Annotated in this window: 51 protein-coding genes, 1 pseudogene and 1 riboswitch (1 of these 53 running past the window's edge); of the genes and pseudogenes, 33 read left to right on the top strand and 19 right to left on the bottom strand. The window is 41.7% G+C overall.

Annotated elements, in window-relative coordinates; translation table 11 throughout:
* Positions 1-989: S-layer homology domain-containing protein (locus tag AYJ08_RS13135; protein WP_197490660.1), on the top strand; the 989-nt coding region annotated here is incomplete at its 5' end.
* Positions 990-1,394: 405 nt separating this feature from the next.
* On the opposite strand, the gene AYJ08_RS13140 is transcribed toward AYJ08_RS13135, so the two are convergent.
* Positions 1,395-2,255, bottom strand: coding sequence for a LysR family transcriptional regulator (locus tag AYJ08_RS13140; RefSeq protein ID WP_064018096.1), 861 nt, complete (start codon positions 2,253-2,255; stop codon positions 1,395-1,397).
* A 99-nt stretch (positions 2,256-2,354) separates the two neighbouring features.
* On the opposite strand from AYJ08_RS13140, the gene AYJ08_RS13145 reads away from it, so the two are divergent.
* From AYJ08_RS13145 to rpmG, 4 genes are all read left to right on the top strand, one after another.
* On the top strand, positions 2,355-3,485 hold the full coding sequence (locus tag AYJ08_RS13145; RefSeq protein WP_064018097.1) for an MFS transporter: 1,131 nt from the start codon (positions 2,355-2,357) through the stop codon (positions 3,483-3,485).
* A 145-nt stretch (positions 3,486-3,630) separates the two neighbouring features.
* The gene (gene ybaK, locus AYJ08_RS13150) at positions 3,631-4,104 is read left to right on the top strand and encodes a Cys-tRNA(Pro) deacylase (protein ID WP_064018098.1); all 474 of its coding nucleotides are present in this window, start codon (positions 3,631-3,633) and stop codon (positions 4,102-4,104) included.
* A gap of 300 nt (positions 4,105-4,404) precedes the next feature.
* Entirely contained in the window at positions 4,405-5,628 is a 1,224-nt protein-coding gene (locus AYJ08_RS13155; protein ID WP_064018099.1) for a GTP-binding protein, read from the top strand.
* A gap of 23 nt (positions 5,629-5,651) precedes the next feature.
* On the top strand, positions 5,652-5,801 hold the full coding sequence (gene rpmG / locus AYJ08_RS13160; RefSeq protein WP_064018100.1) for a 50S ribosomal protein L33: 150 nt from the start codon (positions 5,652-5,654) through the stop codon (positions 5,799-5,801).
* A gap of 165 nt (positions 5,802-5,966) precedes the next feature.
* On the opposite strand, the gene AYJ08_RS13165 is transcribed toward rpmG, so the two are convergent.
* Positions 5,967-7,169: a serine hydrolase domain-containing protein gene (locus AYJ08_RS13165; RefSeq protein ID WP_064018101.1), complete on the bottom strand. Its 1,203-nt coding sequence runs from the start codon at positions 7,167-7,169 to the stop codon at positions 5,967-5,969.
* A gap of 297 nt (positions 7,170-7,466) precedes the next feature.
* Positions 7,467-7,663, top strand: a riboswitch (cobalamin riboswitch).
* A 166-nt stretch (positions 7,664-7,829) separates the two neighbouring features.
* Here AYJ08_RS13165 and AYJ08_RS13170 point away from each other — a divergent pair.
* The 8 genes from AYJ08_RS13170 to AYJ08_RS13205 all read left to right on the top strand — a co-directional run bounded on the left by AYJ08_RS13170 (position 7,830) and on the right by AYJ08_RS13205 (position 17,400).
* Positions 7,830-8,054, top strand: a complete 225-nt coding sequence (locus AYJ08_RS13170) for a hypothetical protein (RefSeq protein ID WP_064018102.1) — start codon at positions 7,830-7,832, stop codon at positions 8,052-8,054.
* Positions 8,051-9,163: a citrate synthase gene (gene mmgD, locus AYJ08_RS13175; RefSeq protein ID WP_064018103.1), complete on the top strand. Its 1,113-nt coding sequence runs from the start codon at positions 8,051-8,053 to the stop codon at positions 9,161-9,163. Before AYJ08_RS13170 ends, mmgD begins: the two co-directional genes overlap by 4 nt.
* Before the next feature lie 115 nt (positions 9,164-9,278).
* Complete coding sequence (prpD, locus tag AYJ08_RS13180) at positions 9,279-10,703, top strand: 2-methylcitrate dehydratase (protein ID WP_369799682.1); 1,425 nt, start codon at positions 9,279-9,281, stop codon at positions 10,701-10,703.
* Between the two features lie 15 nt (positions 10,704-10,718).
* Positions 10,719-11,627, top strand: coding sequence for a methylisocitrate lyase (prpB, locus tag AYJ08_RS13185; protein WP_064018105.1), 909 nt, complete (start codon positions 10,719-10,721; stop codon positions 11,625-11,627).
* A gap of 166 nt (positions 11,628-11,793) precedes the next feature.
* Positions 11,794-13,188, top strand: coding sequence for a sigma 54-interacting transcriptional regulator (locus tag AYJ08_RS13190; protein WP_064018106.1), 1,395 nt, complete (start codon positions 11,794-11,796; stop codon positions 13,186-13,188).
* A gap of 142 nt (positions 13,189-13,330) precedes the next feature.
* A complete protein-coding gene (locus tag AYJ08_RS13195; RefSeq protein WP_064018107.1) occupies positions 13,331-15,037 on the top strand; it encodes an acyl-CoA dehydrogenase family protein in 1,707 nt (568 codons plus the stop codon).
* A 5-nt stretch (positions 15,038-15,042) separates the two neighbouring features.
* Complete coding sequence (locus tag AYJ08_RS13200) at positions 15,043-15,930, top strand: NAD(P)-dependent oxidoreductase (protein ID WP_064018108.1); 888 nt, start codon at positions 15,043-15,045, stop codon at positions 15,928-15,930.
* 15 nt (positions 15,931-15,945) lie between these two features.
* A complete protein-coding gene (locus AYJ08_RS13205; RefSeq protein WP_064018109.1) occupies positions 15,946-17,400 on the top strand; it encodes a CoA-acylating methylmalonate-semialdehyde dehydrogenase in 1,455 nt (484 codons plus the stop codon).
* A 43-nt stretch (positions 17,401-17,443) separates the two neighbouring features.
* Here AYJ08_RS13205 and AYJ08_RS13210 read toward each other — a convergent pair whose 3' ends face one another.
* The 4 genes and pseudogenes from AYJ08_RS13210 to AYJ08_RS13225 all read right to left on the bottom strand — a co-directional run bounded on the left by AYJ08_RS13210 (position 17,444) and on the right by AYJ08_RS13225 (position 20,386).
* Positions 17,444-18,484 (bottom strand): enoyl-CoA hydratase/isomerase family protein, encoded by a 1,041-nt coding sequence (locus AYJ08_RS13210; RefSeq protein WP_064018110.1) that lies wholly within the window; start codon positions 18,482-18,484, stop codon positions 17,444-17,446.
* An 11-nt stretch (positions 18,485-18,495) separates the two neighbouring features.
* Positions 18,496-19,281: an enoyl-CoA hydratase-related protein gene (locus tag AYJ08_RS13215; RefSeq protein WP_064018111.1), complete on the bottom strand. Its 786-nt coding sequence runs from the start codon at positions 19,279-19,281 to the stop codon at positions 18,496-18,498.
* 198 nt (positions 19,282-19,479) lie between these two features.
* Positions 19,480-19,746: pseudogene (locus AYJ08_RS13220) on the bottom strand (response regulator transcription factor); the annotation flags it as partial.
* Between the two features lie 58 nt (positions 19,747-19,804).
* On the bottom strand, positions 19,805-20,386 hold the full coding sequence (locus AYJ08_RS13225; protein WP_064018113.1) for a TetR/AcrR family transcriptional regulator: 582 nt from the start codon (positions 20,384-20,386) through the stop codon (positions 19,805-19,807).
* 200 nt (positions 20,387-20,586) lie between these two features.
* Here AYJ08_RS13225 and AYJ08_RS13230 point away from each other — a divergent pair, with 200 nt between their 5' ends.
* The 6 genes from AYJ08_RS13230 (at position 20,587) to AYJ08_RS13250 (ending at position 25,920) form a co-directional block, all read left to right on the top strand.
* On the top strand, positions 20,587-20,826 hold the full coding sequence (locus tag AYJ08_RS13230) for a hypothetical protein (protein WP_064018114.1): 240 nt from the start codon (positions 20,587-20,589) through the stop codon (positions 20,824-20,826).
* Complete coding sequence (locus AYJ08_RS24490) at positions 20,823-20,966, top strand: hypothetical protein (RefSeq protein WP_231929107.1); 144 nt, start codon at positions 20,823-20,825, stop codon at positions 20,964-20,966. The genes AYJ08_RS13230 and AYJ08_RS24490 overlap by 4 nt, the downstream gene beginning before the upstream one ends.
* 121 nt (positions 20,967-21,087) lie before the next feature.
* Positions 21,088-22,065: a hypothetical protein gene (locus AYJ08_RS13235; protein ID WP_064018115.1), complete on the top strand. Its 978-nt coding sequence runs from the start codon at positions 21,088-21,090 to the stop codon at positions 22,063-22,065.
* A 244-nt stretch (positions 22,066-22,309) separates the two neighbouring features.
* Positions 22,310-23,212: an ArsR/SmtB family transcription factor gene (locus AYJ08_RS13240; protein WP_064018116.1), complete on the top strand. Its 903-nt coding sequence runs from the start codon at positions 22,310-22,312 to the stop codon at positions 23,210-23,212.
* On the top strand, positions 23,212-24,420 hold the full coding sequence (locus AYJ08_RS13245; RefSeq protein WP_064018117.1) for an MDR family MFS transporter: 1,209 nt from the start codon (positions 23,212-23,214) through the stop codon (positions 24,418-24,420). The genes AYJ08_RS13240 and AYJ08_RS13245 overlap by 1 nt, the downstream gene beginning before the upstream one ends.
* Before the next feature lie 351 nt (positions 24,421-24,771).
* A complete protein-coding gene (locus AYJ08_RS13250) occupies positions 24,772-25,920 on the top strand; it encodes a cation:proton antiporter (protein WP_064018118.1) in 1,149 nt (382 codons plus the stop codon).
* Between the two features lie 207 nt (positions 25,921-26,127).
* On the opposite strand, the gene AYJ08_RS13255 is transcribed toward AYJ08_RS13250, so the two are convergent.
* From AYJ08_RS13255 to AYJ08_RS13270, 4 genes are all read right to left on the bottom strand, one after another.
* Positions 26,128-27,060: an acetamidase/formamidase family protein gene (locus AYJ08_RS13255; protein ID WP_064018119.1), complete on the bottom strand. Its 933-nt coding sequence runs from the start codon at positions 27,058-27,060 to the stop codon at positions 26,128-26,130.
* A gap of 85 nt (positions 27,061-27,145) precedes the next feature.
* Positions 27,146-27,646 (bottom strand): anaerobic ribonucleoside-triphosphate reductase activating protein, encoded by a 501-nt coding sequence (gene nrdG, locus AYJ08_RS13260; protein ID WP_064018161.1) that lies wholly within the window; start codon positions 27,644-27,646, stop codon positions 27,146-27,148.
* Positions 27,647-27,654: 8 nt separating this feature from the next.
* Positions 27,655-29,913: an anaerobic ribonucleoside triphosphate reductase gene (locus AYJ08_RS13265; RefSeq protein WP_082890952.1), complete on the bottom strand. Its 2,259-nt coding sequence runs from the start codon at positions 29,911-29,913 to the stop codon at positions 27,655-27,657.
* 235 nt (positions 29,914-30,148) lie between these two features.
* Positions 30,149-32,233 (bottom strand): TerD family protein, encoded by a 2,085-nt coding sequence (locus AYJ08_RS13270; protein ID WP_064018162.1) that lies wholly within the window; start codon positions 32,231-32,233, stop codon positions 30,149-30,151.
* 213 nt (positions 32,234-32,446) lie between these two features.
* Between AYJ08_RS13270 and AYJ08_RS13275 the strand changes: the two genes are divergently transcribed.
* Together AYJ08_RS13275 and AYJ08_RS13280 are read left to right on the top strand one after the other, a co-directional pair.
* Positions 32,447-34,471: a molybdopterin-containing oxidoreductase family protein gene (locus AYJ08_RS13275; RefSeq protein WP_064018120.1), complete on the top strand. Its 2,025-nt coding sequence runs from the start codon at positions 32,447-32,449 to the stop codon at positions 34,469-34,471.
* 11 nt (positions 34,472-34,482) lie between these two features.
* A complete protein-coding gene (locus tag AYJ08_RS13280) occupies positions 34,483-35,001 on the top strand; it encodes a DinB family protein (RefSeq protein ID WP_064018121.1) in 519 nt (172 codons plus the stop codon).
* Between the two features lie 63 nt (positions 35,002-35,064).
* Here AYJ08_RS13280 and AYJ08_RS13285 read toward each other — a convergent pair whose 3' ends face one another.
* On the bottom strand, positions 35,065-36,060 hold the full coding sequence (locus AYJ08_RS13285) for a hypothetical protein (RefSeq protein ID WP_064018122.1): 996 nt from the start codon (positions 36,058-36,060) through the stop codon (positions 35,065-35,067).
* A gap of 199 nt (positions 36,061-36,259) precedes the next feature.
* Between AYJ08_RS13285 and AYJ08_RS13290 the strand changes: the two genes are divergently transcribed.
* The 4 genes from AYJ08_RS13290 to AYJ08_RS13305 all read left to right on the top strand — a co-directional run bounded on the left by AYJ08_RS13290 (position 36,260) and on the right by AYJ08_RS13305 (position 41,092).
* Complete coding sequence (locus tag AYJ08_RS13290; RefSeq protein WP_064018123.1) at positions 36,260-37,918, top strand: ABC transporter substrate-binding protein; 1,659 nt, start codon at positions 36,260-36,262, stop codon at positions 37,916-37,918.
* Positions 37,919-38,024: 106 nt separating this feature from the next.
* A complete protein-coding gene (locus AYJ08_RS13295) occupies positions 38,025-39,017 on the top strand; it encodes an iron-hydroxamate ABC transporter substrate-binding protein (RefSeq protein ID WP_064018124.1) in 993 nt (330 codons plus the stop codon).
* Between the two features lie 22 nt (positions 39,018-39,039).
* Complete coding sequence (locus AYJ08_RS13300) at positions 39,040-40,050, top strand: FecCD family ABC transporter permease (RefSeq protein WP_064018125.1); 1,011 nt, start codon at positions 39,040-39,042, stop codon at positions 40,048-40,050.
* Positions 40,040-41,092, top strand: a complete 1,053-nt coding sequence (locus AYJ08_RS13305; RefSeq protein ID WP_064018126.1) for a FecCD family ABC transporter permease — start codon at positions 40,040-40,042, stop codon at positions 41,090-41,092. The genes AYJ08_RS13300 and AYJ08_RS13305 overlap by 11 nt, the downstream gene beginning before the upstream one ends.
* A 116-nt stretch (positions 41,093-41,208) precedes the next feature.
* Here the strand turns inward: AYJ08_RS13305 and AYJ08_RS13310 are convergent, their stop codons facing one another.
* A complete protein-coding gene (locus AYJ08_RS13310; protein ID WP_064018127.1) occupies positions 41,209-41,607 on the bottom strand; it encodes a DoxX family protein in 399 nt (132 codons plus the stop codon).
* A gap of 218 nt (positions 41,608-41,825) precedes the next feature.
* Between AYJ08_RS13310 and AYJ08_RS13315 the strand changes: the two genes are divergently transcribed.
* The 3 genes from AYJ08_RS13315 to AYJ08_RS13325 all read left to right on the top strand — a co-directional run bounded on the left by AYJ08_RS13315 (position 41,826) and on the right by AYJ08_RS13325 (position 44,252).
* On the top strand, positions 41,826-42,083 hold the full coding sequence (locus AYJ08_RS13315; RefSeq protein WP_064018128.1) for a hypothetical protein: 258 nt from the start codon (positions 41,826-41,828) through the stop codon (positions 42,081-42,083).
* A 104-nt stretch (positions 42,084-42,187) separates the two neighbouring features.
* Positions 42,188-42,892 carry a response regulator transcription factor gene (locus AYJ08_RS13320; protein WP_064018129.1) on the top strand — a complete coding sequence of 235 codons (705 nt, stop codon included), beginning with the start codon at positions 42,188-42,190 and terminating at the stop codon, positions 42,890-42,892.
* Complete coding sequence (locus AYJ08_RS13325) at positions 42,882-44,252, top strand: sensor histidine kinase (protein WP_064018130.1); 1,371 nt, start codon at positions 42,882-42,884, stop codon at positions 44,250-44,252. The genes AYJ08_RS13320 and AYJ08_RS13325 overlap by 11 nt, the downstream gene beginning before the upstream one ends.
* A gap of 157 nt (positions 44,253-44,409) precedes the next feature.
* Here the strand turns inward: AYJ08_RS13325 and AYJ08_RS13330 are convergent, their stop codons facing one another.
* The 6 genes from AYJ08_RS13330 to AYJ08_RS13355 all read right to left on the bottom strand — a co-directional run bounded on the left by AYJ08_RS13330 (position 44,410) and on the right by AYJ08_RS13355 (position 50,063).
* The gene (locus AYJ08_RS13330) at positions 44,410-44,922 is read right to left on the bottom strand and encodes a hypothetical protein (RefSeq protein WP_064018131.1); all 513 of its coding nucleotides are present in this window, start codon (positions 44,920-44,922) and stop codon (positions 44,410-44,412) included.
* Positions 44,923-45,116: 194 nt separating this feature from the next.
* Positions 45,117-46,034 carry an NAD-dependent epimerase/dehydratase family protein gene (locus AYJ08_RS13335; RefSeq protein ID WP_064018132.1) on the bottom strand — a complete coding sequence of 306 codons (918 nt, stop codon included), beginning with the start codon at positions 46,032-46,034 and terminating at the stop codon, positions 45,117-45,119.
* Between the two features lie 3 nt (positions 46,035-46,037).
* Positions 46,038-47,267: a class I SAM-dependent methyltransferase gene (locus AYJ08_RS13340; protein ID WP_064018133.1), complete on the bottom strand. Its 1,230-nt coding sequence runs from the start codon at positions 47,265-47,267 to the stop codon at positions 46,038-46,040.
* Positions 47,268-47,288: 21 nt separating this feature from the next.
* Positions 47,289-48,350 carry a CDP-glucose 4,6-dehydratase gene (gene rfbG / locus AYJ08_RS13345; protein WP_064018134.1) on the bottom strand — a complete coding sequence of 354 codons (1,062 nt, stop codon included), beginning with the start codon at positions 48,348-48,350 and terminating at the stop codon, positions 47,289-47,291.
* 1 nt (position 48,351) lies between these two features.
* Positions 48,352-49,119, bottom strand: coding sequence for a glucose-1-phosphate cytidylyltransferase (gene rfbF / locus AYJ08_RS13350; RefSeq protein WP_064018135.1), 768 nt, complete (start codon positions 49,117-49,119; stop codon positions 48,352-48,354).
* Positions 49,120-49,286: 167 nt separating this feature from the next.
* Positions 49,287-50,063 (bottom strand): glycosyltransferase family 2 protein, encoded by a 777-nt coding sequence (locus tag AYJ08_RS13355; RefSeq protein ID WP_082890954.1) that lies wholly within the window; start codon positions 50,061-50,063, stop codon positions 49,287-49,289.
* A gap of 300 nt (positions 50,064-50,363) precedes the next feature.
* On the opposite strand from AYJ08_RS13355, the gene AYJ08_RS13360 reads away from it, so the two are divergent.
* The 5 genes from AYJ08_RS13360 to AYJ08_RS13380 all read left to right on the top strand — a co-directional run bounded on the left by AYJ08_RS13360 (position 50,364) and on the right by AYJ08_RS13380 (position 56,500).
* Positions 50,364-50,969 (top strand): DedA family protein, encoded by a 606-nt coding sequence (locus tag AYJ08_RS13360; RefSeq protein ID WP_064018137.1) that lies wholly within the window; start codon positions 50,364-50,366, stop codon positions 50,967-50,969.
* A 203-nt stretch (positions 50,970-51,172) separates the two neighbouring features.
* Positions 51,173-51,604 carry a MarR family winged helix-turn-helix transcriptional regulator gene (locus AYJ08_RS13365; RefSeq protein WP_064018138.1) on the top strand — a complete coding sequence of 144 codons (432 nt, stop codon included), beginning with the start codon at positions 51,173-51,175 and terminating at the stop codon, positions 51,602-51,604.
* A 92-nt stretch (positions 51,605-51,696) separates the two neighbouring features.
* Positions 51,697-53,421: an ABC transporter ATP-binding protein gene (locus AYJ08_RS13370; protein WP_064018139.1), complete on the top strand. Its 1,725-nt coding sequence runs from the start codon at positions 51,697-51,699 to the stop codon at positions 53,419-53,421.
* Complete coding sequence (locus tag AYJ08_RS13375; RefSeq protein ID WP_064018140.1) at positions 53,422-55,260, top strand: ABC transporter ATP-binding protein; 1,839 nt, start codon at positions 53,422-53,424, stop codon at positions 55,258-55,260.
* Positions 55,261-55,429: 169 nt separating this feature from the next.
* Positions 55,430-56,500, top strand: a complete 1,071-nt coding sequence (locus tag AYJ08_RS13380) for a DUF418 domain-containing protein (RefSeq protein ID WP_064018141.1) — start codon at positions 55,430-55,432, stop codon at positions 56,498-56,500.
* A gap of 63 nt (positions 56,501-56,563) precedes the next feature.
* On the opposite strand, the gene AYJ08_RS13385 is transcribed toward AYJ08_RS13380, so the two are convergent.
* A protein-coding gene (locus AYJ08_RS13385; protein WP_064018142.1) for an ABC transporter permease crosses the window boundary here: on the bottom strand, positions 56,564-57,671 show its 3' portion. 788 nt of this gene lie beyond the right edge of the window; 1,108 of the gene's 1,896 nt are visible here — the last part of the coding sequence; its start codon lies off the right edge, out of view — the gene reads right to left on this strand; the stop codon is at positions 56,564-56,566.

The following is a 57,671-nucleotide window of genomic DNA, read 5'->3' on the forward strand; positions in this document are numbered from 1 at the left end:
CGGAGAAAGACAGAGATAAAGAGCCGGAGAAAGACAAAGATAAGGAACCGGAGAAAGACAGAGATAAGGAACCGGAGAAAGACAAAGATAAGGAACCGGAGAAAGACAGAGATAAAGAACCGGAGAAAGACAGAGATAAGGAACCGGAGAAAGACAGAGATAAGGAACCGGAGAAAGATAGAGATAAAGAACCGGAGAAGGATAAAGAGAAGGAACCAGATAAAGAGACGGATAAGGTTAAAGATAGGGACAAGGACAGAGATAGAGACAGAGATAAAGACAAAGATAAAGACAGGGACAAAGAGAGAGACAAAGATACGGATCAAAACAAAAACACGGCAACGACAACAACAGCAACAACGGCAACAGCAACAAACAACCAAGGAACCCAAAATCCTGCTAAAGTCGAAAAAGAAGGCAATTCGACAACAAAAACGTTTGATGATTTGAAAAACCATAAGTGGGCGCAAAACTCGATCGAGCTGTTGAATTCTAAGGGAATCATTTTAGGAACCTCTGATCACACATTTACTCCAAAAGCGGCCATGAAGGGCGGAGATTTTGCTCTCATCGTGATGAGAATGTTTGATCTGAAATCAGATGTGACAGGAAATACCCCTGATGTCCCACAAAACAGCTATTATTCTGGGGCAGTAACAAGCCTGAGGGATCAAGGAATCATTCAGGGCTTCGAGGGTGAACAGTTTAATCCAGACACGCCTATTACAAGACAAGATCTAATGGTAATCTTGTATCAGGCCATGATTAAGTCCGGTATGGAGCTGAAAAAGGGTGAAACGGCTGAGCTGAATCGTTTTGCCGATTCTAATAAGGTGAAGAATAACGCGAAGGAAGCTATCAGCGCATTAGTAGCAGAAGGAATTGTAAAAGGAGACGGTAAAAATCTCAATCCAACGGCTCCTGCTTCAAGAGCGGAAATTGCAGTGCTGCTCGAACAAGTAGTGCATAAAATGCCTGAGAAGAAATAATCAAATGGTACAGTATTAAAATAGCGCCACTCTAAGGACGTCCAGCGGATGCCTTACGAGTGGCATTTTTATTTAGGAAACGACTTAGTTGATCTGTGGTAAAACCCATAGGAATTCAGTACCTCGTTGTAATTCATACATGCAGCGGGTTTGAACAGTAATACCTTTCGCAGGTGGTGGGGCTGTTTGTCAATCACAATCAGGCGAAGGGTGTAAGAATTGGCTTTTTGCAAAGGCTTTCCGAATGGCGTTGATGGCATTAATACCAGCATAACCTCCACCAACAACAATACAAGCTACTTCCTGCATGCAAATCCTCTCCACGTTTCGGTTTGCACATATAACGATCAAGCAACCAATTTTGTGACAAACGATATGAAGAGAGGGGAAATCAGGATAGCCATATTACGCATGCTGCAACTGATTACATAGACAAAAGGCATTACCAATAGGTGTTACTTCTTTAAAAGCCAAGTAGATTTGACGATATTTCTTTTGCTTTACCTTCCTTATTTCAATATTCTTATGTGATTTGAAAAATAGCTCAGGACCCATCGTAATCCCGATACCCTGAGAGACCATGTTGACGATCGTTTCACAATGAAGAACCTCTAAAATGACATGGGGACATACCTGATGAGCGGTTAAATTTTCTAAAACCAATGTCTGATAAGGGCCTTTTGGCATGATAAAGTCCATCCCAGTTATTTTTTTAATATCAACGACCTTTTGCTGACAAAGGGTGTGGTTTTTAGGCAAACCCAAGACTAATTCATCTTTTTTTACGGGTATCACGTTCAAACGGTGATTGATAGGAGCATCAACAATAAAGCCAATATCTACGGTACCGTTTACAATCCACTCGATGATTTCCCCATAGGTGCCCTCAAATAAAATGACTTTTACACCAGGATAGGTCTTTTTTAAATTAGCCAGCATGGCAGGTAAGATCTGTGATGCCGCGCTTGTAAAGGCCCCTATTTTTAGAGTGCCTTCGAGTTGATTGTTTTGAATCGATAATTCCTGCTTAATAATAGCCTCGCTCTTGAGAATCTGCTGTATATGCGGCAGGATTCGATCGGCAAATGCAGTCCGGCTGATTTCCGCTTGCTTATTTCGGTGTAGCAAAGGATAGCCAAACTCTTTTTCTAAACTAGCAATAGCATGGCTGACTGCTGATTGAGTCATGTTAAGCTGTTCAGCAGCTCGTGTAAAATTCCCTAGCTCAACAACCTTTTGTAATACCTCATATCTAGCTATCGTCATAAGTTATCCTCATACCTTCTATGCATATTATTAATTTCACTAATATGACTATACCCGATAGGATAAGAATTGAACATCAAAGAAAAAGGGTGATTTCCATTGAGAAGGATATATTTATTGCTGTTGGGTATGTTCGCACTAGGTGTGGATGCTTATGTTATGGCTGGAATTTTACCTAGTATCGCTGAAGACTTTCGTGTATCTATTGGGGTCGCAGGACAAACTGTTAGCGTATTTACCTTATGCTATGCGATTGCAGCTCCTGTATTTGCAACCATCATGAGTAAAACAAATGCAAAATATACATTAGTAACAGCTTTATCAATATTCACACTTGCTAACTTTATTACTGCGGTTACGCATCAGTTTAGCCTTTTATTGATTTCAAGAGGATTAGCGGGGATAGGGGCAGGGCTTTACTCGCCATTAGCCTCATCAGCATCAGTTTCCTTAGTTGAGGAAAAGCAAAGGGGGAGGGCGTTAAGTACAATCTTGCTAGGAATGAGTACGGGAACTGTAATAGGCGTCCCTTTGGGGATTTATATTTCCGCTATCTTTGATTGGCGGATCACTATGTGGTTTATTGTATGGATTGGTGTATTAGGAATTGTAGCTGTATGGTGGAAGTTCCCAGAGGTACAATCAAATAGTTTGCCGACACTCAGAGAACGAGTGCGTATGTTTAAAAATAAAGATATAAAGCTTGTTATGATGATAACTGTGCTCCTTAGCTTTTGCAGTTTAGGCTTATATACGTACCTAGATCTTATTATTAGGGCATATGGATTTGAGCAATCGATTGTTTTTATTTGGATGTGGGGGATCGGTGGCATTGCTGGGAGCTTTATCATTGGTTATCTTATGGATTTTTATAAGAGACCCAGAGTTATATTAATGTACTTATTAATCGTGATGCTAGTATCTTTTATCGTAATGGGCAGCATTTATTCCCTGTCAGCCATACTTGCTATCGTCTTGATGCTGTGGGGGGCTAGTGGCTGGGCGGCCTTAGCAACCCAGCAAAAAACACTAGTAGAAATCAGTCCTGAGCATGCTGCTATTTCCATTGCCCTGTTAAGCTCTATCAATTATCTTGCTGGATCAATTGGGACAATGACAAATGGAATATTGCTAGAACAAGGAATGACCCCGGTGATGTTACCTTATCTTACGGGTGGTATCTTAGTGATTGCGATGGGATTACAATGGGTTTTGATAGCAAGAAAATGATAGCTCGAAATCGTATAGGGGACAAACAGCAGGGCTATTGTCTACTTTTTACAAAGGGACCTAGTTAACTAAAGAGGCAAATAGAATAAAAGAAATTCTTACATGCGTTATAATAAGGGTAACCCTTATAAGGAAGTGTAATGATATGAGCAATAAAACAAATGCTTGTCGTTTGCTGGATAAACATAAGGTTCCCTATACGGTGCATGAGTACGAATGGGATGAGGAGCATTTAAACGCAAAACATGTAGCTCAGCAGGTTGATTTGCAAGTAGAGCAGGTTTTTAAAACTCTTGTACTTCGTGGTGATAAGACCGGGGTTATCATGGCTTGTATTCCTGCCCATAAGGAGCTTCACTTAAAATTACTGGCAGCCGTTAGTAAGAATAAGAAGGCAGAAATGGTGCCAATGAAAGAGATACTAGAGTTAACGGGATACATACGGGGCGGGTGTTCACCTCTAGGCACCAAAAAAAATTACCCACTATTTATTGACGAGTCAGCTCTCAGTCTCCAGCTAATTAGTATTAGTGCTGGTAAAAGGGGCTTGCAGATCTTTCTTAATCCCGCTGATTTGATTAAGGTAAGTAAAGCTACTTCTGCGAGCCTGACTATGTAGAGAGATTCTATCTTATCTGTTGAATAACGATATCGAAATGCAGCTCTATTCTTTGGAAGCCTGTAACAGCAAAAACCTTGTTGTTACAGGCTTTTTTTCGTTAGTCTGAAAGTCTTTTGCTTTACGCGATTGGCTAGTTTCTATAACAAATCTATCGTTTGTAAATCGTAATGATTATTATTTGAGTTGACTTGTTTCTGTGAGTGCAGTAGTATATTGGTTAAATCGTAATCGTTACGATTTAATTCTAGCATGCTTTCTATTATCTCCTATACCTGTACGAAAGAAGGGTACTTACATATGGGTGAAAAGCGAGTTCCGGTTACTGTGTTAAGCGGCTATCTTGGAGCGGGCAAGACTTCTATTTTGAATCATGTTTTACACAATCGAGAGGGCCTTCGTGTAGCAGTCATTGTAAACGATCTAAGCGAGGTGAATATCGATTCCAATCTGATAAGGAATGGCGGTGGGATTTCCAGAATAGACGAGAAGGTTGTGGAGCTGTCGAACGGTTGTATTTGCTGTACGCTACGTGAGGATTTATTAGTGGAAGTCGAACGGTTAGTCAATGAGGATCGCTATGATTACATCCTGATTGAATCCACCGGAATAGGAGAGCCGTTACCAGTAGCGCAAACCTTCACGTATGTAGACGAAGAAATGGGGATAGATCTTTCGCGTATGTGCCGGCTGGATACAATGGTGACTGTAGTGGACGCGAACCGTTTTTGGCATGATTTTTCCTCGGGAGAAAGCTTATTGGAGCGCGGCCATGCAGTGGATGAAACAGACACGCGTGAAATCGTCGAATTGCTAATTGACCAAATTGAGTTTTGTGATGTTTTAATCGTAAATAAATGTGACATGGTTGGAGAACAGGATGTAGAGCATTTGGAGCAAATTCTTCGTAAGCTTCAGCCAACGGCAAAATTCATTCGAAGCTCCTATGGCAAGGTTGATCCTAAAGAAATTCTTCATACAGGGCTGTTCGATTTTGAAAAAGCAAGCCAATCTGCTGGATGGTTACAAGAATTACAAAAGCAAAGCCATACTCCAGAGACAGAAGAATACGGAATCTCCGCTTTTGTCTATCGCCGAAGAATTCCGTTTCACCCTGAACGACTATATAAATGGCTTCAGGATTGGCCTGAAAATGTGGTGAGAGCAAAGGGCTTCCTATGGGTTGCTACCCGTAATGACATAGCTTTGACGATTAGTCAGGCAGGTCCATCGATTCAATTGGAGTCAGCGGGCTATTGGGTGTCGGCTTTACCCGAAGAAGAGAAGCAGCAGATACTGGCGGAAGACCCTGAATGGGCTGAAGAATGGGACCCTCAATTCGGAGATCGTATCAATGAGCTTGTATGTATTGGATTTGATCTAGACCAAGGCAATATCATCCGGTCTTTAGATGCTTGCCTTGTAACAAACGAAGAGCTGCATGCAGACTGGAATACATTGAGAGATCCATTGCCAACAAGTGATGTTATTGTCGAGACGCTTAGTAGCCAGGATAATAAATAGAAATGATCAGGAGGATTTAACCAATGAGAGTAACAGTTACCCTGCAATGCACAGAATCTGGAGATCGTACCTACATTACAACAAAAAATAAAAGAAATAATCCCGAACGCCTAGAGCTAAAGAAATATTCCCCTCGTCTAAAAAAACATACTCTTCATCGTGAAACGAAATAGCTGGTAGATAAGACAAAGACACTCTTTTCGCATATAAGAGAAAAGAGTGTCTTAATCATAGTGGGGGATATCTCTTCAACCACATTTGCTAGTAGCTAGAGATTGGATAGCAATGCAACCAGCTAGCAGAGAATCGTGCCGTCAGTATGAGGAAGCAAATGAAGTTTATTTACTGAAATGATTCGCGATAGATTGAAACACAGCAAAATTTTCATCATGATAATCATCTCGGCCGTAATCGGGGTCAGCGCTGGTTTTGACGATTACTACTTTGGCCTTTGGATTCACATAAATGAATTGTCCATAGACTCCAATAGCGCTGTAGGAACCATCTGCGGGATCAGCCTCCCACCATTGGTATTGGTAGCCTAACACTCCCTTAGGATCGTGATTAGGCTGAGGCTTTTCGATCTGTGTGGATTCTTGCACCCACTTTTTGGAGATGATTTGTTTTCCGTTCCAATTTCCTTCATGAAGATATAAGCTTCCAAACTTAGCATAATCCCTAATGGTTGCGTTTAGACCCATAAAGGATAGCTCTGTGCCAAGGCGATCGGTACTCCAGTAAGCATCAGATTCCATTCCAAGAGGCCCCCAGATTTTCTCCTGTAAATATTGGGACGGGGGATTGCCTGTAACCTTACTGATCAGCATGCCAAGAACCTGTGTATCAATGCTGATATAATGCTGAAAAGTTCCGGATGGGCGCTGAGATTGTAGCCCCAATGCATAATCATTTACCGATTTATCGAATAGAAATGTCTTATACATCATCATGTTTATATCTGAAAAGGTGGCGTCATAGTCTTCATCAAAGCTAACTCCAGAAGCCATTCGCAAAATATCCTTAATCGGTACACCATCGTAGCCGCTGCCCTTCAATTCTGGCACATAGTGGGTGATCGGATCATTTACATTTTTAATGAATCCTTCATCAATAGCGATACCAACGAGAGCAGAGATAAATGACTTAGCCACTGACCAAGAAGTAAACCTTGTTTGTTCATTTACACCATTTTGATAGAATTCCTTCACGATCTTATCATCCTTGAGCACTAGTAATCCATTCGTCTTTGTTCGTTGCAAAAAGTCTTCAATAGCTAATGTTTGATCTTTGTATGTATAAGTTTGGGGCAACTCTTTTTGTAATGTTTCAAATTGGAAAACAGGCTGCGATGTTTCTATAGCGCGACTTGGAAAAATATTGTCCATGCTCTGAAAATTATAGCTAAGCTTATCCTTATTCAGCACGTTAATAATGTTCCAATTCCGAATGACTGCCCACATTAGGAGAAGTAATATAGCAGCAACCACGATACTTAGGCTATACCACCATATTTTCTTTTTCGATAGTTGTTTACTCTTCAAGAAATACCCTCCTTTATTTACCTAATTATGGTATATTTGATTATAAGACAGTGGGGTATTCTTATTCAATATATTAGGTTTTTATCCTGTTTTTAGAATATGAGGACTTATGATGTTACATTCATTCGTTTATGGCTAAACAGAACATGAAGTTGCTATGAGGTTATTTTTTGTTTAGAGAGTGTATATACATGTACAATAAGTTCTACATGACAATATCAAAGCAATAAAGTCACTACAGATATAAAATTAATAATTGTAATTTTTTAGACTATTTGTTATGTTTAAGCTGAAAATCAAATATGTGTAGAAACAGGTGCAGATAACCGTTGTTATTTGCTTAAAAGGGAAGTTCGGTTAGAATCCGACGCTGTCCCGCAACTGTAATTGGGAGCTATTCGAAAAAATGCCACTGTTTTCATTCAAATGAAAATGGGAAGGTTCGAATCGCGATGATCATGAGCCAGGAGACCTGCCTGTTTTAGCACACATCAGTTCCTACGAGGATAGGAGGTGTTACGTGCGAGCGATTAAACATGTGGTATTTTTAAATTTTTACATGTTTATTTGAGTTTTTCGCTTTCGCCCATTAACAACAACTTTCTTTTAGGAAGTTGTTTTTTTGCGTGATGCGATGCTTTGGAGTCTAGGAGGGATTTTTTGTTTGGGACAGTAGGGTATTTCAGGAATTATTTCAACACAGCAATCATGAACAATCTAAGTCTAGAAAGTCCTGATTCGCTAGAAGTCATTTATGGTCTATTAGGGAATGAAATCAAGCGACAAGACGTTGCAGAGGAAGTCAAAACAGATTACTATCGCAACCTTGAAAAAGCCTACAAGCTAACCAAAGAACAGTTATTTGGAATGGAGGAAGAGGAATGAATGAGCTTGAAAAATTTTCTCCTGGGCTAGACGGTGTGGTGGCTGCAGAAACAAGCATTTCTTACCTTGATACCATACAAGAGGAAATCGTGATTCGGGGTTACGATCTGATTGAGCTTTCTAAATCCGTTAGCTATGTCGATATTATTCATCTTTTACTGGAGGGACGGCTTCCCGATCAGGCAGAGAAAAACTCTTTGGAAACAAGCATGCTAGAGCGATATGAATTGCCTAGTGCGGTATTTGAGGTTTTAAAGCTGTTGCCTGAGCAGACACACGCTATGGATGGCCTGCGAACAGGAATTTCCGTTCTGGGAGGGTATGATCATGCGATTGAGGATCGCTCCATGCTTGTGAATAAGGAGCGGGCTTACCGGCTACTAGGTCAAGTTCCTAGCATTGCGGCTAATAGTTATCGGATTCTGACCAAAACGGAGATGATCCATCCAGACAAAAATTTACCGTATAGTGCTAACTTCTTCTATATGGTCACCGGGAGAAAGCCATCGCCGATTGAGGAAAAAATATTTGATCTGTCTCTGCTTTTGTACAGCGAGCATGAGATGCCGAATTCCACGTTTACAGCAAGGGTCATCGCTTCTACGCAATCGGATTTGTACGGGGCTTTGACGGGGGCGGTTGCTTCCTTGAAGGGTAGTCTTCATGGGGGGGCAAATGAGGCTGTTATGCACTTATTGCTAGAGGCAGGGACAATTTCCAAGTTCGAGGAGTTGTTACGCACCAAGCTATCCAACAAAGAAAAGATAATGGGATTTGGTCACCGGGTCTATATGAAAAAAATGGACCCTAGAGCGACAATGATGAAAGGAGCGTTACGGCAGCTATGTCATATAAAAGGGGACGATCTTTTATACCACATGTGTGAAGCCGGTGAGAGGATTATGGAGAGGGAAAAGGGACTATACCCGAATTTGGACTACTATGCAGCGCCTGTGTATTGGATGCTTGGGATTCCTATTCCATTGTATACACCTATCTTTTTCGCTGCGAGAACAGCAGGAATTTGCGCACATGTTCTTGAACAGCACGCACAAAATCGTCTATTCCGGCCACGTGTAAAATATGTAGGCGAGCGGCATGTTCTTTGAGGTAGGATTGGGAATTTATGTGTAAGCCAGCAACGCCTACATGATGTTCTGACCAACATCATGTACCATGATAAATAATTTTAAATAGAAAGGGAAGGATACTTTGTTAAAAAATATGGAGATAAACAAAACGGATGAGCTGATCGAGCAAATTACAGATTATGTTTTACATAAGAGGATTACGAGCTTGGAAGCATTTGAGACTGCCAGATATGTCCTGCTGGATACACTTGGTTGTGGAATTTTAGCATTGAGCTATCCAGATTGCACGAAGCTACTTGGACCTATTGTTTTGGGGACAGTTGTTCCCAATGGATGTAGGGTACCAGGTACATCCTTTGTTCTTGACCCAGTGAGAGGCGCCTTTAATATTGGTTGTATGATTCGTTGGCTAGATTACAATGACACGTGGCTAGCGGCAGAATGGGGACATCCATCAGATAATCTGGGCGGAATTTTAGCTGTTGCTGATTATATAAGCCGTGCACGGATCTCGGAGGGGAAACAGCCATTAACGATGCATCAGGTGCTGGAGGCGATGGTGAAAGCACATGAAATTCAGGGAGTGCTGGCATTAGAAAACAGCTTGAATCGAGTCGGGCTTGATCATGTATTGTTTGTTAAAATTGCAACAACAGCAGTTGTAGCACAGATGCTAGGAGGAACTCGGGAAGAAATAAACAACGCATTATCAAATGCTTGGCTTGATAATAGTAGTTTACGGACATATAGGCATGCTCCGAATACAGGATCACGTAAATCTTGGGCTGCTGGCGATGCAACTAGCCGGGGCGTTCAGCTAGCTATGATGGCCTTAAAAGGAGAAATGGGATATCCAACAGCTCTTACTGCACCAGGCTGGGGATTCCAGGATGTCTTGTTCAATAAACAAGAGATAAAGCTAGCTCGACCCTTGGATTCCTATGTAATGGAGAATGTGCTGTTCAAAGTCTCCTATCCAGCCGAATTTCATGCACAAACAGCCGCGGAATGCGCAATCAAGCTTCATCCGGAGGTAATGGCTCGTTTTGATGAGATTGACAGCATTACAATCACAACGCATGAATCAGCTATTCGGATCATTGATAAGGTAGGTCCATTGAATAATCCAGCAGACCGGGATCATTGCTTGCAATATATTACGGCTATCGGCTTGCTATTTGGTGACATTAAAGCAGACCATTATGAAGACCTAGCAGCATCTGATCCAAGAATCGATATCTTACGCAATAAAATGGTGGTTGTTGAAAATAAACAGTACAGCATTGATTATTTAGAACCGAGTAAGCGATCAATCGCAAATGCTGTTCAAGTGCATTATAAAGACGGGTCTTCTTCTGAGCAAATAGAATGCGAATATCCATTAGGGCATCGCTTCCGCAGGGTAGAAGCCATCCCTAAAATCATTGAAAAATTTGTTGAAAATGTAAGCACACATTATTCACAAAAGCAGGTTAGTAAAATAAAAGAAGCATGCATGGATTCAGAAAGGTTAAACAGCATGGCCGTTACTGAATTTATCGAATTATTTTTAATATAGAGAGGGGCAAACGAAATGGCTTGGATTGTCGATCAGCCGTCATCACAAGCTGAATTAGCAATGAAATTCAGGGAATTGATGAATGCTCCCGATCTTTTGCAAATTCCCGGCGCACACGATGCGCTGGCAGCTCTTATGGCGAGGCGGGCGGGATTTTCAGCGCTCTATTTATCCGGTGCAGCTTACACGGCCAGTTGTGGTTTGCCAGACCTAGGAATCGTCACGTCTACTGAGATAGCTCAACGGGCAAAGGAATTGATACGCGCAACTGATTTACCAGTATTAGTAGATATAGATACAGGATTTGGCGGGATTCTTAATGTTTCCCGGACTGCTAGAGAAATGCTAGAGGCTAATGTTGCCGCAGTGCAACTAGAGGATCAGCAGCTTCCCAAAAAATGTGGACATTTAAATGGCAAGAAGCTGGTGACGACAGAAGAAATGGTCCAGAAGATTATCGCGATTAAAAAGGTAGCACCAACGTTAGTACTTGTCGCACGTACTGATGCTAGGTCAGTAGAAGGTTTGGACGCGGCGATAGAAAGGGCACGTTCCTATGGGGAGGCTGGGGCAGATGCCATATTTCCCGAAGCACTAGAATCAGCGGAGGAATTTCGTATGTTTGCCCAGCGTATATCTGCACCTTTACTAGCAAATATGACTGAATTTGGGAAAACTCCTTATTATACAGCAGAGGAATTCGCTAAGCTGGGGTACCGTATGGTTATTTATCCGGTAACGTCGCTTAGAGTGGCGGCTAAGGCATACGAGCGTGTTTTTCAAGTGATGAAAGAACAAGGTACCCAAAAAGGTGAACTAGCTAATATGCAGACTAGAAGCGAATTATACGAAGTAATTTCTTATGAAGAGTTCGAAGCGTTGGATAAGGAAATAGCGAAAACGATTTTGACCAAAGAACAATAGAACAAGGTGTAAAACGGTAAAAAGCGATGAGGGGTTTCTTTGCGGGTCATGTACGTGCAGATACTAACCAGTCGCTTTTTCCTTCACCATGAATGAATAAGGAACGAAATACCCCTGTTCCTTCGAATTGGACAGGATGAAATTAGGGGGAAGGAGTAAGGTAGCTATGAATAATGCGGACCGCTATTCCGTCCTGAATTGGATGAAAAAAGATGAGCGGATGGTACGTAAAGACAGCTCTATTAGAGAAGTTATGCGGGGAATGGTCCAATTAGAGAGTACGGAGCTTCCAGTTCTTGAAAAGGGAAGTTTACTTGGGGTTATCAAATTGCAGGATTGTGTTCAGGGATTGGAGGAAGGAATAGGCTTAGATGGTATCATAGCCCCTTTGCTATCCAAGCGTTTTTATACAGAAACGTCTAGTTTTTCTATGCGGGATATCGAAAGGCTTCCTTTATACATCACAAATGCAAAGAATCAGAAATATGAAGGGGCAATTCGTAACAAGGAACTGCTGATGTACCAGAAGTCTTTGCATGCCATGTCGATGAGAGCCAAGCCAGCTAATGGAGAGGATAAGCCCTCTGCATCGGCTGTCATGGGGGAGATACTTGGGGAAAGCCCGGCTATTATGAAGGCAAAACAAATGGCTAGGAAGGCTGCGATGTCGAGAGCTCCTGTTTTGCTGACGGGAGAAAGTGGGGTTGGAAAGGAACAGTTTGCTCGTGCCATTCACTATCTGGGAATGACCAGAGAAGGTTCCTTTATCCCTGTAAATTGTGCAGCTATTCCAGATAATCTATTAGAATCGGAACTATTTGGCTATGTGGGTGGAGCGTTCACAGGGGCAAACAAGGATGGAAAGCCTGGAAAGTTTGAGCTTGCCCATAGGGGTACATTATTTTTAGATGAAATTGGTGATTTACCGCTATCTACTCAAGTGAAGATTTTAAGGGTTTTACAGGAAAAAGAGATTGAACGCATTGGCAGTGTATCTTCCGTATTTGTAGATTTTCGATTAATCACAGCGACGAATAAAAATTTAGGGGAACTGGTGAAAAGGGGTGAATTTAGAGAGGACCTCTATCATCGGCTTCACGTTATTCCTATTCATATCCCCCCTCTTAGACAAAGAAAAGCTGATATCCCGCGTATTATGGAGGAATACTCCAGCAGACTTTGTACCACTTACGGAACCGCTAAAAAAACAATGGATGAAGAAGCGTTACAACTCTTTTTTAAATACGATTGGCCGGGAAATGTCCGTGAACTAATCAATGTTATGGAAAGAATGTATGTATTGATCGATCACTCTCATATAGGCACAAAAGACTTGCCAGAGGAATTTATATACCATTATCACGCTCAAACGGAATTGAACTCGACGATTGTTTCCTTCCAAAATCGACACAAGAGAGCTATGCCGCATCAAGAAGAGGAAGAAAAAAAACGAATTGAAAATGTCCTAAAGGAGGTCAAAGGGAACAAATCAAAAGCGGCCGAGCGTTTGGGTATCTCACGAGCTACCCTATACAATAAACTAGCTAGGTTTCATGTCTAATAGGAAAGTGTTTACTCTGTCAATTTGTTCAAACAAAATATACAAACTCTTCCTTGTCTCCCCCTTATATTACGGAGGCTATTTATTGGCACAGCCCTTGCAATATAGGTGAGATGTAAGAATGCCGAAGAGGAGGATAGGGATGGGGATAAGAGAAGACAACAAATGTTTGGTCGTAGGATCATGCTTGTTTGATAATCAATCTTTCTTTTCACCCGAGGATTTTGAAGCTGAGGAAGAGCTGATTTCGAAAACAACAGAGCAGTTTGTTCAGAGTGCCATTATTCCCAAATTAGAGAGAATAGAACAACATGACTACAGTGTGACGAGGAAGCTGTTTACACAGGCAGGGGAGCTTGGCCTGTTGGGAGTGGATGTTCCAGAGGCATACGGAGGAGTTTCCTTAGGGAAAAAAGTGTCGGGCTTGGTTGCAGAAAAGATGGGTTATGCTGGTTCCTTTAGCATATCCTTTAATATTCATGCAGGTGTTGGCACACTCCCATATGTATATTATGGGACCGAAGAACAAAAACAACGTATATTGCCCAAGCTAGTGTCAGGGGAATGGATTGCTGGCTATGCCTTAACGGAACCTAACGCTGGTTCTGATGCTCTTCAAGCAAGAACAACTGCATATCTAAACGATGCTGGTACAGCTTGGATTCTAAATGGCGAAAAGCAGTGGATTACCAATGCAAGGATTGCAGATGTTTTTGTGGTATTTGCAAAAACACAGCAGGGGATGACAGCATTTATTGTTGAAAAAGGCGCAAGCGGGGTTTCCATAGGGCCTGAAGAGAAGAAAATGGGGATCAAGGGCTCTTCTACAGCTACGCTACTGTTAGAAGAGGTTTCTATTCCTGTTACCAATGTTCTGGGGGAGGTGGGCAAAGGGCATCGTGTCGCATTAAATATTCTCAACTTAGCTAGGCTTAAGCTGGCGTTTGGTAATATTGGCACAGCAAAGCAGGCACTTCAGTTATCCATTGCGTATGGCACCACACGCCAGCAATTTGGAAAGAAATTGGTCGAGTTCACGATGATCCAAGAAAAGATAGCAAGTATGGCAGTGGCCATTTACGCATCGGAGAGCGCTGCTTATCGAACAGCAGGCGTAATCGATGATTTTTTACACAGCAAGGAAGAGGCGAGTAACGAACTATCTAAATATGCAATGGAGTGTGCCATTAATAAAGTTGTAAGCTCCGAAGCGTTAGCCTGGATTGTGGATGAAGCGGTTCAAATTCATGGTGGATATGGCTATATGCAGGATTATCAAGTGGAGCGATTATATCGTGACGCTAGGATTAGTCGCATTTTTGAAGGGACAAATGAAATCAATCGCCTAACGATTGCAAGAGCGCTGTTAAAAAGGACTGTTGAAAAAGAAGAGATCGGAATGCATGACAAGCTTAGTAGAAATCAGCAGTTTCTCTACTACTCCAAGCAGTTGTTTCATGCCGCGTTAGAAATGCTTGCAAAGCGGATGAATCAGCAAGTGGAGCAGGAACAGGAATACCTGCGATTACTAGCTGATAGTATCCGGGATATCTATATGATGGAGTCCGTACTTATTCGGAATCAGAAGGCGAGGGCAAAGCATGGAGCAAATAAAGAAGAAGTAAAACAATTGATGACGGATGTGCTTTGTGAGGAAGGCTATCGTCAAGTAGAAGCGGCTACGATATCCATTATTTCAAGCCTAGAGTCTAAGGAAACAAGCAGGAGGGCGCTCTTGGACAGTATTCGATCCAAAACACTCTCCATGTACTCAAATCTCGTGTTTGCGAAGCGGAAAATTGCGAATAAAATGATACTTTCAGGTAAGTACGTAGTTGAAGGGGGCTGAAGGTAATGAAGCAGATAGGGTTTATCGGACTGGGGAATATGGGGCTTCCGATGGCTAAGAACCTAGTGGAATCCAATTTCCAGGTATATGGGATCGACGTAAATAAAGAGGCAGAAGCTTCCTTTAAACGAGCAGGCGGATTCGTTGATGTTGATCTTCCAAGCATGACGGCCATGTGCGAGGTTATATTCACCAGCCTTCCCTCCCCTCAAGTAGTAGAGGATATATATCTAGGAAAAGAGGGGCTTATCGAGCATAGCCATTCTAGCCTTATTTTCATTGACACAAGTACGGTTTCACCTGATGTAAATGTGAGGATATTGCAAGCGGCCAACGCCAAAGGAGTGCATTTTCTAGCTGCTCCTGTCAGCGGAGGGGTCATTGGTGCGATTAATCGGACGCTTACTTTTATGGTGGGAGGGTCAAAGGAAATCTATGAACGGGTTCTGCCCATTATGAAAGTGTTAGGAACCCATATTTTTCATGTGAGCGACCAGATAGATAGCGGAACCAATACGAAGATCATTAATAATCTACTGATTGGTTTTTATACAGCAGGAGTAAGTGAGGCTCTTACCTTAGCGCAAAAGAACAAGATGAATCTAGACACTCTATTTCAGATAGTAAATGTCAGTTATGGGCAAAGCAGAATCTACGAAAGAAATTACAGAAGCTTTATCGCCCCTGATGACTATAACCCTGGCTTTGCATTGAAGCTACTCCTAAAGGATTTAGGCTTAGCCCTCGATTTAGCCGAAAATAGCGAATTAGATTTGCCTATTAGTAAGGCCTTGTTCAAGCTTTATGAAGAAGCTGAAAAAGAGGGATGGGGAGAACAGGATATGTCTGTTCTCTATAAAAAAATGAATGAACAAGCCAAAAGCATTCTCTAAAAAGGAGTGAATGATATGGTAACGCTGCAGGTAAAAACCATTCAGAATCATATTAATGGAGAATGGATGGATTCAACAGGCTCAGAATATGAAAAAGTCCCCAATCCAGCCACAGGAAAAACAATCGCGATCGTTCCCTTATCCACGAGACTGGATGTAGATCGCGCCGTACAAGCAGCAGCTCAGGCTTACACGAGATGGGCGGAGGTGCCGATTCCCAATCGGGCAAGATTACTGTATACATTTCTCCAATTATTGCAACAGCATAAGCAGGAGCTTGCTGAAATTATCACATTAGAGAATGGAAAAACATGGAAGGATGCCAGCGGAGAAGTACAGCGGGGAATTGAAGTAGTGGAGCTTGCTACATCAGCACCAAGCCTACTGATGGGTGAGACCCTGCCTACTATTGCTGAAGGAATTGACGGGTCTATTTGGCGTTATCCGCTTGGGGTAGTGGCAGGTATTACGCCTTTTAACTTTCCAATGATGGTACCGCTATGGATGTTCCCACTTGCGATCGCATGCGGTAATACCTTTGTGTTAAAAGTCTCTGAGCGTACTCCTATTTTAGCAGGAAGATTAGTTGAACTGTTTTATGAGGCAGGGTTTCCAAAGGGAGTCTTGAACTTGGTGCATGGCGGTAAGGAGGTAGTAAATGGCATAGTGGAGCATTCTGACATTAAAGCAATCTCCTTCGTAGGCTCGGAGCCTGTTGCCAAATATGTATATCAGGTGGGTACTGCTAATGGAAAGCGTGTTCAGGCTTTAGCTGGTGCAAAAAATCATGCTATTGTTATGCCGGATTGCCATCTGGAAAAGACGGTTGCGGGGGTAGTGGGAGCGGCCTTTGGAAGTAGTGGAGAGCGTTGTATGGCATGCTCAGTAGTTGCTGTGGCAGATGAAATTGCTGATCAGTTCATTGAAGCATTGGTTGAGGAAACACGTAAATTAAAAACGGGTGATGGGCGTTATGAGCAGAATTTTGTGGGCCCCTTAATTCGTGAAGCTCATAAGGAGCGCGTATTGGGGTATATCGAGTCCGGGATAGAGGAGGGAGCTACTCTATTAGTTGATGGCCGGAATGTGGAGGAAGAGGGGGGATATTACGTAGGGGCTACTATATTTGATCAGGTACAGCCAGATATGAAAATTTGGCAGGATGAAATTTTTGCCCCCGTTCTGAGTATTGTCCGAGTAAAAAATCTTGAAGAAGGTATAAAGCTGGCTAATCAATCCAAGTTTGCTAATGGAGCTGTCATTTATACATCAAGTGGAAAGCATGTTCAAATGTTCCGAGATCAAATTGATGCGGGGATGATTGGGGTAAATGTAAATGTTCCAGCTCCTATGGCTTTCTTCTCCTTTGCAGGCAACAAGGCCTCCTTCTATGGAGATTTAGGGACGAATGGCAAGGATGGCGTTCAATTTTTCACGCGCAAAAAAGTAGTAACGCAGCGCTGGTTTTAATCACCAAAAAAGCCGATTCCTTTGAGATCGGCTTTTTTTTAGCTTATTCATGAAAAAACTTCTGCACCATCTCTTCATGAACATCAGATAATTGTTTATATTGATAGCTCGGACTATTGTCCTTATCGATCACAACAGAACGAACCCCTTCATAAAAATCGTTGTGTTTCATGAAGTTTTTGGCAAGAATAAGATCGTTTGTAAAGCATTCCTCTAGCGTTGCGCGCTCTCCCTTGATCTGTTGCTGCAAGGTTACTTTTAGGGAAAGAGGAGATTTCGACAACAGAGTTTCCCGTGTTTTGATTGTGAATTCATTGGGAGTCTGTTCAAGAGAGCTGATGATTTCCTCGACCGTAGAAAATGCAAAGTGACGGTCAATTTCTTCCTGCCATAAGGCAAGCTCACTCTTTAAGACGGAGGTCTGTGAATAGGCTTGAATCTGTTTTTCTAAAGTCCGAGCTACGTCCTGCTGCTGCCAATTTGTTTCTTCTACCTGATGTAAAAAGTTATGGAAGACTTCGCTTGGAATGCAGGCATCAGCACCATTTATATAAAGCACATCTTCAGGACGAATAACCGTTGCGGTCAAGGCCAAATAACGCCCTATTTTTCCCGGGGCCCGATTTAAAAAATAAGCTGCCCCCACATCAGGGAAAAAACCGATATTCATTTCAGGCATCGCCCATCTTGTCTGATTAGTCACAATTCTGTGGCTGCAACCATAGGTAAGACCTGCACCGCCCCCCATCACGATACCATCCAGGCAAGCAAGAATGGGCTTGGAATAACGGTACATATATTGGTCGAGCTGATATTCCACTTCAAAAAAACGCTGTGCTTTTTGCAAGGACAGAACGTTGTTTTTGGCTTCATACAGTGCCTTAATATCTCCCCCTGCACAAAATCCCTTTGACCCAGCTCCCTTTAGAATAATCAGGCTAATGGTCTGATCGGTCTCCCATTCCTTTAGCTTTTCTAACATGGGCAACAGCATCTCCAAAGAGAGGGAGTTAAGAGCCTTTGGCCGGTTTAATAAAATGGTGCCTATTCCATTCTTCACAGTAAATAGAACATCCTCAGTCATGCACATCCTCCTTATGATTGGGTAAAATTAGGCTTGCGCTTCTGGACAAAAGCATGGATGCCTTCCCTAGCATCGTTCGTTTTACATAATTCGGCAAAGCGATGGCGTTCTCTTTTTAGTCCGTGTTGTACATCCTCCTGATAACCTTGCATGATGCATTCTATGGTACGAGTTATACTTGTCATGCTTTTTCCCTCAATAAAAGATTCAGCCGTTTTTATTGCCGCTGAAATCAATTCTTCTCCAGTAACAACCTGTTGGATGATACCTAGCTCATAAGCTTCTCTACTGGTTATCTGCTTGCTTGTCAAAATGATCTCCAAGGCTGTCGCAGGATTTGTTAGGCGACTAAGGCGTTGGGTTCCGCCAAAAGCCGGGAGTAGACCAAGCTTTAATTCAGGGAGACCAAGAATAGCCTGCTCGGTGGCGATTCGATAATGACACCCCAAGGCCACTTCAAGGCCTCCTCCTAATGCGGGGCCATTAATGGCGGCAATCACTGGCTTGTTCATTGCTTCAATTTCATCACAGAGAGCTTGCCCGGCTGTAGCCATTGCTAATGCCTCTGCTTCGTTGCCAAGAACAGTGACGAATTCCTTAATATCAGCACCTGCAATAAAAAAACGGCCGAATCCCGTCAAGATAATCGCTCTTGTGGCTTCGTCATTGGCAAGAGTATGGAAAACGGAGCGCAATTCTTTAATAGATGCAGAGGATAATGTATTAGCTGGCGGGTTATTTATTTCTACAATGGTAATAAAATTTCGTTTTGAGATAGCAGTGAATGTATTCTTCATAAAGCGTACCTCCTTGGCATGATATAAAGGTTCATCATGCAAAAATTGCACCAACCAAGAGATACGCTTCTTAAAAGGATAAAGCAGGAAAGAACTTGTCAAAGTGTCTATACAAAACAGACAGTTTGACATGACGTTTTTCATGATAGGGGAAATGATGCTCGCTTTACTTATAGGAAATCATGCCACCCACTATCGTTAGGTATGTACACTGAAACGGGAAAAGAAGTGCCAAATAAGCTGTCTCCTGCTGGTTACCCCTGTTTTCGCGAAGATAGATTTAAGATGATCCTGCATCGTATAGGCGGAAATATGGAGCGAATGGGCGATCTCTTTGGTAGAGAACCCTTTAACAAGCTGATCGAGTATTTGCTTTTCACGCTCTGATAACCCATAGGCTTCGGATATGAGAGGCAGGATGTCAGAGGGTTTAGCTGGTTGGAACCAGACTGCCAATTGGACAGAATCGAGTAGCAAACGCCTGATCCTTCAGGCGGCTTTAGCCTTCAAGACGAGTAACCAATCAGTCCTTCATTTCCAAAACACGTAACACAGCTTGTCTCCAAATTTCTGCGTAATCTAAATCAAAGCCCATAAGCATGTAATTCCCGATATTATCAAACACCATAGTAAGAATATGGGCTTTTGTGGTCAGGTTTTTATTTGATAGAATCCCAAGTTCTGCGCCTCTCGTTATTAAATCTGAGAATCCAGCAAGAAATCCCTCTAAGACATGATGTAATCTTTGCTGATATTTCTCGTTTCGAGTGGAGAGTAAAAGAAATTCATTGAAAATTAGCGATATATATGTATCTTCTTTTTGAGCCTCTATCATCTGATAGCCATCGGATAATAATTGAGCTTGGAAATTTTCTTTTGTGTATGCCTCAATTGAAAAGGATTTTTTAAAATCAATTGCTTTACAAATTTCTTCAAAGAGAAAGTCGATGAGGGCTTCTTTCGATTCAAAGTAGTAATAAATGGCAGGCTTAGAAATTCCGACTTCTTTTGCAATCATAGCTAAGCTGGTTTTTTCAAACCCATTTTCGGCAAAAAGCCTATAGGCAGTTTCAACAATTGTTGTATAGGTGTCGATTTTGTTCATGATAATTGCTCCTTTATGAACCAATTGTATTTCTAGTAAGGGGCAGTCCTCGGCTGATTTTATATGCAAATGGTATCACAATCAGATATGAATTTGTCTTCCTACATAATCGTACACTTCACTTTCATTTGGTGTACACAGGATGTATACATGAAAAGTCTATACTAGCTGCAAAGGTTAAGAATTAGGAGGAATTGCAGATGAAAAAACAAGCAGGACTTGCTTTTTTAACGATAGCAGTGGGTCTATCAATTGTTTCTTTACCAAGTATTTTCGCATCAGCACAAACGATTCAACCAACCATAAGCGATACTCAGCCGGTAAGCTCTACTTCTTGTAGTACATATGCATCGGCAGGGATTGAAGACGAAAAGGAATTTACAGATTACCTTTATAGCCTGCAAAAAGCCATTTCTATAATGCTTACGATAAAATTATGACACTGCCAGTAACCAAGTCAATACACGGGCAAAAGGAAAAGGACCTGTTTATCAATGATCAGGGCATTATGATCGGTGATGGGGAAGCCTGGATCAGTAAAATCAATAACAAGCTTGGAATATATGCAATTAATCGGTAAGCATTACCCTTCTCCCTCGGGCTATACTAGAATGATAGTAATTCAAAGGCAACTGAGGTGTTTTACAAAATGAAACGCAGTATTTTATTAGTGGAAAACATCAACTTGGGGGAAGACAAAAATGAAATCCTATAAAACAATCGTCACTGCTTTGACTATCTCTGGGATGCTAATGACATCAATGCCTGCTTGGACTGTTGAAGCAGGATTATCGGTGATGGCACAAGAGCAAAGATACAGGAAGACGATCGCTAATTTGGATGGGAAGACAGTTGGGTTGGCTAAGAATGCCTTGAAAAAACTAGCTGGAAAAGATGTTGAATTATACGGTGTAGAGGATGGAGTTGATGGACAGATCTTTATCTATCCCAAGTCCGGCAAAGCAAAAGGTCAGGTTGTTTTTAATCAAAAAACAGGCAAAATCTATAGTGCCATCCTCTATCTAACTGTTAAAGAACTAGATGCAATTAGCCCTTCCTATAAGAATAAGGCTCTTGCTGAATTGAAAAAAGCGGAGCCTAAACGCGCGACTGCGTTTCATAAGGTTAGCCGAGTCATGGGCAACCTGCCTTCTAATGGAGTAATGACGTCGATCGAGGGAAATGATATCAACGTTACTTATGAAAATGACACATTGGCAAGCATTACGATCCAATATGACTTTAAACAAGTGAACCCTAAAATGGTGAAGGCTGCCCAACAGGCAATGAATAATTATTCAGGTACAAGGAAAATTACTCCTCATCATTGGATTCGTGTATATCGGAGTATAAATGGTAAAAATGATACCCTGTCCTTTCAGGGAACGACTTCTATGATAGAGATAGGTACCAGCACAGGTAAAGTGGTTCATGTTTCCTCCCTGGACCTAATGCCTACTATTACGCCGGAGAACGAGAAGAAGTGTAAAAAAATATCAAATAAGCAAATAAGTATGAATGCGAGTATAGAAGTAAAGCAGGTATTCGGAATTAATATAAAAGGATACTCCATGAAACGTGATCGGGATACGGTCACCTTTCACAAGAAGGGCGCTCCAACAGTGACAGGTAAAATCAATATGAAAGGCCAATTCTGGAGCTTGTCGGTTACTGCGTAATCTCCATGGTCATAAAAAACAGTAAATATGATTCATATGACAGCCCTCTATTAGATTATCTCTATCTAGTAGAGGGTTGCTTTCTATTTTTCATGGTAACGAAGCAATTATGTCTCCTTTGTCTGGTTTAGGAGCTCTACTCAATTACATCTTTTTTTAAAAATATTGACAATATACAATCAGTTCTATAAAATTATAACTAAAATTGTTCTAAAAAATTAGAACTAAAAAGGATGAGGACAGCATGTACAAATTGGAAGTGGACGATTCACCTGTATATGAGTTTGTTACAAGTCTGTATTATTACGTAAATAAGGATCGGTTAAAGATATATGACTTAGGTTCTGATTGGAAGAAGGAGGTAGACCAAAAGCTACAGTCTACCTTTAAGGAAGCATTAAAAGATAAGCGAATGGAGATTCTTCATCGTTTTAGCCTGCTGATACATAAATGTCCGGGGGAACGGACGCCAGAGAATTTTATTAAGTGGTTTGAACAGCTATCTACAGTTGAAATGTATGATTGTATGCGGCCGTGGGTAGATGTCATTCCTATGGATATGGTTGATTTACATCAGCATTTTGTTTATCTCTTTACTGAATGGAATGAGCAATATTTCAAGCATATCGACCCTTCTATATTAGAAGCGCTTGAAAATGATGCAAATGAAAAAAGGGAGCTTATAAAGAAGATGGACCCTGTTGATATTGTGGAACACAGCACGAATGGCATACGAATTGAATCGGAACATATTCAAAAGCTATTGCTGGTTCCTCAATATCATTACGCACCTTTGAGCGTAGTCGATTATTATAAAGGATTTGTAACCTGCCTCTATCCAATAGAACTACAAGGGAACTCGCCCTATATCTCAAGACGAACAATTACAATGTTTAATAGCTTGTCTGATGAGAACCGGATTCTTATTTTAAAAAGTCTGTATGCGAAGCCTCGAACATTTAAGGAGCTAACTGAAATAACGCAATTAGCAAAAAGTAATCTTCATTATCATCTAAGCTTGCTTCGGTGCGCAGGTCTGATTTGTGCCCACCATTCAAGTGAGAGAGTAATTAACTATAGTCTTCGTATACAGCAGATTACGACTATGCAGGATAGATTGCTTACCTATATAAAGGAGAATGAGTAATGCTACAAGCATGGAAGGAGTTCCATCCTGTTGTAAAGCTCATTTTAATTGGCTCCGTATTAATGAACGTTGGAAATGGGATGATTATTCCCTATTTTGCCATTTACTTAGGCGAACATACTAATCTTTCCATTACTCAGATCGGTTTTTTGATCGGTTCTAGTTCATTGGCAGCGATGTTTGGTGGATTTTTAGGAGGAAGTTTGTCAGATTTAATCGGAAGGAAAAAGGTCATGATGGCATCCCTTATTCTCTCAGCTATCATGTTAATTGGATTAACATTCCATGAATTTCCTGCCATACTGATGCTAGTGACAATAGGTAGAGGTTTTACGCTGTCGTTTTTTGAGCCTTGTTCGAAGGCATTAATAGCTGACCTTACCGAGAGTGGGAAAAGGCTTCGCGCCTTTTCAATGAAATACTTTTGTGGGAATCTGGGATTGGCTATTGGGCCCATAGTAGGTACAGTCCTAGGCTTACAAGCAACTAGCACGCTTCCCTTCTATATTTCTTGTGCTGTTTTTCTATTCTATGGTTTGTTATTACATCTATTGTTTGCAAAATATAAGGTTACTTCTATTTCAGCACAGCAAGAGAAGGTGACCTTTCGAGCATCGATGAAAGCGTTGGGCAGAGATAAAATTTTGTTTTTATTCCTTCTGGGAGGATTGTTAGCGACCACCGTTCATGGACAATTTTCCGTGACTCTTTCTCAATATTTTTACGCAGATCGAAAGAGTGCCATTGCATTCTTAGGAGTCTTATGGTCTGCCCATGCGCTTGTTATCATTATGTTGAGTATCCCTATTTTGCGTCTTATGGAAAAAAGAACCTCCTTGCAATCGATTGTGATTGGAACTTCATTATTTTGTGCGGGCATCATTGGTTTTGCTTTCTCGCTAAGCCTTACATCATTTCTCATTTCAATGATCATTTTTACTATAGGTGAAATATTCTTGATACCTGCTGAATATGCGATCATTGATGAGATTACGCCTGATCATATTCGCGGAACTTATTTTGGAGCAGTTAGCTTTACCACACTAGGCTCATTTATCGGACCGGGAGTGTCAGGTATGATTCTGTCACATTTTAATGGATTTACGATGTTCCTATTTTTAGCTCTTTTATCTCTTGGTAGCATTATCTTTTATGTTGGGGGAACCCGCTTAAAAGAACAGAGGACGTCAGTCTCCATTCATGAATAGAATAAAAATCGAACCAAGAACCGGGCAGAACTCAGGCTGAAGCTCCTGTGTTTTGTCAGGTTTTTTCTTTTTGGAGAGTGTAATGATGTGCTCTGATTCGAAGATTGATATCTAAAATAAAACATATTTTCCATTTTAGAAATGCAGTTAATTTTGAAACCTTTTTTGAGATAGTCCGTATACCTCAATCGGGAAACAAAAATGTGTTAAATAAAACAGCATATCTGTTTTTTGGAGGAGCCTGCCACCGCAGCTTTGCTATGTCTTTTTTTTAGCTACGGTCGATGGGCTCCTTTTGTATTTTTTTCCCTTCGTGTGCTCAAGATATAAACATAAAAGAGGTGGAGAACTATGCTTGTTTTTCAATTAGCAATCATCTTGCTAGCTTCAAAAATCGCTGGAGACATCAGTGCTAAATTAGGTCAGCCCTCCGTATTAGGAAAGCTCCTTATTGGTATCGTATTAGGGCCGACTGTACTTGGCGTAGTGACGAATACAGACATTCTTCAGGAATTGAGTCAAATAGGTGTTATCTTATTGATGTTTATTGCCGGACTTGAAACCGATACAGAGGAATTCAAACGTACTGGTAAGGCCTCAGCATTTGTAGGTGTTGCCGGAATTATTTTTCCTTTCGCATGTGGCTATCTAGTTGGCATTTACTTACAGCTATCTACAATTGAATCTATTTTCCTCGGTCTGTTACTTTCTGCAACGAGCGTGAGTATTTCCGTTCAGACATTGAAAGAAATGGGGAAATTAAAGTCTCGAGAAGGAACAACGATTCTAGGAGCTGCTGTCATTGATGACGTACTTGTTATTATTGCTCTGGCTTTTGTTATGAGCCTTGCTGGTGGAGACATCAATTTGGGAGAAGTAGTCTTGAAAAAGATAGCATTCTTTGTCATAGCTATCCTTTTAGCATGGAAGGTGGTTCCATGGGTGTTAAACAAATTTGCCCCGCTTCGTGTATCAGAAGCAGTGATTTCAGCAGGTCTCATCATTTGTTTCGTGTATGCTTACGTAGCTGAGTATGCAGGTGTTGCTGGTATTATCGGTGCTTATATTGCAGGTGTTGCTATTAGTTTAACGAAACATAAGCATGAAGTGTTTGAAAAGGTAGAAACGATCAGTTACTCGATTTTCGTTCCTGTATTTTTTACCTCGATTGGGGTAACGGCTCAATTCATGGGAATCACGCAGAACATCTGGCTAATCCTAGGTTTGAGTGTGGTAGCGATCCTAACAAAGCTCATCGGCTCTGCGATCGGAGCCAGATTAGCAGGCTTTAAGTGGAGAAGCTCCCTTGGTGTTGGTGCAGCTATGGTATCACGTGGGGAAGTAGCACTTATCATCGCAGCAATGGGTCTTGAATCTCAAATGCTAAGCAGTGATATGTTTGCAGTTATTGTAGTTGTAGTATTGATTACGACAATTGTGACACCTATGATGATGAAGGCGTTTTTGAGTAATTCTAGTGGGAGCAAACAAAATGCGTAAGTAGCAGGTAAAGAATTGTTGTTGTGTGGACAGAGAAGGGTTTCTTATTAGCTATAGTAGAGAGGATAGGAAGCTTTCTTGACTGCTGGAGAAGATTTTTGTTCATCGTATAAAAAGGGAAAAGGGTGCTAACTATTCCAGTTGGCACCCTTTGTTTATCGAGAGCAGAAGAGATGATTTCGTCCCATGCACCCTTCGATTCTTTCTTTATATGATAAGTTTATCCTCGTCTAGCACTGCATGAACACCCACAACATCGTTAACCAACTGGGTTATGCGTAAATCAACAAGCAGGCTGGCTAGATTTAAGGCTTCTTTTCGTTCATAGCCATATAGCTCCTGCATCCAATCAATCATGCCCTCTAATGCGATCATAGAGGCTTCGTGCAAATCCTTATGGACTCCAAATGTGATTTTACTAGTTGGTGTTTGTGCTCGTGGGAAGGATAGCGCTCGATCTTCTACTGTAAAAGTGAGGTCAACCAACTCCATTGGACATTCTATGGCAAGTCCAGATACTTCCCCGTCGCCTTGGACGGCATGTCCATCTCCTACGGAAAAGAGCCCGCCGTCTACAGGGATGGGTAAATAGAGCGTACTCCCGGGGATTAGTTCTTTACAATCTATGTTGCCGCCACAGTAGCGAGGAGGAATAGTAGAATGAATACCTGATTCCTCTGGCGGCATACCCATTACTCCCATAAATGGATGAAGGCGAATTTTATGCCCTTTATCGCTAGTTCCGATCATGTTCGTCGCATCTAACTCCCAGATTAAACGATATCCTTCCTTTTCCTGCATTCCCAGACGGTTATTTACGGCGCTGGCAAATCCACCACCTTCACTCCAGCCCCATGTGCCTACGCGTAATTCATTAATATGTATTGCTAAGCTTTGTCCAGCCTTGGCATCGGCAATGTACAAGGGACCAATCAGGGCATGTCCGCTATCCTGAGGGTGCTTTCGAGTGCAAAATTCTACTCTTCTGCCGTTTGCTTGTTCCGGGCCTGCGTTCCAATCCGCATCAAGCGTCTCAAAACGAACAGTGTCACCAGATTGTATTGTCAGGATAGGGGAAGCCTCTCTGCTAAAGGAGCCATGCAGAGTCGAGCGCTTTGGCTGGATGGTATATATAGCCATACACAGTTACCTCCTTGGTAGATTATTACAATGGCTTTCTATCAGGATAATACTGAGGAGGTAAAAGGTACAGATTTAAATATTGCTATTCCGTCCATTCGATAACGGAGCCTATTGCAAGACTTTTCCTCACATCAATGATGCGCTGATTACGACTTCCGCGAAAGCGCAGGGAGGTGTCTTTTTGTTCAGCTTTAAATTTACCGTCAATAATGACATCACATAGTTCCAATAGCTGCCGTTGTTCATTTAGCAGGAGTAATGCTTCAAAAGTAAATCCAGTATATGCCCAGACTGTTTTATCTGGACAAGCTTGGCGAAAGCTAGTGATAAAGGCGGCGCAGGCAGTGGCGGAGAAAAATGGGTCTCCTCCACATAAGGTCAGACCATGTAACAATGGATTATCAGAAATTTCCTGAATCACCTCTTGCTGGTACGATCGTGTAAAAGGTTGTCCATAGCTGAAGTCCCACGATTCTGGATTAAAGCAACCCTGGCATGCGTGACGGCAGCCGCTTATAAACACGACCGCACGTAACCCAATGCCTTCGTTAATACTTTCCCTTCGATATTCGCAGATATGCATGGATTGACTCACTGGTGCTTCACCCGATCCAGAACCTCGGCTTGTTTCGCAGAATTAAAACGTTGTGTATAATCGCCTGTAATATAACCTGTTACACGGCGTAAACGTTGGAAATGAACGGAGTCTTCCGTACTTCCACAGTTTGGGCATTGCGTGCCGATAATCCCTTCATAGCCGCAGCTTGGGCAACGATCCAATGGATGATTAATAGAGAAATAACCTACGTTGCTTCTTAATGCATACTGAACAATCTGTTGGAAAGCTACTGTGTTTTGTCGGGCATTTCCATCTAGCTCAATATAAGTAATCGCCCCGGCGTTGCATAACTCGTGAAAAGGTGCTTCAAGCTTAATTTTTTGGAAAGCTGATAGCGAATAGTAAACAGGAATGTGAAAGGAATTCGTATAATATTCACGGTCAGTAATTCCCGCAAGCTTCCCATAGGTTTTTTGATCAGCTTTTGTAAATTTGCCCGATAGACCTTCAGCCGGAGTAGCAAATAAGGTAATGTTTAGATTATATTTTTCGCTCATGTCATCGCAGTATTGGCGCATGAAGGAAATAACAGAGAGCGCACGCTGGTATACCTCTGTATCTTCTCCGTGGTGCTTGCCATAAAGAGCATACATGCATTCCGCCAGTCCGATAAAGCCGACAGCCAGACTGCCATGCTTAATTAAATCAGCTACCTCCTGATCGGGACGCAATTCTTTACCGCCCTCCCAGACACCCTCGCGCATCATGAAATCCGATGCTTTGGCCGGCTGTTTAGCTTGGATACCAAAACGATGAATCAAGCCGCTGATAGCTACATCCATATAGCTTTGTAGGGCATTATAGAAGCCGGTAATGTCTGCCTGATCGCGTTGGTTTTGACAAATCCCATATTCGATTCCCAATTTTACAAGATTGATCGTATTAAACGAGAGATTTCCCTTTCCGCTACTATAATTCCGTCCAAAACGATCTGATATTGATCTTGTCCGGCAGCCCATTGTAGCGATAATTGTGTTCGGATCATCCTCACGGTAGTAGATGAGATTAAACGTAGCGTCTACATTGACGAAATTCGGATAAAGGCGCTTACTGGAGCATTCTATTGCTTTTTGGAACAAATCATAGTTTGGATCGCCCTCAGATTGATTAATCCCTGTTTTACATTGAAAAATATGCTGTGGGAAAATAGGGGTTTCTCCATTTCCTAACCCATTACTTGTTGCCTGTAATAGCGCATGTGAGACCAGACGTCCTTCCGTAGAAGTACACATACCATAATTAAGCGAGGTAAAAGGAATTTGTCCCCCAGCTCGACTGCTCATCGTATTTAGATTATGGATGAGAGATTCCGCGGCCTGATAGGTCTCTGCGACAGTCTCTTCAAAGGCATAAGTAAAGCTTTTGGGAAAATCCTGCTTTAGTTTTTCGTTATCCATATAAAGTAGATCATCAGATAAAGCAAGCCGGGAACCCTCGTTAAAATAATGAAGTCCTTTTTTCAGATGCTTGACGAAGGATTTCCGGACGTAAGGGGCTAGATCCCAGTCAATCTTGTTAGCAGAAACACCGCCGAATTGGCTATTTTGCTGCGATTGAAAGATAATCGCGACTAGAGCCATTGCCGTCATAATGCTTTGTGGGGTGCGAACTGACCCGTTTCCGGTATTAAAGCCTTCAGCTAGTAGGCGATCAAAAGGAATGAAAATGCAGTTAGTTGTACCGATTGCATACTGATCCAAATCATGCACGTAGACATAATTATGATCGATTGCTTCACGGAGCTTGCTGGGTAAAACATATTGTTTCACATGCCATTTCGCATATTCAGAGCCCATTTTACTCATTTTCCCGCTGAACGATTCTCCGTTAACATTTGCATTTTCTCGAAGTAAGTCCATATCCTGCAGGCCGATGACAGCCTCACTAATGCTGTATAACTCGCTTTGCTTCAGACGAAGGCGATCACGTTGTTGACGGTAGGCAGCAAAGGAATCGGCAACATCGTTGTGATCTTTTTCACATAACTGTGCAATAATTAACTCGTGTATCGTCTGTGTAGATATTGGATTTATGTAGGGAAGCTGTCGCTCTGCGGTTAGCGGTTGCATGCGTGGCTGCTGTGTAAGATGTTCCTGAATACAATGGGCAATCTCCTCACTAAGGGCCACGTTTACTGTACCTGTCGTGGGCAAGCATGCCTGAGTAATTGTTGTGATTATCTTTTCTGGCTGAAAGATTTCTTGACGACCATCGCGTTTCATTATAAGCATGAAAAAAGCCTCCTGTAATGTGAAAAACCTGATGTGAAAGTTAAAAATAAGCTTGGTAATGGTAAAAGGTAGTGCAAATGAATTCAAAATGTAAGAAGCATTCCCTCATAAAGTAAGAGAAAATGCTTCTGTAATGTGGTTAAATACACTATATATAGTCTACGAATTACAAAATACATCAATATATCGTATGTGTCAAATGACGGTCCTGTGACTAGACATCAGAATGCATGTGCTATAAATAATCAGACATGATTTTTTCGGTGTCATAGGGTGTTATCCCGCTATTTACAGAAAAGACGGATTGAGCACGATCAGGATTATCAACAAGCGTTCCTCTGGCTAAGGCGTGCAATACAAACAGGTCGTATAAATTTGGTTTAATCAGATTTGCCATGGCTTTTCCCATGAGCTGCATGCTGTTTCGATTATTTTCAACGTTATTGGCATAGGCAGGTTCAAAAGTAAGAGCTAAATCGGTCCAGATGACCTGACGAGCCTCTATATCAATCATAACGGGAATACAAATCGTTGTATCAGCAGTGATGTCGATTTTATTTTGTACGGTAGCCGGTTCGAAGATTTCACCAGAATTAGGGTGCTGTCGCATCATCCAGCCAGCGAAGCATTCAGGGAGATCACAATAAGGGTGACTGGTAAAGGAATGCAAAGACATGGAAATATAACGAGCCCCTGCTTTTGCCGCAGCAGATAAATCGATATCAATGAACTCGCAGGCACCTTGTGGAGCAGCAGTAATATCACCACTATGGTAGGCCTTAAAGGAAGATGAGACTAGATTCGTATAGGAAATGTGTTCTAAATCATTCCAGTTGTGGTCATACATCACAGCAGATAAATCAACATCCACTCGATCTGTCGGAACTTGATTCACCATACCTTCTCGCCACCAGGTAAAAAAGCGGATGGTATTTCCTGCCGGTAAATCAAGCTTAGAACCTCGCGTAATCGTACGGAGAGCCTTCTGAGCTGAGCGTTGGGAGAAGGGGACATTGTAATTGCGCAATGATTCATCGACATATACATAGCCCAGCGGCGGCAATTGGGAAAAACGCTGCATGAGTTCCTTTTGACAGATGGATATGATTGAATCACCGATTTCCTTAGGAAGAGGAGCTAGTGTGTCAGCACTCACTTGAACCTTGGCTGCATTTCCTTTCGGGAAAAATGTACGGACGGCTTGCGGAATGTGACGGTTCGCAAAATGTGTCATCACCTGCAGCAAGACAGGAGAAGAAACCTGATCTACTACCTTTTCAAAAGCATGGGCGATTGGCTGCCAATCCACACTGAGGCGCATGATGTGATCAAGACGACGTGCAAGCTCGCCCGGTCTAGTGGAAAGTAGCTCGATTGCTTCTGATAGCTGTCGATGTAATAGAGCTTGCTCTACTTTACTGTTAAATGTCTCGATTTTTTGATTGTTTCGAATCAGATAAAAAGCATCGGCGCACCGTGGGAAACGTAGCTTGTATTCCGCAGGGTGCAAAATTTCCCCTAATCGAATCCAACGGTTTTTATAGCGCAGCATATCTTCTTCTAGGGCATGACAATTCTCTAATAGCCCCAAGATAAAGCGTCTTTGGGCACGTGTAAATTTACGAAAGGGCGTAGCGCTGGATAGACTGATATCACCGCCAGATAAGGCTGTAGCTACCCGTAAAACATCTGTTGCTGTCTTGATATGTTTGGAAAAAAAGGCAGGTGACAGTTTACTGGATAAGAATAGTAAGCCTGTGAGTAGCGCAATATTTTCTTTTAATGGAATATCTAACTGCACAAGTTTATCCAAAACCTGATATTCTTGTATAAAGAAGCTGAGATCATCCTTGTCGGTTTCGGAAAGGGAGGTTTTGGACTGGACAAGATTCCAGAAGATTCGCTCTAATTCCTCTTCATTTCCAAGTTCAATTACAGTTAACTGATGGTGATCAAGCAGTGGAAGTCGTTTCTTTACTTCATCAATCGGAAGAGAAAGGGTGAGATAGTGAATAATGGCGTTCACATATAAGCTTGCTTGGCTTGCTTCCATTAGCTGCTGGGGGAAATTTTGATACATCGGACGATATCGTACATGAGTTCCGACCAGTTGCTTTATGTCCTTTTCTAGCTGCTGAAAGAATGTAGTAAATTCTTCGACAGATAGGGTTTGCAACCGTTCAATCAATCGGTGGGAAAAGGTGAAGCCAAGACGCTCCAGGTTTTTTAAGGCAGTAGCTAGGTAAGGGAGAGGTAAATGACTGATTCCTGTCTGTACAAGTAGCTTACATTTGCGTCTTAAATAGATAGAATTTTTCATTGGCATAGTAAAAAAATCAGGAGAGCAGTGCCCCTAATATCCATTTGTCGTAGAAGGAAGGAGCACTATAGCCTGATCTTATATCCTTTTTATTATTTTTAAAGGTTGATTTTTGAAAGGGAAAGATTGTGCAATCATTATAGTATAGATACAAAAGTCTGTAAATAAGATGAAAAATAGTCGAAAAGAGAAAGAGTAAGGAGGAGAGAAGCCATGACAAAAGAGCATACCAATATCTGCCCCCACGATTGCTGGGATACCTGTAGCATGACAGTGACTGTCGATGAATCAGGAAAAGCAGTGAAAATTCGCGGTAACAAAGAACACCCTGTAACCAAAGGCTTTCTGTGCATCAAGGTAAATAATTATTTAGAGCGGGTGTATCATCCAGATCGGATTTTATATCCAATGAAAAGAACAGGTAAAAAAGGGGAAGGGGTATTTGAACGAATTTCGTGGGAGGAAGCCATCCAGCTCATTACAGATAAATGGAAGGAAACCATTCGTCAATATGGAGCCGAGGCTGTCTTACCTTATAGCTATGCTGGTACTATGGGGCTGATTAACTACGGCAGTATGGATCGACGTTTTTTTGGTAAAATGGGTGCTTCTCGTCTGGCTCGCACCTTATGCGCATCTGCTGCCTCAGCAGCTTTGCACTCTGTATATGGAACCCGACTTGGTGTCGATCCAGAGGATATGGTACATTCTCGCTTGATTATCGCATGGGGCACCAATACGCTTCATACAAACGTCCATCAGTTCCCGATTATGGAGGAAGCACGAAGGAATGGCGCTGTTTTGGTGGTCATTGATCCTTATAGGCATGAGACGGCAGAAAAGGCAGATATCCATTTGCAAATTAAACCAGGAACCGATAGCGCACTTGCACTGGGTATGATGCATGTACTAATTCATAACGATCAGCTCGATCACGCATACATTGCCAGCCATCTACAAGGCTTTGATGAGCTAAAAGAGCGCGTAAAACCATATACACCAGCCCATGTAGCCAGTATTACGGGGCTTTCCGAGCAGGAGATCATTGAATTTACTCAATTATATGCAAGCACCAAGGCTTCCCTTATCCGTTGCGGATTTGGTCCACAGCGTCATACGACTGGGGGAGAAATCATTCGTACATTGGCGGTACTTCCAGCATTAACAGGAGCCTGGCAGGAGCTAGGCGGAGGCTTTTTACTTGCCAATATGGATGTCGGAATCAATTACGAGAATCTATATCGAACAGATGTGTATGAAGGAAATCCGCGAGAAATAAATTGTGCGCAATTAGGCTCTGCTCTCTTACAGCAAGACAATCCCGTAAAGGCTCTTTATGTCTATAACAGCAATCCAGCTTTAGTGACTCCTGATGCTAATAAGGTTACAGAGGGGCTACTCCGGGATGATTTATTTACGGTAGTCCATGAGCAACATATGACAAAAACCTGCCGATATGCAGATATTATCTTGCCTGCGACTACAACTTTGGAGCATTTAGATATTCATACATCCTACTGGCATTTATATGTACAGTTAAACGAGCCTTCTATTGCACCATTAGGAGAAGCCAAATCTAATACGGAGACCTTCCGTTTGCTAGCCAAGGCGATGGGGTATACAGAAGACTGCTTTACAGATAGCGATGAGGATTTAATTAGGCAGGCATTGGACTCTACCCACCCGTTTCTTAACGGAATCACGTATGAGACGCTTAAAGAAAAGAAATATCAGAAAATATCATTTGAAGGAGATCATTTCTTTCCGTTTCAGCACGGTTTTTTAACACCGAGTAAAAAGATCGAGGCACTAGCGCCACAGATGAAAGAGCTAGGCTTGGAGCCTTTGGTTAACTACACACCGCTTGAGCAAAAGGCGGAGGGTCCTAAGCAATATCCTTTGCACTTTTTGACGGTGAAATCAAAGCATTTCTTAAATTCCAGCTTTGGAAATGTAGAGACACTGAAAAAACGGGAAAAGGAACCAGTCCTCTATATGAATCCTCAGGACGCGCTTTCCCGAGGGATTGCGGAAGGCGATCAGGTGAAAGTATACAACGATCGAGGGGAGATTGTTCTCCCAGCTAAAATTAGCGAAAAAGTAGGAGCCGGTGTGCTGGTTACCCCGATTAATTTATGGCAAAAGAATGTGAATGTAACTACCTCAGAAGCACTAACCGATCTGGGCGGTGGAGCAACCTATTACACCAATTTTGTAGAGGCAGTGAAAATAGGATAGGGGGCGTAGGGATGGATCAAACTGTAACTTTGTATGCATACCACAATTGGGCTAACCAAAGGCTTCTGCATCATCTAAAGGAGTTGCCAGAGCAGGTCTGGAAACAAGAGGTGCAGAGTATATTTCCCACTATTGAAGCTGTTATTCGTCATGTATATCAAGTGGATCACGTCTGGCTCTACACGATGGAGGGACGGACGTTTGAAGAAGTGGTAGAGGCCGTCTCTGGAATGAATGAAGAAACGAAAGACTGGACTCTTGATGAATGGATTAGTCGACATACAGCACTGTCTAGGCAGATTCTTTCATTCCTAGAACAGCAACGGGACTTACACGCCATTTCATCCTATCGACATCCTCATTTTGGTGAATTAAAGGTTAGCTTTGCTGAGATAGTCCAGCATATTGTGAATCACGGAACCTATCATCGCGGAAACCTGACTGTCATGCTGCGTCAACTCGGCTGTTCTGGGGTTTCAACCGATTATATTTTCTATCTGTATGAACGAAACCAAACACACACAGCATAACCAATCATTTTTATATCAAGAAACAAGGCTGAAGGACATGATAAGGCTCCTTCAGCCTGTTTGTTATGCGCCGAATGCTTGCTCAACCTTTTGAGGTAATGATCCCCAAAACTTGGAGATGTCTGGCTTAGCGTCACCGATGCTACTTTCTCCTGCTTTTCCGTGCTCGTAAATCACGTCTTTGTTTTGATTTATAATCTGCAGGTACTCTGCAATGATGCTTGTTGTCTTCGTATCGCTGTGAGTTTTTATGAATTGTTCGTACGCTTTCTTCACCTCTGGTAACAGCTTCATGGTTTTTTCATCAATGGCATCGTAGCGATAGTTACTGAGATATTCTTGCAAGTAGGTTTGATATAGATTCCTAACATCTGTTTTTTTGATTCCGTTCTTATATGAGGTTAGATACTTTTCTACTTTTACGATGCGTTCTCCCAGCTCTTGACGTGAAATAATTAAACTGCCATCTCTGGAAACAGGTTTATTATATTCGTCCCATTGTAGTTCTAGGTATGACGTCATGTCGTCAGTAAGGTAGCGGGAGTATTGCTTTAAGGCATCATAATCTACTACCCAAAACAAATCCCCTTCGTTATCTGTTAAGGCTAGCTTGCCAGCAAATTTATCCTGCACGTATTTTTTTAAAGGCTCTTCTTGAATCTTCGTCACATCAACAGGGAAGCCAATTTCATATAGCTTTTGGGCATTGTTATTCTCTGCTAAAAACTTGGAAAAGCTTTCGTTCAATCCAATCAAGTGAGTGGCATAATAATCATCTAAAATAACGAGTAGCTGATCGGCAGTTTCACTTTTTACGCTTTTGATCGTTTTATCCAAGTAGGTGATTAATTCAACAGGCTCTTTTGCTTGTGAGGCAATATCCTGCATTTGTTTGATAGCGTCTTGTTCGACAGTTGGTTGATTCTTCTGGGGCGTATTTGTCTGAGGTGTGGTTTCTCCTTGTACCGGCTGGGAGCTTGTTGAACCAGTATTTCCACAGCCTGTTAATAATCCTATGGCTAACACTGAGCTAAGCACAAGATAACCTGAATTTTTCATAGGAACCACTCCATATCTAAAAGTTATTATTTGGCCAATTAGTAATTTATGTAAAAAATATGTATATGATACAAGACGATATAGTATGTTAATTGGTTTCAAATATATAACTAGCTTTGCTATACTACAAATAACTTAGATTCGTTGAGAATAGTTATCAATGAACCGATATGACAAAACATGGAAAGTGGCGACATATATGTCAGATCAACAACAGCAACATTCGTTTTCTGCTGAATCGACTATAGAAATAGATCAATACCAATTTAAGCTAAAAGAGATAGAACTGCTTAAGGGGAGCCAGTATAAACCAGTCCCATTGATTCATCAGATGACCTCCTCGTATGTTTTGCTTATCGCTCTTCAAGGTCAGGGTCATGTCCTAATTGATGAACAAGCTCACCCATTACTAAAGGATGGTGTCTATGTATGTACACCAGGTCAAACACTTGGGCTTGAATTAACTCCAGAGGTAGAAACCTATTGCTATGTGATTTATTTTCATGTCTATCAGGAATCAGGAAAGCGGAGGGGACATTTGAAGCCTGTGCGTGATAAAGGACCTTTCGGGAAAGGAGGACAAGTATCGCATACGATCTCCCAACCGACGATGCTGTGCCAAACGATCGAAAAGCAATGGAAAAGCAAGAAGCCCATGGACCGTTTTTTGGGGCAAATCACTTTTCTACAGTTTATTCATACACTTATGAACAATAAGGACATCGGCTCTGAGGATTCTAAAACGGCTATTGCTAAAGCCAAAACCTACATCGACACTCATTTTAATAAAAACCTTTGTGTAGACGATTTAGCGAAAATAGCGGGAGTAAGTTCAAAGTATTTTGGTGAGCTGTTTAAAAAGACGTATGGAATCGGGGCAATTGAATATGTAACAAAGGTGAGGATGAATCAAGCAAAGCACTTTATGAGTAGACCGCAGGTTCGCTTAAAGGACGTTGCTCATCAAATTGGCTATAACGATGAATTTTACTTTAGCCGGAAGTTTAAGCAGGAGGTTGGTGTATCTCCCACCGCATACATGAAGCAACGTCAGAAAAAGGTAGCGATATATAGTCACCGGCTTCTTGGCTATGTACTGGCATTGCAGGTGATTCCTTATGCCGCTCCCCTGCATCCAAAATGGTCGTCCATCTACTATGAAAAATACCGCACTGAAATACCTGTTCACTTAAGTGCGTACCGTGTCGATTACAAATGGGAAAGCAATATTGATGTCTTAGAGCAAATCCATCCTGATCTTATTATCAGCATCGATCAACTAGAAGGAAAAGAGAAGGCAAAGCTTGAACAGGCAGGATCAGTGAGCTATGTCTCATGGAGTGATACAGATTGGAGAGCACAATTTCTGCAAACAGCCGAGCTTTTACAAGTACCTCAAGATGCAGATAGATGGCTTACATCTTATGATCAGAAGGTGAAGATGATTAGAGAGGAAATCAGCGGAGTAGTAAAAAACGATACCTTTCTGATTGTCCGTCTACTAAAACAAAATGTCTATGTATACAGCAATCCTAGTATGACTCAGGTATTTTATGGTGATTTGCAAATGATTCCCGCCCATCCGCTGCATGATGAGGGAATTGACGAAAAGATAACGGTACAAAAGCTGGCAGAGTATGATCCTGATCATATATTGGTGCTTGCCTGCCCCGAGTCAGAGACGCTGCATTACTGGAAGCAACTCCAAATGAGACCAGAATGGCAACAGATTAGAGCGGTGCGTCTAAACAATGTCCATGAAATCTTTTCAAATCCTTGGCGTGATTACTCTCCGCTGGCCCATGAGCGTTTAATCGAGTATGTCTATCGTCTCTTTTCTGGAAATCGTCCATATTGATTCCGGAAATCGTTCATGGTCGAGCAGAGTCTACTCCTCTATAATCGTAAATGAGAATTATTATCAAACATTTCAGATTGTCTTATCGAGAGGGGACATTATAAACATGAATAAACGTAAGTTTCTAGGAGTAGGTCTAGTAGCCATACTGGCTCTTATGGTAACGGCTTGCGGCGGGAAAACAGAGACAACAGCACCTGCCAATCCGACAGCTACCAGCAGTGATAGTCAAAAAGCATCAGAATCAGCAACAGGTGAAACAAGAACGATTAAGTATCTTGATCAAGAATATAAAGTTCCAGCTAAGACAGATCGCATTGTCATTACAGGTAGCATGGAGTCTATGGAAGACGCTGTGGTTTTAGGTGTAGAGCCAGTAGGTGCGATTAGTGTAGGCGGTAAATTCCCGGATATTTATAAAAGTATTACAGGCTCATCTGAATCCATTGGTGAAAAAATGCAACCAAACCTGGAGACCATGCTTAAATTAAAACCAGACGTGATCCTAGGTTCGTCTAAATTTAAACCAGAAGTATATAGTAAATTCGAGAAAATCGCACCAACTTTCCCTGTTTCTCATATCTCAAGCAACTGGGAAGCTAATTTACGCTTACTAGCTGAATTAACAGGAAAGCAAGCAGAAGCTGAGGATGTACTGAAAAAATATAAAGAAGATCTAGAAAAGGCAAAAGCTTCTTTGGGCGATAAGCTGAAGGATAAAAAAGTAGTAGCGATACGCCTGCGTCAAGGTACCATCAATATCTATCCAGAAAAGGTTTTCTTTAACCCATCCTTATATGCGGAATTAGGTTTGACAGCACCAGAGGAAGTTAAGGCGGCTAAAGCGCAAGAGGCTATGTCATTAGAGAAATTTAGTGCCATGAATCCTGATTATATCTTTGTCCAGTTTTCACCTGATGAAAACAAAGACCAACCTAAATCTTTAGAGGATTTAGAGAAAAATCCAATCTGGCAAAGCATTAACGCCGTGAAAAATGGACATGTTTACGTGAATGTAGTAGATCCACTAGGACAAGGTGGTACAGCATGGAGCAAAATTAACTTCTTGAAAGCTGCGGTGGAAAAGCTGTCCAAGTAGATAAAAGGGCGAGAAGAGCGCAATGAGAGTGAAGAAATCAGTACCAGTTGCCATTTTGTTGACATCACCAATTTTTATTGTGATCTTGATGGCACTGTCCATTGTCTTTGGGGCTAAAAACATAGAGCTTAGTACAATTCAGGATGCTATCTTTCATTTTGATGCTGGTAATCCTGATCATCAGATTATCATGCATTCCAGAATACCAAGAGCTGCAGGAGCACTATTGATTGGTGCCTTCTTAGCGATGTCGGGAGCTTTAATGCAGGGGATGACCAGAAATTTTCTGGCATCTCCTGCCATTATGGGGGTATCAGACGGATCAGCATTTGTTATTACGGTGTGTATGATCTTTATGCCAGATACATCCTCCCTACAAATGATCATGTATTCTTTAATTGGTTCTGCGTTAGGGGTAGGAATTGTATTGGGGTTTGCATCCCTGTTGCCTAATGGTATGACTCCAGTCCGATTGGCTATCATCGGGACAGTTATCGGAACAGTCCTAAGTAGCATATCGCAAGCCTTATCCACTTATTTTCAAATATCGCAGAATCTCAGCTTTTGGTATAACGCTCGATTACACCAAATTGATCCAGGCTTGATCAAATTAGCCCTTCCATTTGCAATCGTAGGTATTTTACTGGCGTTATTTTTGTCTAAATCCATTACGATTCTGTCATTGGGTGAGGAGATAGCGGTCAATTTGGGCCAGCGTACAGCTCTGATTAAAGGGTTGACGATGCTGACTGTTGTCATTTTAACCGGGATATCTGTTGCTTTGGTAGGAAAGATAGGATTTGTTGGATTAATTGTTCCACATATTGCCCGCTTTCTGGTGGGGATAGATTATCGGTGGATTGTACCGTGTTCAGCGGTGATTGGTGGAATGTTTTTACTATTTTCCGATATCCTAAGTCGGTTTATGAATTACCCTTTTGAAACGCCAATCGGAGTAGTTACTTCACTGTTTGGTATTCCATTCTTCCTCTATTTGATTGTTAAAAAAGGGGGAGAAAAACATGGTAACTAACAAAAAGCAATCGCGTGTATTTGCTAAGACATCGACTGCGCGATTTTGGACTGTTACAATAGCAAGTATTTGTCTTGCCTTGCTAGCTATTTATATTAGTGTTACAAACGGCGAGTTTGATATGACGCTACAAGACGTTATAAACACATTGCTACGTAATGATCCTAAACCTGAGCATGATCTGGTTATCTTTGAATTTCGTTTACCGCGTGTTGTGATTGCGGCCCTTGTTGGTATGGGGCTAGGGCTTGCCGGTACCGTTGTTCAAGCGATTACCCGAAATGGACTTGCTGATCCTGGAATATTGGGCATCAATGCGGGTGCAGGTGCAGCAATTGTACTGTTTATCTTTATGTTTGAGGGGAAAATGGGCAGCGAAGGGTTATTAACAACATTAGCCATGCCTATATTTGGATTAGTGGGTGGCCTGCTCTCAGCTTTCCTTATCTTTCTATTCGCTTGGCAAAAGGGGAAACTAGACCCACAACGGCTTATTCTGGTTGGAATTGCAGTTGGAACGGGTCTGGGGGCATTTACGCTCTACCTTTCTTTACGCATGAACGCAAAGGATTTTGAGATGGCAACCGTGTGGATGACAGGTAGTATATGGAGTGCTAACTGGATTTATATTGTGGCTATGCTCCCTTGGTTTGTCTTGTTTATCCCGATATTATTTCGAAAAGCCAACGTTTTAAACCTATTGCAGCTAGATGAAAACAGCGTTAGAGGGCTTGGTGTATCCACCGAGAAAGAAAAAATGGTGCTCTTGCTAGCTAGTGTTGGGATCATTAGTGCATGTGTATCAGTGTCAGGTAGTATTGGGTTCGTTGGATTAATGGCGCCGCATATTGCTAAAGCATTGGTCGGGAATCATCACAGACGTATATTGCCTGTGTCAGCTTTGATGGGAATGCTCTTGGTTTTGGTATCAGATTTTATTGCCAAGACCGTATTCTCGCCGGCTGAGCTTCCTGTAGGAATCGTCATTGCGATTATAGGGGGGCCATACTTCCTTTATTTGCTGTATAAAGCACGAGCCTAAAGTAGAGATATAAACTAGTATTCATTACAAAAAGCCTGGAGCATATAACTCCAGGCTTTTGCGTGTAGAAAGAAATGGTTTCTTATGCATGGAAAAGCGTTAATTCGTACTGTACGTTACGCTGTTTCTTTTTTTCCATAAGGAAGCAGGTTATCTACTGCTGCCATGCTGCTACCACTCAATGCAAGATATAGCGCCATTGCGAAGAGAGCAAGGTCCAATTCATAGCCGCCGATGAAACCAGCCGCCAATTTAACTTTTAGGGTAGCTCCTACCATAATGACCATGAGTAAAAATGAAATGACACGAGTTCCTAGCCCTAAAATCAATAGGATACCTCCTACTAATTCGATAGTTCCAACTACATAAGCTAGGAAGCCAGGTAGGCCGATGCTTTCGAAAAATCCTACAATGTTTTCGATGCCCCCCTGGAATTTATCAAGACCGTGCAGCAAGAAGGTTAGACCTAGTACAACACGAAGAATGAGTGCGCCAATCTGTTGTTTGTTTGCCACTTTAGTGTTGCTCCTTTCAGATAATGTTTAGTAACTTACTAATTATAAGTATAATAATGTCATTGCTTACTTTTGTCAAGCGTCTAACTTTAATGTTGTTTTTTTCCTGTCAGGTATATATTTATATGCGTATATTATGCCCTTCATAACTTCTTTATATTTGCTACATCAGTTCCTCATTTCTTTTATGTAAGCTAAGAAAAAAGGAGGAGCAGATTATGAAAAAAATAATTTTTTCTCTAGCATCGTTGGTTGTCGTCTTGGGGATCGCAACAGGCGTGTATGCAAGCACGTCACAGGTAACACCTGATCAAAAGCAGAAGGAATTTGAACAGATGCGACCTTTGATGAAACAAATGCACCCACAACTGACAGATGCACAGATTCAATCTATGTATGAAAGCTGTCACGGTCCAAACGGCATGCATGGGAGAATGATGAACAATTATGCAGACCAGACTCCAAATCGTAAATAATCGCTTATAATAAAAAAAGAAACAGGATAAGGCAGACTTTCCATAAAGGAGGGGCTGCCTACTTGTGCATTTTTGCACATAGTAAGCGAGGCGGGTGAAAGTAGATGGGTCAACACAAGATATTAGTCGTTGATGATGAAGAAAATATTTTTCAGGTAATTCGAGCTTATTTAGAGAGAAACAGTTACATTGTTTACGTAGCAGAGACGGGGGAGACGGCACTTCAGCTCCATCAGCTTTTACAGCCAGACCTCATCATTTTAGACTTGATGCTGCCTGATATGTCGGGAGAGGATATATGTCGAAAATTACGCAAGACCTCCGATATTCCTATTCTTATGCTGACAGCTAAAAGTGCTGAGGATGATAAAATTAATGGGCTGTTAATGGGGGCCGACGATTATGTTAGTAAGCCATTTAGTCCACGTGAATTAGTGGCTCGGGTTATTACGCTGTTACGGCGGACTGGTACTACGAAAAAACAAGAGCAAGCTCTTACCTTTCTCCAAAAACGTCTATGTGTGGAACCAGAACTGCATCAGGTCACGCTAGATCAGGCTAGCATCACATTAACACCTATTGAGTTTAAGCTGTTGTATACGCTAGCTAGCCAACCAAAAAAAGTGTTTAGCCGTCTGGAATTAATTAATCAGATTCAGGGTTATGGATTTGATGGATATGAGCGTACCATTGACGTGCACATCAAAAACGTAAGGCAAAAATTAAACGATGATCCCAAGCACCCCTCCTTTATTTCAACAGTGTTTGGTGTAGGCTATAAATTTTTGGTGAATCGTGATGAAGCATAGAGGGATGAAACGACAGCTTTTTCTTTCCCACCTAGGTGTTGCGCTCGTTTCCTTGTTAGTCATCATCATTATTGTAAATATCTCGGTTTCCATTACATTTGGAAAATATGTTGAAAATCAACTGCAAGCGGAGGCAGATGCGATCCTACAAGACCTGACCGAATCTTATGTAAAAGCCAATGAATGGCCAAGGCAGACGCTAATGGGTGTGGGACATCGAGCTATGCAGCGTGACATGACTGTCATTTTGCTTGATGCAGAAGGGAACGTCATTTGGGATTCGACTAAGATGGGAATGCATATGGAAAGGCAAGGCACAAAGCATACCTGTGCTGTAGATGATAAGCTTCCTCATTCTACCTACTCAACACCTATCATCATTGGAGATCAGCAGGTAGGTATGTTACATGTGGGGCTTCCAGATGGTCAATTCCAGGAGCAGGAGAGAGAATTCATTACCAGATTTAATGCAATGGTCGGAGGGGCGCTTCTGATTGTCATTGTCGGCGTTTATTATTATAGCATTCGCATTTCGCGCGGTATTAGCCATCCCCTGCTTCACATGAAAGAGAAAGCGAATCGAATGCGGACAGGAGACCTCACAGCACGAGTGGAGACGGACGCATTGCATGGGGAAATACAGGAATTGGGTCAAGCGGTGAATCATTTGGCAGAGAGCCTACAAAAGCAAGAACGTCTACGTAAAAATTTAACAGCCGATATTGCCCATGAATTACGAACGCCACTTGCTACAATTCAAAGCTACATGGAAGCATTTGAAGATGGGATATGGGAGCCGACATCAGAAAAATTGCAGATTTGTCAGGAACAGACCTCGCAGCTTGTTCTATTGATAAAGGATTTGGAGAAGTTAACGGAAGCCGAAAACCCAATGCTCCGTTTACAAAAGGAGCAAGTAAACCTACCTGCTATCATAGCGGAGGCACAAAAAAGCATTGCAGAGTTATGGGACAAGAAAAGAATTCGTTATATTCCGCCTTTCCTGGACAATATCTTTGTGCATGCTGATTATCGCAGATTGTTGCAGGTATTTACGAATTTACTCAGCAATGCTTATAAATATACTCCTGAAGATGGTGAAGTATCGGTTACCATCGAAGTGCAGCAGTCCAATATCGTAATAAATGTAGCGGATACAGGAGTAGGTATCAGAGGGGAAGAGCTCCCCTACGTATTTGAACGATTTTATCGTGGTGAAAAGTCGCGCAGTCGTAAATCAGGAGGTGCTGGAATTGGATTAGCTATCGTAAAAGCCATTATAGAAGCGCATGATGGAGAGGTGCGGGTTGAGAGCAAGGTGGGGAGGGGCACTACATTTTTGGTCCGTTTGCCTATGTAAAAAAGGGGAATCACCTGAGGAATTCTCAGGCTCCCCGTTAGCCTATCAAGCGTACTAGCCTACTACAAATCAAGAAACAGGTCTTTATATCCATCATGCCAAAATAAGCGAGGCCCTCTTTACAGAGAGAACCTCGCTTATTTGAAGAGATAAGATATTACATCCACAGTCTAAACGTTCCAATGATAGTTGCTACAAAAAAAAGTGTCATAACGACAAATGGGAATGAAGTCAGTGTATTACCTGCAATTGCCATACCCCTACCGTTAGAAGAATTCCTTGCTCGAATTCCCAAGATAAACCCCGAAACGTTAATAATAAAGGCCAAGAAAATGGTTAGCATCGTACCAGGGGATGGTGTGTAATATCTTGAACTGTAATTTAACATGAAGCAGGACATTATAAATAAAATAATGCCAAATATACCAAAAATCATTGATACTATCGCTTGTCCTAATCTATCCTTGGGCTGATTTTTAACGGGACGCTTCTGTTGAGTGGCAGCTTGTTGAGGGGAGGGCTGGCGAGTAGTTGATGTTCTCATTTGACCATTTGTTCCCCTATTGCCTTGCGTGTTCGTTACCCGAGTCTGACTGTTCGCCATTCTATTTGTCTGGCTGAAAGTTGATCTATTAGGCTGATTACTGGTCGTTTTAGTAGTTCGTTGCAATTTACTAGCCCCTTTCTGACTGAGTATATAAGTAGGAAAAAAGTAACAATATTACATTTGTCATAATTTACCAAAAACCTCTTTTTTATGTATTTTTTGATCTATGTAGTTTTATAGACATGTTTTTACTGGTTGAAAGACATGAAAAGCTGATACCATATGCTCATGGAATCAGCTTGTTTTTAGGTATTTATTCATCTGCAAGAACGTCCATCTAAATGTTTCTTCCACCAGATTATCGTTTCTTCTAAGCCAGCATCTAACGAGTATTTGGGCTTCCAGTTTACTTCTTCTTGTAATCGTGCAATATTAGCTCCGACAAATAATGGCTCATTCTCAGGGGATGGAATGGCTCCCCATTTGATTAAGTCCTCATTTCCGATTTTTTGACCGATAAGAGAAGCGATCTGTCTCAATTGGCTCGATTGGCCAGAAGCAATATTAACAGCTCCTCGTATATCGCTCCTTAATAAGGCTACCAGAGCATCGGCTGCATCAGCGATATAGAGAAAATCACGATATTGATTTCCATGCGTGCACAAGGCCTCTTCGCCTTTTAATAGCGAGGTGATAAGGGTAGGAATAAGTCGATTCCTGGGATCATGAGGACCATATAAATGAAAGATTCTCCCCCAGCAGGCGCTTAGACCAACCTGCTCGGAGTATGATTGGAGCCATAAACGCAAAATATTTTTACAAGCAGAGTAAGGTGTTTTATAAGAATAAAGAGAGTCAGCCTCAGATAAATAACCTTCCAGCCATTCATATTCTATACATGTTCCAGCTACGATGACTCTTTTACCGCCACATTCCGCAAAATGACGAAATAATGTCATGCTCGATTGCACCCAATCGTAGTTAGCGAGCGAATTATAATGGTGGGGAGGGACTGCTTCCCAAGCTAAATGCAGCAGATGGGAAGGCTTCACCTGATTAATCAAAGCCGCCACTTCTGTATGGGATAAAAGGTTAGCTTGGTGCCAAACACAGGTAATATCCAAAAGTGGCGCCTTTCGGTACGTCGCATGAACCTCCCAGCCCATTTTATGTAGCATACTAACTACATATCTGCCGATCCAGCCATTTCCGCCTGTTACGAGAACCTTTTCCATGCGCTATAGCACCTCCACTTCTGGAACAAGCACTACAAATTTTCCGCCCCAATTTCGAATATAGGAGCATTCGTCCATGATTTCTGCTTTTAAATTCCACGGCAAAATGAGTACGAAATCTGGTTGTGTTCGTTGTATTTCATCAGGGTTTTTAATCGGAATACGAGAGCCGGGCAATATAAGGCCTTGTTTATGCGGATTCTGATCGACTGTATAGGGGAGAAGCTCTTTTCCGATGCCACAAAAGTGCAGGAGAGTATTTCCTTTAGCAGGGGCCCCGTAACCGACGATTTTCTTTTTCATGTCATGGGCTTTAATGAAAAAGGATAATATATCGATCTTCATTTGTTCCACTTTCTTTGAAAACTCCAAATACGTTGATAATTGGTGAAGCCCGTGCGCTTGTTCCTTTTCAAGGATCTTTGCCACGCTTGGTTGGATGGGCTCCTCATCTTTACTATGCTTTACGAACAACCGTAAAGAACCGCCATGGGTAGGGATTTCCTCGACATCTACAACCTTTAATTCGTGGCTAGATAGGATGCTTTGAACGGATAGCAGTGAAAAATAAGAGAAGTGTTCATGATAAATCGTATCAAATTGCTTACCAAGTATGAGCTGCAAGACATGGGGAAATTCGATTGTGATAATACCATTTGGTTGTAGTAGTATTTTTAATCCTGCTATAAAGTCATGTAATTCAGGCACGTGTGCTAATACATTATTTGCGACAATCAAATCCCCTTTATAGCCTTCCTGTACCAATTGCTTTGCTAATCTTTCTCCAAAAAAATCCGCCCTCGTAGGAATTCCCTTATCGTTACAAATTTTCGCCAAATTTTTTGCCGGTTCAATCCCTAGTGTTCGAATATTATGCTTGTGAAAGTATTGTAATAAATAGCCGTCATTGCTTGCGATCTCAATGACCTGCGAATGGTGATGTAAATGGAACCTTGCTATAGCCATCTCTGTATATTTCTGAGCATGGGACAACCAACTAGAGGAATAGGAGCTAAAATAAAGATAGTGATTAAAAATCTGATCTGGCGACTCAAACTGCCCTACTTGTACCAGAAAACATTTATCACAAACATAGGCATGCAACGGATAAAAGGGTTCCATGTCATCTGCGCGGTCCGGTGATATAAATGAGTTAGCGAGAGGCGAAACTCCTAAATCAAGGAATGTATGAGTAAGCAACGAATGGCAAAAACGACATATTTTATCGGACATTTTCAGTAGACTCCTAACTCCTTATAAATTTATAAACCTGTTGATTTGTTGGCGAGTAAATGAGCTTATGTCCTTACCTGATTGATATTGCTGGTACCACTGAACAGTCCATGCAACAGCCTCTGTAGTATTTAGCTTTGGATGCCACCCGAGGGAACGGGTAGCTTTAGTGCTATCAAGGGTTAGTATAGGAGATTCGTAGGGGGGAGTAATTGACGGAGTGGTTATCTGTATCTTTTCGTTCCATATGCTCGCTGCTTTATCTACTATTTCGCTAACGGTCAGGTAAGAATGATCGATTGGTCCGAAATTCCAGGATTGGGCGTATACGGGGTTATTCCACAGCTTTTCGGCGAGAAGCAAATATCCATGTAAGGGGTCTAGGACATGCTGCCACGGGCGAATGGCGTTTGGGTTTCTTATGCTAAGCTTGGTTGAATGAATCAATGCCCTTGCGATATCTGGAAATATTCGATCTGCGGCCCAATCACCACCGCCAATCACATTGCCAGCCCTTACGGATGCAAGGCGTGTTGTGGAAGAAGATGTAGGCTGAAAAAATGATTTTTGATAAGATTCAGTGATGACCTCGGCACACGCTTTGCTGGCACTGTATGGATCGTGGCCGCCTAGCGGATCATTTTCCTGAAAGGAATGATTACCTAATCCATCATTTTTATAACATTTATCGCTTGTAACATTAATAATTACATGAACACTTTTCGTTTGTCGTGCAGCCTCAAGTACATGAACGGTTCCCAATACATTCGTATGATAGGTGGTAAGTGGATCTGCATACGATTGCTGAACCAAAGGCTGGGCTGCCAGATGAAAAATAATTTCCGGCTGATAATCGGCAAGGGTTTGCAGAAGTAGCGGGTAGTCCGTAATGTCGCCCTTTATCGAACGGCATTCCTTCGAAACCTCTGCTATTTCAAATAAATGAGGGGTAGATGGTGGATAGAGAGAATACCCAATTACATCTGCCCCCAGCGATGTTAACCACAACGTAAGCCATGTACCCTTAAATCCAGTATGGCCTGTTAGTAACACTTTTTTTTGATGCCAAAAGGATTTCTTCATGCTACCAAACCTTCCAAGGGGCGTTTTTACTATCCCACAAGTCCATTAGTTTTTGTTTATCTCGCAATGTATCCATTGGATGCCAGAACCCATCATGACGATAGGCGGCAAGCTGATTTTGTTTTGCTATTTTGACTAAAGCATTTGTTTCCCAAATGGTTTGGTCGTCATTGATAAAGGAAAAAATGGCCGGCTCCAGAACAAAAAATCCCCCATTTATCCAGCCGCCGTCTCCTAAAGGCTTCTCTTTGAAGTCTACAACCATCTGATCCTCAAGCATAAGGGAGCCGAATCTTCCAGGGGGCTGAACCGCAGTAACCGTCGCATATTTACCGTGCTTTTGATGAAATTCAATCAATTTTTTAATATGAATATTCCCTACACCATCTCCGTACGTCAGACAAAATGTTTCGTCACCAACATATTTTTGTATCCTCTTAATGCGGCCGCCCGTTTCCGTTCCTTCCCCTGTATCGATGAGTGTTATCTTCCAGGGCTCTGCATTATTGGAATGGTTCATAATTTCATTTTTACTCATATCGAGCGTAAAATCTGACATATGCAGGTTATAATTTGAAAAATATTCTTTAATGAGATGTCCCTTGTAGCCTAAACAAATGATAAAGTCATTGATTTCGTAGTAGCTAAAGATTTTCATGATGTGCCAAAGAATGGGCTTTGCCCCTATTTCAATCATTGGTTTAGGCTTTAAATGGGTTTCTTCGCCAATTCTCGTTCCATACCCGCCAGCAAGAATAACTGCTTTCATTTTTATCCCCCATAGTTGCCAAAAATGTCCCTTAATGAAGCTTTTCATGCTTTTACATTATGCAGTAGTCCTGATAATGGTGTTGGCTTCGCACAAATCGATTCATTAAGGATTCAAGAAAGGATATGCTATGATGAAATCGATAAGTCCCTAAGAAACTGCTTACATTATGGTTTTAAGTGCGGAAACAGCTCAAGGTATTCCGGATTCAAACGAAGATCTTTTGTCCCACTCGCATAAAACAAATAGGTTTCTTGTAGCTTCTCAGGTGTAGTAATATGATAGGTACCCAAGCCGTGCTGGATACTGTGCGCTGAGAGCGTGGGGCCTATTTGCAGTTTTCGTTTTCGTGTTAAATCATTCCACGGACTGTAAAAAAACTTTATGACGAAGGCAGGCGCGGTTAGATAAACGATAAATTTATGCGGGGACCAATGTCTGCCGGCTGTATAGGCGCCGTGTTCATGCTTATGAATCAGTCTACCAATATAGGGGTGTGTATTATCTATGGGGAAGTAACCATGGTATCGCTGATTCACCAAAGGAATGTTATAAACAGCTTCTGGATAGCTATGATTGGGATCATCAACTAGCATAATCACTCTGATTGAATACATATGCTCACCTAAAGCGTTAAGGGACGAGAAAAATTCATCTTTATTTTGACAACATAGAAACTCAGTAGTGTTTAACGCCATTTTCCAGCCTGTACATTCTTTTTCGATATCCATTACTTCACGGTCAACCTCTATCGCATCAAATTCCGGTACCCTTGAATTTCTCACCTCCCAATGGGGGGCAAAACGTTTACATATCTCAAGTGAACCATCCGTTGAACCCCGATTAATGAGAATGCCATGATCAAATATCTGGGTATGATGCATCAGCCACCATGGAAGCAAATATTCTTCATTATAAAAATGCGAAATGACAGTAGTAATAATGTTTCCTCCTTTTGAGAGCTAAATAGAAAAGAATGCTCACGCGATACTATATGAAATGGATGAAAAGGTTGTCACAAACAAAAAGAAAACAAGGAATAGGCAAGGAACGGACGAATTAGATAAAACCGCAGGAAACTGTATGTTTTTGCGACAAGCAGAAAATTTAAGAATTTCTTTAGAACTCTGTTATAAAAAAGCTAAGAACTGTTCGATATGATATAGCTATGAAAGAAAAAATGACAGAAGTGACATTTCTGAGACGGTTCCTTCCGTGCTGTCATACAATCAGGGGGTTATTACTTGCAGTTGGATACGATACTTGAGTTAATTAATCAATACGGCTACTTTGCCCTGTTTTTCGCTCTATGGCTTGGCATTGTTGGCATGCCGATTCCAGATGAAGTGATTGTCATGACGGGAGGAATGGTTGGCTCATTTGGCATTCTTCAATCAATTCCTGCCTTTTTTGTCACCTATTTAGGGGTTATTTCGGGGCTGTCACTTGGATATATTTTAGGATATAAGATTGGAGCTCCCGTGTTAGATCGCATTCGGCGTAAAAGACACATGGATATCTATATTGTACGAGCTGAATATCTATTGCAAAAGTATGGGAGCCAAGCGCTTGTAATTAGTTACTTTTTGCCGATTGTGCGCCACGTGGTGCCTTATCTGGTCGGGATTAGCAAAATGTCTTTTCGGCGGTATGCTCTGTTCTCCTTTACGACTGGCTTTGTTTGGACACTATTATTTTTTATTCTCGGGCATCTGTTAGGAAGCAATGCCGCTTCTGTTGGGTACCTGATTGCTGAATACAGTAAATATCTCTTGATCATTCTTCCGGTAATAGCGGCAGGGACTTTTATTGTGGTTACCAGAATGAAAAGAAAAAGGGTAAATGTCTAATGAAAGCCCTAAAATAAAATCATCAGGATACACAGATAGAGGAACCGATAGGCCTAGTAGCGGTAGTCGGTTCCTTTATTTGCTTGATAGCAAAGTAATTACCTTTATTTACCTTTTATGAGGACTCTTGCACCTTGTGAAATAAGGGAGTATAATCCTATTTATCTTAATATATAGCTGGCTAACTAAATGAGGTGAGTAAAGTGGAAGAGACTCCTTATCTGGATTCTTTAGAATTGCTACTATCTCGTGTAGTGCGAACGTATAATTATAAAATGTGGCAAATGTCGCATGAAGTAGGAATCTACCCGGGGCAATTGCCTGTTTTGTTTTTGCTAAAAAACAAAAATGGAAGAGTACAAAAAGAACTGGTTACGAAAATGAAGGTAAAGGCAGCTACGATTACCGTCATGCTGAATCGTATGGAGAAATCTGGATTGATCGAGCGTCAGCCTGACCCTGATGATTTAAGAGCATCTCGGGTTTATTTAACTGAATTAGGAAAAGAAAAATTAGAACAGATTGAAAAAGTGATTAAAGAGATTGAGAAAAAATGCTTTGAAGGCTTTCGGGAGGAAGAAAAAATCTTACTTCGACGGTTTTTAACACATATGCATCGGAATTTATCGGAGTAGTGTGAGGTTAGGTAAGCATGCATGTCAATTGGCTGCTTCCCTCTAAAATTATGTAGCTGTCAAAGTAAATGCGAAGGGAGATGCCAAGCAAAATGGGTAAACTTTTTAAATATATTGTGCCTTATAGAAAATATGCAGTAGCCGCTGTGTTACTCATGTTTCTGGAGGTGGTAATGGATTTGCTTCAACCGACACTGATGGCTCATATTGTAGACCAGGGTGTCGTTAATGGAGATGTCACTTATATCATTCAAACCGGATTGATTATGGTGGGGGTTGCGCTTTTGGGGATTGTTGGCGGTGTAGGCTGTATTTACTTTGCCAGCATCGTTTCCCAAAATTTTGGTGCAGACGTGAGGCTAGATCTGTTTAGCCATATACAGACCTTTTCTTTTGACAAGCTGGATCAGTTCAAAACCTCTTCCTTAATTACACGCCTAACTAATGATGTTACACAGGTACAAAACGTGGTTCTAATGATGCTGCGCATGCTAACACGCTTTCCGCTTCTCTTTATAGGCGGGATGGTTATGGCATTTTCATTGAATGCGAAGATGGCGCTTGTGTTGGTTGTGACCGTGCCTCTCCTGATACTATCTCTTCTGGTAATTATTAAGAAGGGTTTTCCTTTATTTAAAAAAGTCCAGGCTAGCTTGGATAAAGTAAACGGAGTTACACGTGAAAATTTGGCGGGGGTAAGGGTAGTAAAGGCCTTCGTTCGTTCAGATTATGAAAAGGAACGTTTCCAAACAGAGAACGACCAATTAGCTGATATATCGGTAAAGGCAGCACGGACCATGGCGTTGATGATGCCGATTATGATGCTGTTGATGAATCTAAGCATCGTTGCGATTATTTGGTTTGGTGGTTTTCAAGTCAATACAGGCAGCATGCAGCTCGGAGAAGTCATTGCTTTTACCAATTATATGACCCAGATTTTGTTCGCCCTTATGATGGCTGGCATGATGCTCATGATGGTGTCGCGGGCAAAAGTGTCTGCGGATCGGATTGTGGAGGTCATGGATACGAAAACCACTATTGCTGATATCGGACATAAAAACGTTTATATGCATCCAGGAAAAATTGAATTTGAGCATGTTTCCTTTCAGTATGCTGGTACTAGCGGGCAACCTGTATTAAAGGATGTAACGTTTACGGTGACGCCGGGTGAGCGAATTGCCATCCTGGGCTCTACGGGTTCGGGTAAATCAACGTTGGTTCATTTGCTCCCACGTTTTTATGATGTGACAGAGGGACGTATTTTATTGGATGGAACGGATATTCGCGAGCTGAGCTTACAGGAGCTTCGCAAAAACATCGGGATGGTTTTACAGGAGGCAGTCCTGTTCTCAGGAACCATTCGTGATAATATTCGCTGGGGTGATCCTGAGGCCTCAGATGATCAAGTGATAGCCGCAGCAAAGGCAGCCCAAGCTGATGAATTTATAGCGAAATTACCTGCTGGCTATGATACAGTGGTAGGTCAACGCGGAGTTAATCTATCAGGCGGACAAAAACAGCGCTTGTCCATTGCTCGCGCTCTACTGACAATGCCAAACATTCTAATTTTGGACGATAGCACTAGTGCGGTGGATTTGACGACTGAAGCTCTCATTCAAAAAGCGTTAAAAGAGCAATTAGGACATACGACTTGTTTTATTGTTGCCCAACGCATTAGCTCTGTGATGGAAGCAGACAAAATCATTGTATTAGATAATGGACAGATTTCAGATATTGGAACTCACCAAGAACTGCTGCAACGCTCGGATGTGTATCAGGATATCTATCGTTCCCAAGTAAGAGAGGAGGCGATTTAGATGAATCGAGGAGTATCAGAACAGGAACGTTCAAAAGGAATGGGCGGGCCTATGGGAAAAGGAATGACGGGCATGCCGGTTGTTAAACCGAAAAATTCTATGGAGGCGCTCAAACGGCTATGGGGATATTTACGGGAACAACGCTGGTCGTTATTCTTGGTGTTTTTCCTAGTGCTGGTTAGCTCCGGCTTTGCTTTGATGGGGCCCCTGCTGATTGGAAAGGCCATTGATAGCATGGGGATTACCACGGGACAGGTTCAATTCTCATTGTTAGCCAAGATTGTTGGTAGCTTAATCATCGTATATATTTTGGGGGCGCTTGCTTCCTGGTTACAAACCTATTTGATGGCAAGTGTCTCGCAAAAGACGGTCAAGAGTATGCGAAAGGATATCTTTGATAAGGTACAGACTCTGCCTTTGCGCTTTTTTGATGAAAGACCCCGCGGTGATTTGATGAGTCGTCTAACCAATGACGTAGAGAATATTAATAACACGCTCTCGCAAGCAACAACGCAAATTTTTTCCAGTCTCATTACCGTAATAGGGGCCGTGGGAATGATGCTGATGCTAAGTCCATCTTTAACATTAGTTAGTCTCATTGTCGTTCCACTTGGCTTATTTATTACAAAAAAAATCGCGGAGCGTACGCGTAAGCTCTTCTTAGAACAGCAGACAGAGCTGGGGCAATTAAATGGATATATTGAAGAAATGATTTCGGGACAACGGGTGGTCAAGGCTTTTAATCGTGAACAACAAACCGTCGACCAATTTGCAGAAAAAAATCAGCGCCTGAAAAAAGTGGGGGCTCAAGCGCAGGTTTTCTCTGGAGTCATTCCTCCACTGATGAATGCTATTAATAATCTCAGCTTTGCGTTGGTTGCAGGCATAGGTGGGTACATGGCTGTACAAGGCGTTATCACGATCGGGATCATCACTGCCTTTTTAAATTACTCGAAGCAGTTTGCTCGTCCGCTAAATGAGATGGCAAATCAATTTAACATGCTACAATCAGCTTTTGCTGGTGCAGAACGTGTATTTGAGGTGCTGGATGAGGAACCGGAATTCGCGGATCAAGCAGTGGCGCAATCCCTTGAACAAGTGGAAGGAAAAGTAGAGTTTAAGGATGTCACTTTTGGCTATAAGCCAGATAAGCCTGTCTTACAAGAGATTAATCTGATAGCGGAGCCTGGGCAAATGATCGCTCTAGTAGGCCCTACTGGTTCAGGTAAAACAACAATTGTAAATCTATTGATGAGATTCTACGATGTGCAGCAGGGAAGTGTCATCGTAGACGGACGGGATATACGTCAGATTGACAAAGAGAATCTGCGTTCCTCTATCGGGATGGTGCTACAGGATACCTACCTGTTTGCGGGAACTGTAATCGAAAATATTCGCTACGGCAGGCTAGATGCTACAGACGAGCAGGTTATGTATGCAGCTCGTATGGCGAATGCTCATTCCTTTATTGAACGCCTGCCAGAAGGCTATCATACGAAGCTCACGGAGGATGCTAGCAATATCAGTCAAGGACAGCGGCAATTGCTGACCATTGCGCGGGCGATTCTAGCGGACCCATCCATCCTGATTTTGGACGAGGCAACCAGCAGTATTGATACAAGAACCGAGATGCAAATTCAGAAAGCCTTGAAAGTATTGATGCAAGGACGCACTAGCTTCGTGATTGCCCATCGCTTGAGTACCATTCAGGAGGCAGATCAAATCTTGGTCATTAACCAAGGGGAGATTATTGAGAGAGGCAATCATAAAGAATTACTGGAGCAACAGGGCTTTTACTATAATCTGTACCATACACAATTTAAGAATCAAGCTTCATAAGTAACGAAGGCTGTCCAGAGAAATGCTGGGCAGCTTTTTTTATTAAACCTTACAAAAATGTAAGTGGTGTGTAATCTTCATGCATGGTTAAAAAATCTAGTATTCATTACAATAATGACAACGAGTCGCTAGCGAACGAAACTATTATGATAAAAAAGGACTGATGTCTATGACCGCATTATCGGTCACAAAAAAAGAGCGTATTGTTTCGATGGATATCTTGCGTGGAATTGCACTTATGGGTATTTTGCTGGTGAATGCACCAGCCTATATGACTTATATCGAAGGGCAAAGCATAATTCAGCATGCTTTTGATCCTACCTTACGCCTTCTATATGATTTATTTATCACAACGAAATTTTTCAGTATTTTTTCGTTCTTGTTTGGACTTGGCTTCTATATTTTTATGAGTCGTGCAGAAGCACGTGGAGATAAACCGTTTATTCTTTTTGTTCGTCGTCTGGCAGCACTCTTATTGTTCGGTATTTTACACATCGTTACCTGGTTTGGAGATATTCTGTTCTATTATGCTATTTTGGGCTTTGCATTGATACCTTTTTATCGCAGATCAGCGAAAACCATACTGATCTGGTCAATGGGACTCTTTGCTGTAACAGTATTAGCTAGTGGAATTGCGGCTGTGCAAACATATCTTGGTAGTCCAGTGCCAGAGTTTATCCGCTCATTTAAGAGCGATACTTTTGCCATTTTGGGGATGTTTTTACTGGGACTTTATGTAGGGAAACAAAATATTGTAGCGGAAGTAGATAAGCATGTACACCTGCTGAAACGTACACAGCTTATTACATTCGTACTGAGTATCATTCCTTTTGTAGGGATTCTGTGGTGCCATTTTACAGATAACCCGCTACAAGAAATACTCCAGCCATTTTTCTCCCGCATGGATACTTATCCAATGGCTTTGTTATACATGAGTAGTTTGTTCCTTCTATTACGCAATGAGCGAGTGGCTACGATGTTAAAACCATTTGCTAATTACGGACGCCTAGGGTTAACCTCTTATTTCACACAAAATATCATTGGGTCTGTGATCATTTCTCTATTTGGTTGGTCAAATGGCTATACATTAGTTCAGTCCTTCTACATGGCGATGATCATCCTTGTTGTTCAATTGATCATAAGTAATCTGTATTTCTTGAAGTTCAAGCAGGGGCCGTTAGAGTTTATCTGGAGAAAGCTGACGTACGGTTTTAAACGTAAGGACAAAGCAACAGCTTAATTCTATGGAAAATCAAAAACAACCATTGCATAGCAGGATAAGCAATGGTTGTTTTTTGTATCTCTAAACAATATGTCTTTTTAATTTTTGCAAAAAGTGAGAGCGAACAATGAGAAAATAAACAAGCTGAAGTACAAAGAAAATCAGGATGCTTACAATTGATGTTTTAAAAATCGAAACGAAGGTGCCGCTGGAATACACCTTTTGAAGACCGACTAAAGCTACTGACGTGTGTACGATAGCCAATGTGAATGGAACAAAGAAGAGCAGGGCGATTTGGACAGTCATGCTTTTTTGCCATTCTTCTATGGATAAGCCAATCTTAGAGATTGTTTGATAATATTGTTTATCCCGATCAAGATCCATATAAAGTCGGAAGTATAAAAAGCTTCCTGCACAAACATAAAATATAACGGCTACAAATAAACCGATAAATAACGCACTGCCAACGGCCCGCTTTGCTTCAGCATAGTAGGCATCACGAACTAAAGGATGTTGGTCCTGGGCTAGCTTTTGGTTGATTTCTTTTGAGAAGGCTACCGCCTCTTTATTGATAGGGCCTCCCTTTCTCCACTTATGAACCACATAGCCTACAACCGTATAGTTAGAGGAGGCCTTTTTCTTCAGATAGGCAAAGTCTTCATCGGATACAGCTAATGTGTTCCATTGGTAAGAAAGGACTGGCTTGTCTATCTTTTGTACCAAGCGAAAAGGCTTGCCGTCTTTCGCAAGAAGGTCAGGAATGCCATCCTCGGGTAAATAGCTTGCTCTAATCCAAAGAGCCTCCCCCTTCTTAATTTGATACGTTTCACGATCTAGCAGTGCTGCTATTTGATTATAAGCTGATATCTTTATTACATCTGCACGTGCTACTGGCTTAGAAAAATATAAATCCTCGACCTCGACTCGTTCATAGTTTACATGGTAATTGGCTAGATGATCCTCAATGATTTGTGTAGATTTTTTACCCTCAAGCTTCTCATCGTGGTAGTACTTATACTCGATTGTCAGTGGAAGCGTATCCTTGACCATACCAAGTATACCTAGGACACTGATCAATGCTCCTGCCGAAGTAAAGGCGACAGTGGAGACAATGGTTACCATGAAAAACATCTGGGCATTATCCTTAATGCGATATGCTAGATCGGACAGCCAAATAATTCGGGTTCCA

The organism is Brevibacillus sp. SKDU10, from assembly GCF_001645205.1.
Taxonomy (GTDB): domain Bacteria; phylum Bacillota; class Bacilli; order Brevibacillales; family Brevibacillaceae; genus Brevibacillus_B; species Brevibacillus_B halotolerans.

Coding starts and splice junctions, on each gene's coding strand:
- AYJ08_RS13250 (WP_064018118.1), top strand. CDS start 24,772: ATGCTTGTTTTTCAATTAGCAATCATCTTGCTAGCTTCAAAAATCGCT.
- nrdG (WP_064018161.1), bottom strand. CDS start 27,646: ATGCATATCTGCGAATATCGAAGGGAAAGTATTAACGAAGGCATTGGG.
- AYJ08_RS13300 (WP_064018125.1), top strand. CDS start 39,040: ATGAGAGTGAAGAAATCAGTACCAGTTGCCATTTTGTTGACATCACCA.
- AYJ08_RS13140 (WP_064018096.1), bottom strand. CDS start 2,255: ATGACGATAGCTAGATATGAGGTATTACAAAAGGTTGTTGAGCTAGGG.
- AYJ08_RS13315 (WP_064018128.1), top strand. CDS start 41,826: ATGAAAAAAATAATTTTTTCTCTAGCATCGTTGGTTGTCGTCTTGGGG.
- AYJ08_RS13335 (WP_064018132.1), bottom strand. CDS start 46,034: ATGGAAAAGGTTCTCGTAACAGGCGGAAATGGCTGGATCGGCAGATAT.
- AYJ08_RS13380 (WP_064018141.1), top strand. CDS start 55,430: ATGACCGCATTATCGGTCACAAAAAAAGAGCGTATTGTTTCGATGGAT.
- AYJ08_RS13290 (WP_064018123.1), top strand. CDS start 36,260: ATGTCAGATCAACAACAGCAACATTCGTTTTCTGCTGAATCGACTATA.
- AYJ08_RS13225 (WP_064018113.1), bottom strand. CDS start 20,386: ATGAACAAAATCGACACCTATACAACAATTGTTGAAACTGCCTATAGG.
- AYJ08_RS13280 (WP_064018121.1), top strand. CDS start 34,483: ATGGATCAAACTGTAACTTTGTATGCATACCACAATTGGGCTAACCAA.
- AYJ08_RS13265 (WP_082890952.1), bottom strand. CDS start 29,913: ATGCTTATAATGAAACGCGATGGTCGTCAAGAAATCTTTCAGCCAGAA.
- rpmG (WP_064018100.1), top strand. CDS start 5,652: ATGAGAGTAACAGTTACCCTGCAATGCACAGAATCTGGAGATCGTACC.
- prpD (WP_369799682.1), top strand. CDS start 9,279: ATGGAGATAAACAAAACGGATGAGCTGATCGAGCAAATTACAGATTAT.
- AYJ08_RS13245 (WP_064018117.1), top strand. CDS start 23,212: ATGCTACAAGCATGGAAGGAGTTCCATCCTGTTGTAAAGCTCATTTTA.
- AYJ08_RS13340 (WP_064018133.1), bottom strand. CDS start 47,267: ATGTCCGATAAAATATGTCGTTTTTGCCATTCGTTGCTTACTCATACA.
- AYJ08_RS13320 (WP_064018129.1), top strand. CDS start 42,188: ATGGGTCAACACAAGATATTAGTCGTTGATGATGAAGAAAATATTTTT.
- AYJ08_RS13240 (WP_064018116.1), top strand. CDS start 22,310: ATGTACAAATTGGAAGTGGACGATTCACCTGTATATGAGTTTGTTACA.
- AYJ08_RS13370 (WP_064018139.1), top strand. CDS start 51,697: ATGGGTAAACTTTTTAAATATATTGTGCCTTATAGAAAATATGCAGTA.
- AYJ08_RS13210 (WP_064018110.1), bottom strand. CDS start 18,484: ATGACTGAGGATGTTCTATTTACTGTGAAGAATGGAATAGGCACCATT.
- AYJ08_RS13375 (WP_064018140.1), top strand. CDS start 53,422: ATGAATCGAGGAGTATCAGAACAGGAACGTTCAAAAGGAATGGGCGGG.
- AYJ08_RS13215 (WP_064018111.1), bottom strand. CDS start 19,281: ATGAAGAATACATTCACTGCTATCTCAAAACGAAATTTTATTACCATT.
- ybaK (WP_064018098.1), top strand. CDS start 3,631: ATGAGCAATAAAACAAATGCTTGTCGTTTGCTGGATAAACATAAGGTT.
- AYJ08_RS13195 (WP_064018107.1), top strand. CDS start 13,331: ATGGGGATAAGAGAAGACAACAAATGTTTGGTCGTAGGATCATGCTTG.
- AYJ08_RS24490 (WP_231929107.1), top strand. CDS start 20,823: ATGACACTGCCAGTAACCAAGTCAATACACGGGCAAAAGGAAAAGGAC.
- AYJ08_RS13205 (WP_064018109.1), top strand. CDS start 15,946: ATGGTAACGCTGCAGGTAAAAACCATTCAGAATCATATTAATGGAGAA.
- AYJ08_RS13285 (WP_064018122.1), bottom strand. CDS start 36,060: ATGAAAAATTCAGGTTATCTTGTGCTTAGCTCAGTGTTAGCCATAGGA.
- rfbG (WP_064018134.1), bottom strand. CDS start 48,350: ATGAAGAAATCCTTTTGGCATCAAAAAAAAGTGTTACTAACAGGCCAT.
- AYJ08_RS13305 (WP_064018126.1), top strand. CDS start 40,040: ATGGTAACTAACAAAAAGCAATCGCGTGTATTTGCTAAGACATCGACT.
- AYJ08_RS13275 (WP_064018120.1), top strand. CDS start 32,447: ATGACAAAAGAGCATACCAATATCTGCCCCCACGATTGCTGGGATACC.
- prpB (WP_064018105.1), top strand. CDS start 10,719: ATGGCTTGGATTGTCGATCAGCCGTCATCACAAGCTGAATTAGCAATG.
- AYJ08_RS13190 (WP_064018106.1), top strand. CDS start 11,794: ATGAATAATGCGGACCGCTATTCCGTCCTGAATTGGATGAAAAAAGAT.
- AYJ08_RS13270 (WP_064018162.1), bottom strand. CDS start 32,233: ATGAAAAATTCTATCTATTTAAGACGCAAATGTAAGCTACTTGTACAG.
- AYJ08_RS13255 (WP_064018119.1), bottom strand. CDS start 27,060: ATGGCTATATATACCATCCAGCCAAAGCGCTCGACTCTGCATGGCTCC.
- AYJ08_RS13295 (WP_064018124.1), top strand. CDS start 38,025: ATGAATAAACGTAAGTTTCTAGGAGTAGGTCTAGTAGCCATACTGGCT.
- rfbF (WP_064018135.1), bottom strand. CDS start 49,119: ATGAAAGCAGTTATTCTTGCTGGCGGGTATGGAACGAGAATTGGCGAA.
- AYJ08_RS13235 (WP_064018115.1), top strand. CDS start 21,088: ATGAAATCCTATAAAACAATCGTCACTGCTTTGACTATCTCTGGGATG.
- AYJ08_RS13325 (WP_064018130.1), top strand. CDS start 42,882: ATGAAGCATAGAGGGATGAAACGACAGCTTTTTCTTTCCCACCTAGGT.
- AYJ08_RS13200 (WP_064018108.1), top strand. CDS start 15,043: ATGAAGCAGATAGGGTTTATCGGACTGGGGAATATGGGGCTTCCGATG.
- AYJ08_RS13230 (WP_064018114.1), top strand. CDS start 20,587: ATGAAAAAACAAGCAGGACTTGCTTTTTTAACGATAGCAGTGGGTCTA.
- AYJ08_RS13155 (WP_064018099.1), top strand. CDS start 4,405: ATGGGTGAAAAGCGAGTTCCGGTTACTGTGTTAAGCGGCTATCTTGGA.
- mmgD (WP_064018103.1), top strand. CDS start 8,051: ATGAATGAGCTTGAAAAATTTTCTCCTGGGCTAGACGGTGTGGTGGCT.